Source organism: Acinetobacter gyllenbergii CIP 110306 = MTCC 11365 (assembly GCF_000413855.1).
GTDB classification, from domain to species: Bacteria; Pseudomonadota; Gammaproteobacteria; order Pseudomonadales; family Moraxellaceae; genus Acinetobacter; species Acinetobacter gyllenbergii.
Genome location: NZ_ATGG01000017.1, coordinates 1 through 57,671, shown reverse-complemented (window position 1 = coordinate 57,671; position 57,671 = coordinate 1). Strand labels below are relative to the sequence as shown.

Sequence of the window (57,671 nt, the reverse complement as noted above, 5' to 3'; positions counted from 1 at the left end):
GGTGTCGCGATTGTGATCGAGGCATTTAATCAGTTTACCCAACGCAACAGATCTAAGCATGAGTCGAAGATTCCGTTACGTAATCGAACCGCAGATACGATTTTGAAGCTCATGGGTGGCAAGGCAGAAACCACTGCAACAAATCCGCTGCAACATTTGGAAGCACAAGAAACATTTGATGACCAAGAACGTTATATGATCGGGGGCGTATTAACGCTGGCAGAACGATCTGTGGCCTCAATTATGACGCCTCGTAGTCAAATTTCTTGGATTAACATCAACGAAACGCCAGAAAAAATACGTGAACAGATTTTATCTGTGCCGCATAGCTTATTTCCTGTCTGTCGTGGCAGTTTGGATAAAGTATTGAGTGTGGTTCGTGCCAAGGAAATCTTGGATGTATTGGATGACGAAGCACAATTAAAATTGCTAATCAAAGCACAACGCCCGATTTTTATTTTTGAAAAAATGAAAGTGATTGATGTGATTAACACATTGCGTACTTCTAAAGGCTCATTGGTACTCGTTAATGATGAGTTTGGAAATGTGCAAGGATTAATTTCACCTTTAGATGTGTTTGAAGCAATTGCGGGTGAGTTTCCCGATGCCGATGAGCAGCTTGAATTGATCAAAGTCGATGAAAGTACATGGAAAGCCTCAGGCACCTTGGATTTGTATCAACTTGAATTACAGCTCGGTGTTGATCTCGTCGATGAAGAGACTGGTTATATTACGGTGTCAGGACTTATTTTAGATAAGTGCAATGGCATGGTAGATGTTGGTTCAATGCTGGACTATCAAGACCTACAATTTGAAGTGGTGGAGATGGAAAGCAATCGAATTAAAACAGTCATGATTCGGTTGAAATAAACCATCATGTTCAATGTCAGGTTCAGGATTAGATAAAACTTTGAACTTGTATGTAAAAAATCTAAGACCGAGGAGCAGTTTGTGAGCAACAGGCTGCTCTTTTTTTAGATCAATCGACTGCAAGCTTTTCTAGTGATGTCAGCTCGTTCAGAACAATGATTGATCCTCAATAGGGTAGAATCAGAAAAAAAGTGAATATCTGAGGCTTTAAGCCGCTATGATTGATCACTGACAGGTCCTCATCATTACAGTCTTAAATTGGACACTTAAAAATGAAAAAAATCATCTTGGCATGTTCTATTTTGCTGCAAATACCGACCTATAGCCTCGCCAATGATTCAACGGGCTATGTGGGGACGGGCGGAGTGGCCTATCTTAAAAATGCGCATATTGCGATGCAAAGTGAAGACTTATTTATTAGCAAGAAACTGATTAAAGTAAATTATCTTTATAAAAACTTAAGCAATAAAGATGTGACAGAAACTGTTTTGTTTCCCTTACCGCGTATCGATAACTTCTTTGAAGCGGATTTTGCCCATACCGAAGCATTGCTAAAAAGCTTTAAAATTATTGTTGATGGTCAAAATATTCAGCCAGAAATGCATGTGCGTACTTTTATCCAAAAGGATGAAAAGTCGCCGTTGATTGATGCAACAGATCTATTTAAACAATGTGGTTTTAGCCAAACCGACATGCTTAATCCTTGGATGCGTAACAATGATGACGATCGCTATTTTGTTGATAAATTAAAGCAATGTAAGCAGCCACACATGCAGAAAATATTAGCGAATTTTAAACAAGATGACGAAATTCCATGGTCATCTCAAGTGATTTATAGCTGGAAGCAAACCTTTAAAGCCAATGCCTTGACCAAAATTCAGCATCAATATCAACCTCTGGTGGGTGGTTCTGTTGCCCTATATCCAGATGAATATAATCAAAACTTTTGTATGGATGCACAATTTAAGCAGGGCTTAAAAAAAGCCAAAGCAGAAAATTCACCGTTTAATGCTTTGAGCTACATTTTGACCACAGGTGCAAATTGGGCTAAACCGATTGAAAATTTTAAATTAACGATTGAGCGTGATAAGAATGAATTGGTTTCATTTTGTTGGAATGGCAAAGTTGAAAAAATCAGCCCAACCCAATTTCAGATGAGCAAGCGCAACTTTGTTCCTAAACAGGATTTGGACATCATCTTTGTAAAGGTGAAATAAACCAATCACAAAACCTGCTTCAAGAAAAATCAATAAACAGCTAGCTTAATCTGGCGGATCACTCTCATACTATACAGCGAGAAAAGGATAGCGAGCTTAGGATTAAACGTGAATTTGAAGAATCTCGAAGCATTCTACTGGGTGGTGACCCTCAATAGTTTTAATAAGGCAGCGACAAAATTACAAACCACCCAGCCTGCGGTATCACAGAAAATCACAGCGATTGAAAATGACCTTGGATTTAAAGTTTTAGATCGAAGTTTTCGCCAGCTTAAACCGACGCATAAGGGCATGACCTTATTTAAATATGCTGAAAAGTTGATGCGTTTAGAAACTGAACTCATTGCGGAATTAACGGAAAATCAGCATTTGACCGGTACAATACGGCTGGGGGTTTCAGAAACCATTGTTTATACATGGTTGGTCGAATATATCGAAAAAGTTCAGCAAGAATTCCCTAAAGTTTCAGTCGAAATTGTGGTCGATCTGACCCCGAATTTACAAGAAGGTGTACGCACAGGTGATCTGGACATGGCCTTTTTACTCGGGCCAACATTGGCTTTTGAGTGTATCGAACAGGCACTTTGTGATTTTGAACTGAGTTTCTTGGCGTCACCGTCATTTAAAGGAGGGGTCGGGCAAATGTCATTTAAAAGCTTAATGTCGCATACGATCTTAACCTATCCCAAAATTACCTACCCCTATAAAGAGCTCAAGGCCAAAATGAAAGAACAGGGGCTTGATGAGCCACTTTCGATTACCAGTTATTCTTTGGCGACTTTGTTACGACTTGCTGAGCAAGGCTTAGGGATCGCTGTGGTGCCGACTTTAACCGCTTTAAAAGAAATTACCGATGGTCGATTAGAAATATTAAACACCCCAATTCAGTTAAAGACCTTTCACTTTACCTCGATTTATATTCAAGGTAATGATGCTGCATTGAAAGAGAAATTAACCGATGTCGCCGTGATGGTCTCTGAAAGTGCGATGCAAAGACTGAATCAACGAATCAAAAAATAGAGGCTTATTCACTTACTTTTCAGTGTATTTCTCGGCTTTAGAATAAGGTCATTTTTTGGATAAGTCATAAAAGCAGCTTATGGAAGGTGATAAGTAAAATTTATATTGAAAACTCTTAATAATAAAAATTTAATAAATTCATATATTTGATTTTATTTTGTGCTGTAGAAAGTCGTATTGTTCAGTTGGCTTGCATATGTTTTTATTTGAACGAGAAGATTTGATTACCCATCGCTTAGTGGGAGAACAGGGAATCTTTGTGATTTAAAAAGGATTAAAGAAGATCGTTTATAAACAAAATGATGCTCTTAGATCAAGTTAAAAATCGCGTTATTAAGCTCAAATGGACGAGGAACGCATTAATGTCTTTATTGAAGTCTTCTTTTTTGTCGGATCGCCAATGGGCCATCGTCGCCTCAATTTTTATGATGGCAACTTCGGCAATGGGGCCTGGATTTTTAACCCAAACCGCTGTGTTTACGGTGAAGTTAGGCGCCGCATTTGGTTTTGCCATTTTAGTTTCCATTTTGATTGATTATGTGGTGCAGCAAAATATTTGGCGTGTCGTGACTCTCACACAAATGCGTGCATCCGATATTGCCAATAAGGCTTTACCGGGCAGTGGCTATTTACTTGCATTTCTGGTGATTCTAGGCGGTTTCTTCTTTAGCATTGGAAATATTGCAGGTGCTGCATTAGGTCTAAATGCATTATTTGGTTTGGACACCAAATGGGGCGGTATTCTCAGTGGTGCATTGGCGATTTTGATTTTCGCTTCAAGAAAAGCCACGCTTGCGATGGATAAAAGCATGATCGTATTGGGATTGCTGAAAATCATCCTGATCATCATTGTGGCTGTGATTGTAATGCCACCTGTTGGACAAGCGGTACAACAAACCTTTGCACCAGACCAAATTGATTTTGCCATTATTACCACCATTGTCGGTGGCACGGTGGGTGGCTATATTTGCTATGCAGGCGCACACCGTTTACTGGATAAAGGCGCTGTTGGCCCTGAAAATATTGATGAAGTAGCCAAAGCAGCGACCAAGGGCATTGTAGTGGTTGGCATCATGCGCTATGTCTTATTTTTAGCCTTCTTGGGGGTGGTGGTGAGCGGTGCAACGATAGATCTCGCTAGTCATAATGCCAATCCAGCGGCACAAGCATTCCAGTATGCTGCGGGCACATTGGGTTATAAATTATTTGGCCTGATCTTTTGGGCAGCTGGTATTAGTAGCACCATTGGTGCAGCCTATACCTCGGTTTCATTCTTTAGTGCATTTAAAAAGAATTTAACCCCAAAACAAAGCAACTATACCACCATCACTTTTATTGCCTTAGCCTTATTACTCTATGTGGTATTAGGGGCAACGCCAGCAGGTCTATTGATCTTTGTCGGTGGCTTTAATGGTTTAGTGTTGCCAATTGGTCTTACAATTTTTGTGTATGTTGCGGCTTGCCGTAGAGACTTGATGGGTAATTATAATTATCCAAAATGGTTAATTGTTTTAGGTGCACTCACCTGTGTATTGACGTGGTGGATGGGCTATATGTCATTTACGACTGTGTTTAACTATTTGACCAAACTTTAAGCCAGATAATCGTATAGCGAAAAAGGAATGATGCCATGTTTGTAGATTTAAACAGTGATTTGGGCGAAAGCTTTGGCTCATGGAAAATGGGCAATGATGACCAGATTTTACCTGTGGTGACCAGTGCCAATATCGCATGCGGTTTTCATGCAGGCGATCCTTTGGGGATTTTAAAAACGGTTCAGAAAGCCGTTGAATTGGGCGTCACGATTGGGGCACATGTGTCTTATCCAGATCTGGTTGGTTTTGGTCGCCGTAATATGGATGTGTCACGTGACGAACTGATTGCTGATGTGCTGTATCAAATTTCAGCATTGGACGGTTTGGCGAAAGTGGCAGGTTCAAAAGTGCAATATGTAAAACCACATGGCGCGCTCTACAACACCATTGCCCATGATCAAGCTCAGGCAGCCGCAGTGATTGATGCGATTAAGATGTACAACCCTGACCTAGTTTTAGTGGCTTTGGCGGGGTCAAGCTTGGTCGAGCAGGCACGTGCTGCGGGTTTAAACGTGGTGTCAGAAGCATTTGCAGATCGTGCTTATAATAGCGATGGCTCATTGGTATCTCGTCGTCTAGAAGGCGCGGTTTTACATGACTCTGCCTTTGTTGCGAGCCGTGTGGTGTCTATGCTTAAACAGGGGGGGGTTGAATCAATTGACGGTGTATTTACCCCCATTCAGGCCGATACGATTTGTTTGCATGGTGATACCGACGGTGCGCTAGAAATGTCAACTGCGATTAAAGCCGAACTGCTAAAAAATCAGATTGAAATCCGCCCATTTGTAAATAAAGTATAAGGATGAGCACCATGTATAAGGATATTAAAGTCGACCCAGCTCAGCTTGAAGCCGCTTTAGGTGCACGCTTAAAAATACGTGCTGGCTTTGATCAGCCGACAGCAGGCATGGCTGCGGGCATGACACAGGTGAATATGATTTCTGTGCCTAAAGATTGGGCCTATGACTTTTTACTCTATGCACACCGCAATCCACAAAGTTGTCCTGTACTCGATGTACTTGAAGAAGGCATCTATACAAGCAAACTTGCCGCAGACTCAGACATTCGAACCGATTTCCCGCGCTATCGCATTTGGAAAGACGGCAAAATGGTGGATGAAGTGACTGATGCCAGCGAGATTTACCATGCTCATCCTGATTTGGTCACATTTTTGATCGGTTGTAGTTTCTCTTTTGAAACAGCTTTGCAAGAAGCGGGGATTGAAGTTCGTCATATTCAGGATAAGACCAATGTGCCAATGTATCTGAGTAATATTCAGTGCCAGCCAGCAGGGCGTATTTCAGGAAACATGGTGGTTTCTATGCGACCTATTCCATCACACCAAATTAGTGAAGCAGTAAAAATTACAGCGCGTATGCCAAGTGTACATGGCGCACCTGTACATATTGGACATCCTGAAAGCTTGGGCATTCGGGATCTAAATCAGCCTGATTTTGGTGAGGCGTCTCGTATCGAAGCAGGTGAGATCCCCGTGTTTTGGGCCTGTGGTGTCACTCCACAAGCGGCAGTCATGAACTCTAAAATTCCTTTTGCAATTAGCCATGCGCCTGGCCATATGTTGATTACTGACATTCCTGACCGTGCTTGGATGGGCTAATTGGGCGAATGAACAATTAAAAGGATAAGCAAATGCGTTTTTTATCGGTAAACGCCGATTGTTTTCTGATTGAGCTTGCGAGTCTCGAAGAAACTTTGGCGTTGTACAATAAATTGCAAAACACGTCATTGAATGGAATTAAAGACTTAGTCCCCGCTGCAAAAACAATTTTGGTTTTTTTTAACGAGATCGAAACCAACTTTAAAACGCTGGTTGCTTTCATTCAGAGCCTCAAAATTGATTCAGGATTTGAGCGTAGCAACCAAGAAGTGATTGTGCCGATTCGTTACGATGGTGAAGACCTTGCACAGGTGGCTGAGTTGCAAGGGTTGTCTGTAGCAGAGGTGATTCGAAAACATCACCAAAGCATCTGGAATGTGGCTTTTATTGGTTTTGCGCCAGGCTTTGCTTATATGAGCAGTCCCGACCGACCATTTACTGACATTCCACGTTTAACGGTTCCGCGTAAAAAAATACCTTCAGGCTCGTTAGGATTGGCTGGTAGATACTCTGGTATTTATCCAAAAGACAGTCCAGGTGGCTGGCAATTGATTGGAACTACAGACGAAAAAATGTGGGATTTAGCGCGTAAAAATCCTGCGTTGCTGTTACCCGGTATGACGGTAAATTTTGAAGATGTCACACATCATCCGATAACTGTGAGTGTACCTCAACAGATCACGCGTACGGTTGAACTGAAACAATCGGTGCCACTGTTTAGTATTACTGCGCCCAGCCTACAGATGTTGATTCAAGATGAAGGGCGTTTTAACCAGACCAAGATTGGCGTTGGAATGGCGGGTGCAATGGACTTATCGGCGATGCATAGTGCCAACCGTATTGTAGGGAATCCAACTGATACGCCTGTGATTGAGGTTTTAAATGGTGGCTTAAAGGCCAAACTGCAGCATGGTGCTGTGATTGCAGTTACAGGCGCCATCTCAAATATCCGTGTGAAATTTGCAGATGGTCAAAACGCAGAGTTTGCAAGTGATCAGCCGATTGACCTGGATGAAGGCGATGAGTTTCATATTCTGCCGCCTACAAAGGGGTTGAGAAATTATCTTGCTGTTCGAGGTGGCATCAAGGTTAAGCCCGTTTTAAATAGTGCTTCATTTGATAGTTTGGCGGTGTTAGGGCCAGAACCTTTAAAGCTTGGAGATACCATTTATCAAGGGCAAGTGAAGGCGGCCAACATTAGTGTCAATGAAGTGGGTAAGAATGATTTGCCCAAAGTTGGTGAAGTGGTTGAGCTCGACATTGTGATGGGTCCACGTACCGACTGGTTTGAACAAGACAGTATTGAACTGCTCTGTCAGCAAGAATGGTTGGTGACTAATGAAAGTAATCGCATTGGGCTCAGATTGTCAGGTGAGCAGTCTCTAACTCGCAAAATTACCCATGAGTTGGAAAGTGAAGGCACGTGTATTGGGGCTTTACAGATTCCACCGAGTGGTCAACCCGTTTTGTTTATGAATGATCACCCTTTAACGGGGGGATATCCTGTCATTGCCGCTGTTGCAAAACATCATTGGGATTTGGTGGCACAGATTCCAGCAGGTTGCCGGATCAAATTTAAAAAAATTACCGAATTTACAGATTTTGAGAATAAATGATGAAGACTGAAAAATTATTGATTGCCAATCGTGGTGAAATTGCCGTTCGTATTATTCATGCTTGCCGTGACATGGGCATTGCATCGGTCGCGTTATATGCAGATGATGATATGGGCAGCATGCATGTCGAGCTTGCCGATGAGGCTTGGGGTTTGGCTGGTGCGACTGCCAGTGAGACCTACTTAAATATTGCTGCCATTATCGAGATTGCAAAGAAATCCCAAGCAACCATGGTGCACCCAGGGTATGGTTTTTTATCTGAACGTGCTGAATTTGCCCAAGCCGTGATTGATGCAGGCTTAAAATGGGTCGGGCCATCTCCAAGTGCCATTGAAAAACTGGGTGATAAAATCGAAGCGCGTAAAATTGCGGCTTCAGTGGGTGCGCCGTTGGTTCAGGGGACGCAAGACCCACTCAATAATGCAGATGAAGCTTTGGATTTCGCTAAACAGTTTGGTTTGCCGATTGCGATTAAAGCGGCATTTGGTGGCGGTGGTCGTGGTTTAAAAGTGGCGTGGACACTTGAAGAAGTCAAAGAGCTGTATGAGTCGGCAGTACGTGAGGCCAAAGCTGCCTTTGGGCGTGGTGAATGTTTTGTTGAACAATATCTAGACCAACCACGCCATGTCGAAGCTCAAGTGATTGCTGACCAACATGGCAATATTGTGGTACTTGGCACGCGTGATTGCTCTTTGCAACGCCGTAACCAGAAGTTAGTTGAAGAAGCGCCAGCACCCTTTATTCGCGATGAAATCTATCAACAAATTTTAAGTTCAGCAAAAAATATCTGTCAGGCAGCCCATTATGTTGGTGCAGGAACGGTAGAATATTTATTGAGTCGTGATGGAAAGCTTTCATTTTTAGAAGTAAACACCCGTTTGCAAGTTGAGCATCCCGTGACCGAAGAAACCACAAACGTGGATTTAGTGGTAGAACAAATTCGTGTTGCGCAAGGCCATGAGCTTTCGATTAAAGAGACACCTAAAGTACAGGGTCATGCGATTGAATTTCGTATTAATGCCGAAGATCCAGCGCGTGGTTTTATTCCAGCATTTGGTGTGCTGAACTTATTTGAAGCACCATTTGGTCAAGGGGTTCGCGTCGATACAGGGGTTCGCACTGGCTCATTGGTTTCCAGCCACTTTGACTCACTTATGGCAAAACTGATTGTGACGGGCCCAACCCGTGAAGTTGCAATTGCCCGTGCTAAACGTGCGTTAAAGCAGTGTAAGATCGAAGGGGTGGCGTCGGTTCTAGATTTCCACCGCGCAGTACTCAATGAACCTGATTTTAGCGATGAGTTTAAGGTCCATACCCGTTGGATCGAAAATGACTTCAAGCAACAGTTAAAGCCAAGCAAACGCAGTATTCCTAATCATCAACAACCCTTGCTGCTCAGCTATATTGAAATTGATGGCAAATTACATCGTTTAGGTTTACCTGCAGGTATGTTTGCACAAAATCCTGCTAGTGCGATTCAACAGCAGCAGTCAATTGAACCTGAACTGAGCGCTGAGCATTTACTGGCTCCGATCAATGGTGTGGTTAGTTCATGGAAAGTTACACAGGGGCAGCAGGTGACTGAAGGGCAGATTGTTGCGATTATGGAAGCCATGAAAATGGAAGTCCCCGTGCTTGCACATCAAAGTGGAGTCATTCAAATCGTGGCAGAACAAGGGAAAAGTTATCAGGCTGAGGCCATTATTGGCATAATCGAATGATGCTCGATATCAATCAGTATGTTTGGAATTGAAGCGATGAAAAGAGGCAATTGCTTGCCTCTTTTCATTTTTGGTTCATGAATAGTTATCTCAGTTCATAGTCAGCTAAAATACCTTCTTGGTTATAGTGCAGTACAATGTTTTTTGAGCGTTGAATTTTGGATAGCTCCTCCTTTGGAATCAAAAATCCCTCAGCAAGAATAGAATGGCTCACGTTCACCACAGTCATTTTTTCCGTGTTTCGGTATCGTAACCAGTTATAGCTCGCCCATAACAACAATGAGGCACAACAGATCATCACCATCAAGGCGAGCCAAAAGAAATTGTGGATCTGCACGCTCATCTGTTCTGCAAAAATATAGTTTTTGATGAGCTTACCTTGGTATAGCCATAAAAATATCGCCAATAACGGTAAAAATAGCAGTGTCCAGAGTGCCCAACCGATCCCTTGCAGCAAATAATGTGCACCTTTGTTTTTTACATACTGATGTTGGTCAATATATTCAGGAATATCTAGCTGTGAAATATCCTCAATGATATTCAAATGTTGTTTGTTCATTCTGACTCACCTTTAAAACCACGATCTGGGCTAACCCATCTCGCTCTTTTCTTACGTGTAAATAAAGCTTTTGGTACAGCAACCACAGTTGTTGCTGCACCGAGCATCCAAAAAAACAGGGGATACCAAATCACCCAAAAGTAATTTCTAAAGAAACGGTTTCCGTCATATCGTTTGTCAATGAATAAGCTCACAAAAAATTGAATCAGACAGGTAATGGCTAAAATGACGCCGTACCACTGTGGAAAGAGTGATTTAATCTGCCATTCTGCGGATAGTGGAACGACTAGCCCAACGAAAAACAGGATAATGATCATGAAAATGACATAGGCCCAAACCATGCTGATGATGGCTTCTAGTGCAACAGGCCACATTTTGAGTGCTGAAATCTTAAAGAGTTTGGGAAAATAGGTTTTAATAACTTCAACCCCACCTTGAGCCCAGCGCAATCGTTGTTTCCATAAACCTTTAAAGGTTTCAGGCATATAGATGTAGCACAGCGCATTGGGAACATAGTGAATATCCCATTCAGCCAGTTGAAGTTTCCATGAGATATCAATGTCTTCAGTAATCTTATCTTCTGACCATAAGCCGACTTGCATCAGTGCAGTTTTTCTAAAGCCAGCAATCACACCTGAGACTGTAAAAATACGTCCATAAGTCCGTTGGGCACGTTTAATTAAACCAATGATGGATGAAAACTCACCCACTTGTAGTTTTCCTAAAATACTTGAACGATTTAAAATCCGAGGGTTTCCAGTTACTGCGCCAACCTGATTAAATGCTGTAAGTTGATGCATCATCCAAATCGCAGCATGGGGATGCAGCAAGGCATCTCCATCAATACAAATCAGATATTCGTATTGGCTGACCATCATGCCTGAACGTAAGGCAAAAGCTTTTCCTTGATTTTCTGCCAAGTGCACAACCCGTAAATCGGGATGTTCAAGCGCCAGTTCATCCAATATTTTTGCGGTATCGTCAGAACTGCCATCATTGACGGCGATGACTTCAAATTTTGGATATTGTGTTTGCAGTGCAAACCGTAGGGTTTCTCTAACTTGAGCTTGTTCATTAAAACAAGGAATGATAATGCTGCACCCTTGTTCTGAAATCTCGGGTAATTGGTTTTGCTTATATTCGCGTTTAAAGTAGAACCATAAACCACCTACCATCCATGTCCATGCCATCAGCAAGGGATATATAAAGGCAAATAGGAAAAGAGTTTCCATTAAGGTCATGGCTGTTCTCCATTTACGTGTTGCTGGAGAAATGGATTGCGATAACTGATTGGACTGTCATTTAAGCTGAGAGGGGTAAATAGTTGTTCATGCACCGCTTTTGCATTATCGAAGCGGTAATTGCTTAAAACCAATTTTTGGATTCCATGTCTTTGTAAATTTAAATAGTGTTGCTGCAAGTGTTGTAGCTGCTTTGGCGAAGACTGGTCGTGGTGAACTAAAGTCACCATCAGTCTGGCTTTTTGTGAGGCAGTTAAATGATCTACCTGTTGTATAAATTTTTGATAGCTATTGAGATTATCTAGACTGTTAATTTCAATATTCAATAATGATACGAAGGGTAGATAGGTATTAACCATTTGCTCTAAGCCCTGATCTGTTAAATCAGAGAGTGAGAGCTGTAATATTAATTGGAAGGGATTACTTTGATTGAGATAAGGCGTGACCGCGGCTTTGACCTGTTGTGTTAACTTTAAAATGTGTGTTTCTTTTTCCAGACACGTTGGGCTCACTACGGTGCTATAACGACAAGCGAGTTGTTGATCTGTTTTTAAAATAATGCCATCCAGATTGGGGTTATTCTGGATCAGGTCTCTGCTTAAATCGATTGCTAAATGAGTTTGCTTCAAGTCAGGAAAAATCGGCATCTGTGCATAGACTCGATGAAAAACCCGTGTTCGCGTCTGCCAGTGGGTGCGACTTAAAATATCTTGGGCCAGTTTTAGACGTGTTGTTGGAAAGTAGCTTTGGGCATAGACAGTATTATTCTGATCAGTTAATGCATTAACGATTAAAGTATTGGTTTTTAAGGCACTTAAATTATTTAATAAACTGCCTAACTGCTGATTAAACTGTGTACTATCTTGTGAGAATTGGCCTAGATCAACTTGCACGGCCCGAATAGGTTCATACGCTTGTCGTTGACCGTATTCCATAAAGCCTGTGAGTTGTTCACGTAAATTTTCAGCTGTTGGATTATTTGAAACAATACCGCGTTGAAAAGTTGCATCATGGGTGTCATTTAATTTTTCCGTCCCTAAACTAAAAGACAGAGGAAAGCCTGCTTGATTCGCAATTTGAGTGACTTGTGGGTTGACCGCACCATAGGGCCAAATGATTGCAAGTGAATCTATTCCTAGTTTTTGCTGCAAGATTTTTTTGGATTTCACCAAATCATCATAAATCCGCTGGCTATATTCAGACTCAGTTTCATAGCGCTGTTGGGTTATATCGTATTGTCGAGTTAAGGCGGCAGGCTTTTCATTTTTTTGTATGTTGGCCAATATGCCTTTGTGCAAATCATGGCTATGGCTGGCAAATTCAACTAAACCTGATTTTTGAATCTCTTGCAGTTGTTTCCAGCTCATCAAGTTATTTTGACCATAGGCTTCATAAGCAGCTTGTGTATTACCTTCTGTCCAACTGGTCACCAAAGCAAAGACCACAGGAATTTGATATTGCTTGACCAAAGGATAGACATGGCTATAGCTACTTAAGGCACCATCATCAAAACTAATTAAAATTGCATTTTTCGGTAATGGAACACCATGTTCCCGAGAGGCCATAATTTGTTTGAGGCTAATTGGAGTCCATTCAGAACGTTTCAACCATTCAAAAAATTGCACTAAATTTTGGGTATTAATGGCATACACATCTCGGTCGCCATTTTTTAAAACATCATCACGCACATCGTGAAAGGTCAAACTAACAAAATGATGGGCATCAAATTTTGCTTCGTCTGCGGCATAACTTTGAACTGGGATAAGAAATGCACATGCAGAGAGTATTCTAAACATATTGAAGAATGTCATTAGAATCGCCCTCCAAAACCTAATAGGGCATAGGTTTGATTCTCATTGATGCCATCATAGGGATGTCGTTTCCAACCAATGCCATAATGCAGTGCCCAGATCCGCGACAATTGCCACTCATGTCGATATTGGGCATCAAAAATCGGCTTGGAGCCGTAATCTTGTTGCTGAAACATACCTGCATTGATCGAAAAATTTTGATTGAAGTGACGTTCGTAATTTCGCCAAGTCAACCAGTCATGGCTCAAGTTGATCGCGAGACTATAACTTTGTTTAGGACTAAAATAGACCACGTTATCTAAACGATTTTTGCCTAAAAATGCAGAAAAGCCTGCTTGTGTAGTGTGGTGGGCCGTTTGAAAAATACGTTGATTATAGTTTGCAAAAAAATCATGGCGTTTATTTCCATCGCTAATATCAGTGTAGCTATATCCTGCATTGGCTTGTCGGGATTCATTTTGCTGCCATTGAATCGAAGCGCCATAAGCTTTGCCATTTTCACCTTGATTGATGGCTTGTAATGGAATATTGGCTTGGGTATTGAGGGATAAGGCATACTGCCAATTGTCATTGAGTTGATGTGACCAATCTGCTCTTAAGCCTTGACGTTGACCTTCGGTATTTTGAGAGGCAACCAGCGCCAAGTTTTTACCTTTGTCTTGCCATTGCAGACCTAAACCAAAGCGTTGTTCTTGCAAATCACCATCGGCATATTTTCCCCAAAGATCTTGATGTTCAACCAAGATACGATAATTGTCTGCTAACCACGGTGAATATAGCGTGGTGTTGGATTCACGATCACGTGTCCCTTTGAGTGATTGTAGTAATTGGTTTTGTTCAGAGCGGCTATGTGAAAAGCGACTTTCATGGCTCATGCTGGCGTGATTACGATCATTTAATTCTTTACGACTTTTTATAACACTGCTATCGCTGGGGTAGTCTTCACTCAGCGCTTGAGTTTGCTGCTGCCAAGCTTGGATATCGCCAAGTGCTTGGGTATTTTGCATGGTATTCATGCGTGTATATTTTGAGTGAGGTTCTAAACCATTTAAACGATCAATGGTAAGTTGAGCTTGGCGAGGGTTACCACGCCAACGCTGGATTTTGGCTAGATCATTTAAAAATTGAACACTGTTCGGGGCTTTGGCTACGGTATTATTTAGATATTGTTCTGATAAATTTAAGTGATTCCGATAAGCCATATTTAATGCAACTAACGACAGATATTCATTTCGATCTGGGTGTACACTTTTATCGACGCCTTTGGCCTCGCTATATTCATACGTGGGAATCAATTCATCAATTAGGTTAATCAGCGCATTTGCATCTTTATATTTTTCTTGTTCGATTAATGCATAATAAAGTGATGTATATAGGCTGATATCGGGATAGTTTTTCTCAGTAAGCAAGCTGCGATAGATTATCTCAGCTTCGGCAGGTTGTTGATTTGCAAGATAGGTATCTGCAATCGCATGGCGTGTATAGGCAGGCATTTGCTCAATAGAGGGTAAGGGAACTTGCCTTAAGATGCTCAACAGCTGTTGTTTGTTTCCACGATAACTCAATGCATACAGGTAGTCATAATAGAAACGATTAAACATGGCTTGATTCGCTGGAATCTGCTGTGCAATTTGTTCGCCTTCTTTCAGAACTTGATCGAGTTGTGCAAAACTTTTGTGATCGCTTTCTGCACGAGCAGATAAATATTTTTGCTGTTTGATTGCCTCATTTATGTTTTGTGAAAATCTTGCAATTCTATTCTGCCAAATAAAATTCTGGTTTCGATCAGACAGATGGTGCTCTTCAGAAAAAGCAGTGGCCATTTCATAACTACCTAGTGCAACGAGAATATTTAAATATTCATTTTGAATGGCTTCATTGTTTGGTTGTTGGGCATAAGCCAACTGAATGGTGTGTAAGGCATAAGTCTGTTGTTCTAATAGTCGATAAACATAAGCCGCTAAAGCCAACTGTTCAACACTCATTTGCGTTGTCTCAAGATTCTTCAATTGCTTTGCTGCTTCAGTCGGTTGTTTATTTTCAGCAAACAATGCTGCTTTAAGAATTGTGACCTGCACTTGGTTATGCGATTGATAAGGTTCAAATTTATCTAATAGTGCTAATGCTGAAGCAAACTGTTTCTGATCTCGTAAAAGTTTAACTGTTGCGAGTTGAGCATATTCAGGGAAGAGCTTAGGCTGAATTCGTTGGGTTAAATCAGCTAGGGTGGTTTGTGGCAGACCTTGAATGTGTGAGGCTGATAATAAATAGTCAGCTAAGATGTTCTGTTGATCTGGGTACTGCTGTAATAAAGATTCAAGTGCTGTTAATCCTTGAGTTGTTTGCCCATTTTTAATTTGCGCAATTGCTTTTTCTCTTAAGAAATCAGATGGATGTGCATGTGAAAGATTAGACATAAAAAAAAACAACAAGCTGGCTGGAAAGAGTGAGTGAAGATTTTGCATAAAGTGTTTGAAGTGTGTGTTAATTATCTTTTTTATTTTAATATGTGATTTAAATCACATATTGTTTTGCTTGTGTACAGCTATGTTGATTGGTTTTTATTTGGATAAATATATATTAATCAGTATTTTATTTATGCTCTTATTTTTAAATCCAGATTTTCACTGGGTTTTTATGTTTTTTCAGTTCATACCTTTGTGTATTTTATGTTTTGTATTTTGGTTGTGTTAATTGAAGAAGAAATATGAATAACTGAGTGAAAAAACGACTGTAATAATCATATTGAAGAAATATCGTTAAGTTTTGATAAATATATTTTTAAGTAAAATCATGCGATTGTGTGGCTTATTTGGCTTGTACATGTCTGTTTTAGATTAAGCCTTGAGTAGACGAAAACCATAAATATAAATTAATTTTATCTTTGCGCTCTAATTACAAAAAATAAACCTATTCTGTTCTGAATTTAACTTCTTTTAATAGTTTAAATAACTGTATTTTATATTTATTTAAATTTTTTTTATAAATTTTATTTTCAAAAAATTGGCTGATTTGAAGCGTATAGCTAAAGATTTTTTTAATTGTCTTTTGTATAAATATTTGAATTTTTTGAAAATATTATTTTTTTGGAAAATTGGATAAACAGTGATTTTGAAAAAATGCTAATTTTTGTGTATTAAATGCTAATTATTTAGTACACAAAGCAGTTATTTTATTTTTATATTATATAGCCAAGGTGTAGATGTGGTATATAAAAAAATTACAGTATCCGATTATCGGAAGATAAATAAAGCAAGTGAAATTAAAGTAAATAAAAAACATCTGAATCATAATGTATTTTTTTTACTGATCATGTGCTTGTGGAATTCAAATATTGGTTATATTTTTTTGTTTTTATATTTTTTAAATTATATTTTTGAAAAAATGAGTGATTATTACTTTTTGGTTGGATTTTCTCTACTGTTTAGCTTTGGTTTGATTGTTTCTATCTTTCTCTTAATTTTTGTCGTTGAGCTTTTTTTCCCATCAAAATGATTTTAAATTTATTGTGTAAGAAAATAAATAGAAACTCAATGAATTTAACGATGCTTTAAATTTTTGCACCAAATTGAGGCGGTTTATTGTCATTTTAGTGCTTTAAAAAATAATTAAAATTTTTTGAAAATAGTCAATATTCATCAATATGAAATAATGTAGATGATAAAAAGAAAATTTAAAAAATTATAACTTTATATAATTCAGATTGAAAATCTGATTATCGAACAAGCCTTACTTTTAACTCTTACTTTCGGGAAGATACTTTTGCAATCTTGAAACTTTCCCTGAAATGATAAGTTTTTTTATAGAAATGATAATTTTTTTATTGAATTTTAAAGTAGATTCTGAGCATTATCTGTGACTAATATCACAAAAAAATGGATTTTTTGCCGCATTAGTATGAAAAATGGAAAACTGGATTATCGTTAATTTTTAAGAATGGTTAAATAATATACTTGTGTAACTGGTTTTTTGATTCCTTCTCTGAGGTGGGCTTTTAGATATGATATGAGTGGGTAGCAATGGTTTTGAGTCATCCTAATCAGGTTAAATTAATATCAAGTTCGATGCTTAATTTATTGATTAATTTTTGTGTAAAAAATAATCTTAAAAATGCAAAATATTTGAGTGATTATAAAACAAGTGAACTGATTCCAATCGGGGAATGGATTGAACTATTGGAGGAAATTAGTCAAAAACAGTCTAAGCCAACACTTGGACTGGAAATATCAAAATATACTCAGCCTAAACATCTCGGTATTTTAGGATATATTGCCTCGTCATGTGAAAATATATTAGATGTATTAAATGTATTTATAAAATATCAAAGGCTGTTTTGTGAGGCAAAGCCCGCAAACATGTCTATTTCTGATCAATTTATTGTCATTCGGTGGGGGTTTGATCCTTATCTTAAAAATAATCATTTAGTAGATGAATTATTAATGGGGGTTTTTTATACTCTTTTAGATCAGTTAGTACATCCGCATAGAATAGAGGTAAGAAAAGTAAGTTTTAGTACAGAGAAAACAAAATTTTTTTATAATTACGAAAATTTTTTTGGCTGTCCCGTCGAATTTGAAAGTGAAGATGTTGAAATATATATTTCAATGACCAGTCTTGATTTAGAAGTTCTTAATGCAGATCCTGTGTTAAATGATATTTTAATCAAGCAGGCAAATGTATTGTTGTCAAAACGTCCTAAGCTTGATCTTTTTGATGAGTTAATACAGAAAACAATAATTCAAGCTGTAAGTAAGGGGAATATCAGTGTAGAGGATGTTGCAAATAAGTTGGGCTTGCCAGCTCGGATATTTCAACTGAAATTAAAGCAGCAAGGATATACCTTTAAAGAAAGATTGAATCAAGTCCGTAGAGATTTAGCATTTGATTATCTTGCCGATCTCAATTTGAGCATTCTGGACATTTCAATGTTATTGGCGTACCAAGAACAAACTTCGTTTATCCGAGCATTTAAGTCATGGACTGGGATGAGTCCCTTACAATACAGGAAGAAAAAAATCTTAAATCATCGTTCTTGATTCTGAGGTGTTCCTACTTCAGTATGCGTGTCTGGGTGGTACGATCTTAAGCCATTTAGCCAATAGTTGTCCCAATACACAGCTTATTGACTATATATCAAGATCATCATAAATGGGGCATGGATCAAATTCTGAGAATATTCAACTTACACTGCAATGATTTAAACAGAAACAATTGCAGTACAATACAAATTCGAGTGTCTTTGGATTTTTTGGATGTCTTAAAAATCTTATCCACCCATTTACATTTGCACAAATGTAAATGATAATCAATATTATTTGTGATGTTTTACTGAATTGAATGAGATATGTTGCCTCAATCCTCCTTGATAGTAGTTGATTTATTGTCATTAACCATAGACGGTGTCTTGCTACTGTTGAACTCCAGCCAATTAGGTTTGTAGTCACAATGATTTGGCGTATGCTGCAACGCTTTATTGAATCTTGATTTTTATTATTTTTTATACGGTTAAAGCGTCGATTATTTTAGCACCTGATTTAGGTTGCCGATGCTTTTGATCTTCTGGTGAAGTTTATGCCCCAATCTCTCCCTCAAACAAAGGTGATTAAGCCTCTTGTAATGGCTATTGCTTTATCTATGTATACCTTGACTATGCCTGTCTATGCAGATAATACCAAGGTTGTTTTGGCCGATAGCGTCACAAAAGTACCGCTTGTACAAGAAACATTATCTAAGACCAATGCGCAAAATCAAATTTATCAAATGACACCAATTGTGGTGCAGGCGGATAAGCACGATACCATTCAATTTGGTCAGAGTGTCTTAAATCAAAAAGCGATTGATCGTTATCAAGCCAACAATGTAGCACAATTGTTGGACCACATGCCGAGTGTGGGTTCTGCTGGCTCACCTCGGCCAGGTGGACAAACCATTAATATCTTAGGGATGGGAGGTGTTGAGGATGTTCCCATTACCTTAGATGATTCGGTCAAAAGTTTTGATAAATATCGTCAAGGTTCTGTCTTTATTGAACCTGAACTGTTAAAGAAGATTACAGTCGATAAAGGTCCACATAATGTTGAGGTTGGAAATGGTGGCTTTGGAGGAAAGGTCACTTTAGAAACTAAAGATGCAACTGATTTATTGACCAACGATAAAAATATCGGTGCTTTCTTTAAATATTCACGATTTTCCAATAATTCTCAAAATACCTATACCGGTGCTGTGTATGGAAAGAGTGAAAATGGTGTCGTTGATGGGATGTTTTACTATACCAATCGAGATAGTGGCGATGTTCAACGCCCTGACGGCAGCAAGTTTTTGTATTCTGCACAGCAGCAGGATACTTATTTGGCCAAACTCAATTTTCATCCGACAGACAGCCAAAAAATTAGTTTGAATGCAATGCAAAGTGGGCATAAGGGCTGGGAACCTTTTGCGGCAATGCGAGATCAAGATGCAGTTCCAACAGAAGCAGATATTAAAAAATATGGATATGAGGAAGCATGGAAACGGCGTTTGGTCTATCGTGATCAAAACGATAGCAGCTATTCGGTTGGATATGAATTAAACCCTGAATCAAACCCATATGTAAATTTGAAGGCAACAGTATCTTATTCAAAGACCGATCAGCATGATCAAAGATTACCAAGTGTGACTGGATCGGCGGCAACATTGGGCAATGAAAGTTGGGTGACCTATACCAATACCGCATTTAAACTCAGTAATATTAGTGATATTGCGACTACCTATGGCGCACATAAATTAAAGGTTGGGGCGCAATATCAAAAGATGGAGCAGAACTCACTCATTTACGATAAGAACAACGCTAAAAAACCAGACTATAACTTTGGTTATTATGAACCAAATTATATGCCTTCAGGCAAACAGCAAATGTTGAGTGCATTTGTAGAAGATCAATACCAGATCAATAGTTTCACGATTACACCATCGCTTCGCTATGATCATATTACCAATACTGGCAATCCAAACCGAGCATCACGTTATAATGATCCAAGTGCAGGGCATGATTATTCAAGCAAAACCTACACGGGTTGGTCGCCACGTTTAGCTTTGGCTTGGAAGCAGGCCGATTATCTCACTTGGTTTGCCAATATCAGTAAAACATGGCGTGCCCCCCGTGTTGACGAGCAATATTATGTGCAATCGGCAATAACCTCTGTACCATCAACCAGTCGTTATTTATTGCCTGAAAAAATGTTGGCGATCCGCCTTGGTAATGAAATGAACTTTGATGATGTTTTTGCAGAGCAAGACCACTTACAAGTTCGTTTGACTTATCATCATAATCGGGGGGGGGATGAAATTTTCCGAAACAGATCAACCTTCTGTAAGGCACAAGCGGAAAACAATGCCAATGGCGGAAATGGCAGTATTAATGATTGTAATGGAAACTATAAGCATGGCTTTTATCGTAATGTCACTGACTATACCATCAAAGCCTATGAGGCCGAGATTTTCTACAATCAGCCAACTTGGTTCACAGGTTTAACCTATTCTTATATTCGTGGTCAACGTGACAATTCACCTGTAAATCCCTGGTTTGAACAAAAAACATGGATGACAGATATACCTCCGAAAAAGGCAACAGCGACCTTAGGTGTGAATGTACCTGAACATCATTTAACCATGGGCTGGCGAGGAATCTTTGTGGCTAAACAGGATCGTAGCTTGTCTGATAACGATAAATCGATTGCAGCATCCTCTTTTTCTTTACCCAAAACCAAGGGGTATTCGCTACATGGTGTTTATGCGGATTGGCAACCTATTGGTGAAAAAGGTCCAACTTTAAATTTTTCAATCGATAATCTATTTAATCGAGACTATAAAATGTATTTAGGTGAATATATGACTGGTACCGGTCGCGATTATAAGCTCAGTATTTCACAGCGATTCTAGTGGTGCTGAAGTGTCGTATTTATAGCTTTTATCCAGAGCAAGTACAGATGTGAGGGGTATCTAAGTATCTGTACTTATACTGAAGAATATAAGCCTGTCCTAATATGAATAAATATTTAAATTTTCACGAAATGATAATTTTTTAATGCTTTGCTGTTAATTTTTTACTGGCTGCTTTTTATACAATAAGGGGAGCTTTTTGCAGAGCATTGATAATGAAAAAGTGGATTTGCTTGACCTGTGGAAAGTACAAAAAGATTGTTCCAGAGCATTTGAAAACAGGGCAAATTGTTTGCTTTTATCAGTTTAAAATTGATGCAGAAGAAATTCAGAAAATAATCAAACACGGCATTATCTTAAAACGGAAAAACAAAATTCTAACCATATTGGATGATGGAGAAATTTTCTATTTACTTGATCGGGATGTATATCCTATCGATGCACCTGTTTACTTTATTTATAATATGTTCGGCAAGTGTCGGTGTCTATATGAACAGTAATAATATTTTGATATTAAAGAAGTTATTTTATTGATGGATGGTTGTATTTTAAAATGAACCATTTAGTTGCTCAATGCAGGATTTAGTTTATGCCGTAGCCGTGGAATTGAAAAATCTAAAAAGAGCTTGGTGGCTAATAAAATATTTTCCCGTGTTGGAATAAGTGCATTCACTAAAGACGCTTGAGGTGACCATGCAGAATCAGCTTTAAAGACATTTACAAATTGGCCAGACTCTAGTTCATTGGCACATAAATACCAGGGCAGAACCGCAACCCCCATGCCTTGTTGCACAGCCGATTTGAGTACCGACATATTGCCACAACTGATATAAGGCTCGAGTAGTACTGTATTTAAGTCATTATTTTGACTGGTGAATATTTGGGAGATCAGGTTCATTTGCACACTTAAAGCAATGAAATTTAACTGTTTGAGTTGTTCTGGCGACTCAATTTTTTCTTTATCCCTCATATAATTCTGACTGGCAACCAGTACCATCGGTAAATCGCAGACTGGACGAATAATTAAGCTCGAATCATTGAGAAGTTTGGAGGAAATTCGAAAAACTAGATCGACTTGTGCGCTGATTAAATCAATATTGTGATCTGATGTGTTAATGATCAGGCGGATCTTAGGATATTGACGTAAAAACGAATCAAGAATAGGCAGCAATGCTTCTTGAGCAAAAGTAGAAGAGCAACCCACTCTTAATGTCCCTTTAGGGTCACCTGCAAGATCGGTTGCAACGGCAAAAGCATTTTGTGCGGCTTGCTTTAATGCTTTTGCATGAATATAGACTTCTTCTCCAGCAGGGGTAAGAACAACATTTCGTGTATTGCGATGTAATAAGCGGACGCCAATTCTATTTTCCAGTTCTGAAATATGTCGACTGAGTTTAGAGCGCTGTAGACCCAAATTACGTGCCGCAGCTGAAAACCCTGCGTGTTCGACTACCTCTGCAAATAATAACAGATCATCAAGTTTTTGCATGGCGGCCCAACCCATTATTGTTGCTAATTTTAGGACAGTATATTGCGGATTTTGTGGGTTTTGTCCGGGGGCTGAACTTGTTAGATTGGTCTCCGTGAAATCTATGCAGGGGTTGTCGATGGGTACGTTTAAAAATCAAAGAATTAGGGCATTTCTGAGCAATAAGTTTTTTGTAGCATTATTGCTGTCATTGCCTTTCAACTTTGTTTTTGCGACAGATAATGGGATTGTTGTAGATCAATCGATCTATCAGAATCGTGCTGTATTAGCGGATTTTACGGCAGCGTCCTGCCCAGATAATCCAAGAAGTTTAACGCAAGTTAAAGGCAATCTGTATCGACATACTACGGGTGCAGGCTTGGCTGTACATAGCGGTTTAGTTTTGATCACCAGAGAAGGTGCTTTGGTCATTGATCCAGCGATGACCTGTACATCAACATGGCTAAAAGATGAAATCAAGAAACGTTTTGATGTGCCTGTAAAATATGTGGTCTATACCCATGCCCATGCAGACCATATTAGTGGTGGGCAAGTCTTTAAAGCAGATGGGGCAACCATTATCGCCAATCAACGTAGTCTTGAACCGATTGTTGGGGAAAAATTAGCCACTGCATTGCCTGATCGAGTGTTTGATCAAGACATGAAGATTAGTCTAGGGGGCGAGGAGGTGTTATTACATTACGTTGCACCTAGCCATTCAGACAGTATGGTCATGGTACTTTTTCCTAAATACAAAGCTTTGCAATGTACTGATGTGTGTGAAAGTAAGAGCATGCCATACAATGATTTTTTAGATTTCTATTACACAGGTTGGATTGATACCTTGGATTGGGTAATCAAGCAAGATGTCGATTTTATTGATGTTGGACACTATAGCCCTGCCACACGTGAAGATCAGATCGCATTGCGCCATTACATTGTCGATTTACATCAACAAGTTTTAGACTTGGTTCGCGTAGGACAGTCGTGGGATCAGCTTTATCGTAATGTCAAATTCGGCCCAGATGTTCAGGACTGGATTGGTTTCAGTACGATGAAAATACCGAATATTCAAGGCATGTATCGTTGGGTAACCAATCATCGTCGAGGGAATTGGTAGTCTATATTATCGGATAAAAAGGAGGGGGGCTTTCTGCTGAGTTTATATCGAGTCTGATAATTTCGTATGAAACGTAAATGTATACGGAGCATCATAGTGAAATGCAAAGCCAGTGATGAAAGCGTTTCTAAGTGATTTAGAACGGGTCTAATGAATAGGTAGAAGAGTATTACGGTGTTAGAAATTAAAGATTTAGAAACGTTTATATATGCTGTTGAAAACTCTTCTTTAACTGTAACTTCAGAAAAGTTAGGTATTGATCAATCTACTGTAACTAAACGTATTAATAATATTGAGAAAAAACTAAAAGGAAAGCTGTTTAATCGAAAAAGCAGACCTTTACAACTCACGCATTTGGGAGAGCAAGTCTACTTTAAAGGTCGTTATATCCTCGAACAAATGGAACAATTAGAGTATTTTCATCAGCAAGAGGTCCTTCCAAAACAAGAAAAAATCAATATCGGGGTTCCAATTACCTTGGTGGATGATCTCTCAGAGTATATTTATGAAAGGTATAAGCACGACCATTATTTAACCAGTGTTGAAATACAAAGCGGTTGGGGGCGAAGTCTGATTCAGCAAGTCGCGGAGAGTGAGTTGCCGCTTGCAATTGTAATGATTCCTTCCAATCTTAATCTTTCTAGTCATTTATTTTTCTTGAATATTGGGACTTTACCTTTAGTTGTGGTTTCAGTCAGAAGTGGCGTTAAAGAACATACCAGTTTGGAGCGATGCAGTAGGAAAGGTTGGGTGATCCACCCTGAAGGATGTTGCTTTAGAGAGTGTTTAAATAAAGAACTAAAAGAACGAAAGTTGTTCCTATATGCAAATAAAGAAATTTTTGGGATAGAACCGCAGTTACACAGTATTTTAAATGGAGATGGTTTAGGGATTTTTCCAAAGCCTTTTATTGATCAGCACCCTGCATTTAACTCGGATCTCGAAATTGTGGCGGTCGAAGATTTTAATGTCAGTTTAAACGTAGGGATTGTTTATGCTGATCAACGCTATTTAAATGAGGTGAATTATTTTGCACGAATTTTAAGTGAGCGCTATTTTAGTGAATAAAATCGATATCAATTGAATCTGTTATTTCAGGGAGAATAGTGTCAATTTTGCATAGTTCTACGGAAAATTAAAATCTCCAAGTTTATGCTAACGTGCTAATATAATGCATTAAAATTAAAAAATTACTTGGGCATAAGCATGAGAAGAACACTATGTTTGATGTCAATTCTGATGGCATCAACGCTCATTTGGGCCACTGATATGCCCGTAGACGTGAATGGAGAGCAAGGTGCTTCAAAAAATCCCTTGCCAGAAAAAAGTAAGCCTTCACTGATTAAGCAGTCGACTAAAAAAGCAGATATTGATGAGGAGGTTGATACACAAGCCTTAAAACTTGGTGGGATTCATCGTCGAGATGATGCCAGACAATACTTAGAGTTAAAAAATCAAGTTGAACAACGTACTGAGCAAGTGGATGATAAAACCCAAAACCAGAAAGAAGTATCCAGTGTAATGACTCAGAAATAGTTTTTATTTGATCTATTAGGACAAATCGCTACGGTTGCTATCGTTTAGCTCAGGCCAGTGCAATAATCATAAGATGACCGTTACCATTGAGTTGATGGCTGGCTATTTGATCAGTGCTGAGAAGGAACTCAAATGAGCAGAAATTATTGGGAAGATGTTTATCAATCGAAACAGGTTGATCAAGTGAGTTGGTATCAGCAACAAGATCAGAAAACATTAGAACTAATCCAATCTCAGAATCTATCAGCTGATGCAAAAATTATTGATGTTGGAAGCGGTGCATCACTGCTCATTGATCAGCTGATCGAGTCGGGTTATAAAAATCTGCATGTGCTTGATCTATCTGAAACCGCATTGAAGACAACACAAGCAAGATTAATAGAGAAGAGTTTAGAGAGTAGCCAAATTCATTGGTTGGTTGCAGATATTTGTACAGCTGAACTTGCGCCTCAGTTTTTTGATGTGTGGCACGATCGAGCAGTATTTCATTTTATGGTGACAGAAGAACAGCAAGCGCAATATCTAAAGAATGTACGGCATGCCTTGAAGCAAAAGGGACTTTTGATGATTTCTGCCTTTGCCGAAGATGGTCCAACACAGTGTAGTGGCTTGCCTGTAGAACGCTATAGTGTGGAAAAGTTAGCGCAGAGACTTGGTGAGGACTTTGGGCTAATTCATTACGAAAGCTCAATTCATTTAACACCTTGGGACACTAAGCAAAATTTTATTCATACGATGTGGCTGTTGAAAGAACAGAAGTGAATCGAGAATAGTTTGAGCTGTTCGCAGTTGTATTTATTTATAAGCAAACGCTCGGTTACTCGTTTGCTTTCAACTCTGGTCTAACCATTTCCCAGCCTCGATCAATGCATTTCTACTCTCTGGAACAAATGGAATTTGTGGCCATGCATGCCACATTCCGGTCCAAATTGATAAGGTGATTGAAACATTGGTAGCCTTCGCTCTTTTTGCAAATTCACGACTATCATCAAGTAAAACCTCCCGAGAACCGACCTGTACCAGTAGCGGTGGAAGGCCTGTAAAATCAGCATATAACGGTGATAATAATGGATCATTCTGGAGATGGTCTTTGGCATAATGTCTTGCAAAATCCCGTTCCAAAAAATAGGTGCCCAGAAAAGGATCTCGTTTATCTTGTCTAGCATGACTCAATGAGCTTAAGGTTAGGTCTAACCAAGGCGATTGTAAGTAGATTTTTTTAGGCATGTTGAGCTGTTTATCTCTTAGAATGACACTCAACGCTAAGGCTAAGTTTCCACCTGCAGAGTCTCCTGCAAGTAAAATTTCATGCGCTGGAAATTTGTCGGATAAACTTTGCCATGCCAACAAGACATCTTCTACTGCTGCTGGGTAGGGATGTTCTGGAGCTAAACGATAATCTGGTAAATAGGCAAATTCTGCTTTGGCAAGTTTGCATAAGGTGCCGACGTAGGCACGATAACTGTGTGGGCTACCGATAACGAAACCACCGCCATGAATATAAAATAAAATACGGCCTTTGACTTTATGCGTTGATTGATTGTGAATGCTAAGGATAGGCAAGTTTTCGATATGGCTATGTTCAAAGCTCAACTGATTGGGTATCGGAACAATGCTGGTCCCTTGTTCGAAGATTCTCCGCATCAATTTGGTATTATTGGGATGTAATAATAATAATTTTTTTTGCCAGCCAAATAATGTGATCGCGGTATATGCTCTTAAACTCACCATGCTTTAAGCCCTAAATAGATTAGTCCGAAAACTTCTTTTTGATCCGTGATAGTGACTCTGCTTCGATCCCTAAATACGAGGCCAAATGATATTGAGCCACTTGGTCGACAATCCACGGTTCATTCATCAGCACCCAGTGATATCTCTGTTCTGCATTGGCCGTGAGCAGCATGGCTTCCCGTTGTTCATTGCGTATGAATAATTCTTTTGCAACTCGACCAATAAATAGTTCAACTTCTGTTGGATATTTTTCTCTGAGTGACTCAACCAGCTTAATAGGGATTTTATATAGCCGGACATTACCTAAGGCCTGAATACTAAAAGGAAGCGCCTGAGAGGTTAAGTATGCACTTAATGAACCAATAAGCTGACCTTGGGTAAAGAAGGCTTTATTTCGTTCTTTACCATCCAACATGGTGTAATAGTAGCGGACTCTCCCAGAGCTAATGATGCTGAATCCATCGACATTCTGACCTGCATATGCAATTAGCTCTCCATCATTAAATTCTTGGTATTCAAGATGATGCATGACATGATTCAATAACTCTTGATTGGATATAAGATATTTGAAAATGGTATTACTCACAATTTCAATATCTTGATGTGTTCGTGTCGTCATAATTGATCTGGTATTGGCTACTAAATGCTAAGGTACTTATTTTGATATGAGCATCTTGTAAATAGCTGCAAATTTCATTGATAAATGTTAAGCAGCGTATTCATTTCAGATGTCTGGCAAAGAAACCAGAATGAATTATTTTGATACGTTTTTCAGTGAACTGTAACTGTTCGGTTAAATAAATATTAACGAAATTTATAATTTTAGAGTCAACTTCAACGACTTAGAGTCTAAAAAAATAAAAAGATAATACTTATAACTCTTGTTACAACCATTTAGTCGACAATTTATCGAAAATTTCCCATAGTCCTATGAACTATAGATATTGGGAGAACTGTTATGGATAAGATTACAGTCATCGTCAAGGATCAAGAAGAAAATGAATCGATTGTCGTTGCACAGCTCAATGATTTAGAAGACCAAGATATTCCTTTTTTTAAACGGGTTGAACATATTGAAGTAGAAGGAAATATCATTTTTCCAAATATTGACTTACTTTTTGAAAGCAATACCGATGGAAAAATTTATAAGCTAGTTGCACCTGTAAACGATAAAAGATTTATCTGAATTTAACCCGATGATTCAACCGTATAAAGGCCCACTGATGCGATCAAATAGGTGGGTTTTTTATTTGTGAGCAATACCAGCCATTTGAAAACTGGTTAGATCACAGATAAAAAATAAAGAGCTTGTCTCTTCACAGTCATTGTACAAGCTCTTTTTATAGTAGGGTCATATTGAGTCGATATGTTTTATCAATGAATTGGGTTAAGCCCTTTAACAATGTCATTAAACTCTGAACCATTGAGCCAAAAAGATTTCTTTAAAAAAAGTGTGGTCATAATACTTTCTGCGGCTTCACTATTTTGGTTGTCACAAAATAGCCCGTAGCTATCACCTAACACAGTATTGTTCTCGATTAGGCGAATAAAGAAAGCATGTTGTTCGTCAGCATAACCAAGAATAGCATCACGTCGATTGTTCATTTTTCATGTCTCCACATCAAAAATATTTGGATAGAACCTAACTGCTGAGAGATCAAATATATTCATGAGTTAGATCAATAACTTAATCATTTTAAATTTTTAAAAAAATCATAAGTCATTCATTTAAAACATAAATATTGGTTTGCCCTACATCCTTGTCTAAGTGAAACAAGCCAAAATCTGATCTATTGAATTTATTGTTATGCAAAATTAATTGTACGTCAACTTGAATTTGTAACTTTTTCAAGTTAAATTATTTGCAGGTATTTTAAACTTGGGTGGGGGAAGTTATGTCCAAAAAAAATGAATTTGAGCATGGCGGTGCCAGAAGCAATGCAGGGCGCAAAGCACAATTTAGTGAACCAACCAAAGTGATTCGAGTGCCTGAGTCTCAAGTTGATTTCATCAAAAATTGGTTACTGAATAATGTCAAAACCGATGCACGTACAGATTTGACTACTTCGATGAAAATCCAAAATGTGCAAGCCAAGAATGATCGAATTTATCATATTCCATTGGCAACGGAACGAGTTGCTGCGGGTTTTCCGTCGCCTGCCCAAGATCATGTTGAACAAGCGCTCGATTTAAATGAGTTTTTAATTCGTAACGAAAACTCAACTTTTATTGTTAAAGCGAACTCGCTGTCGATGTTGGATGCTGGAATTGATATTGATGATCCTTTAGTGGTGGATCGTAGTCTTCCAGCCAAGTCTGGAGATATTGTGATTGCTTTGGTTGACAATGATTTTACCGTCAAACGCTTGATGGTTGATCATCATTTCAGTCCACCGAAGGTCTGGTTGAAAGCCGAAAACCCAGATTATCAGAATATTTATATTACAGAGGGGCAAGAGCTACTGATCTGGGGTGTTGTGACTTATAACCTGAAGCCAATGAGGTAAGCCAATGAGTCTGCCGCAACGTATTTTTGCTTTGATTGATGTGAATAACTGCTATGTCAGTTGCGAACGTGTGTTTAATCCAAAGTTGGAACAGCGTCCTGTGGTGGTCTTGTCAAATAACGATGGTTGTGTGGTTTCTCGTTCTTATGAGGCAAAAAAGCTCGGTATTCGAATGGCTGTGCCATTCTTCCAAATTGAAGAGATTATTCGACAACATCAGGTACAGGTCTTTTCCAGTAATTATGCCTTGTATGCGGAAATGTCACGCCGTTTTATGAACATTTTAGGGAGTTTTGTTGATCCGTGTGAACAGGAAGTGTATTCGATTGATGAATGTTTTTTAGAGCTGACGGCTTATCAGCACAGTTATGATTTAACTGAATATGCCCATCAAATTTTAGAGGGTATACGGATTTAATGGTTGATGGGGCACCTTTACCCCACCAACCTGATACCATTATCAGATGGTTGATAGATCGACTCCGTAGTTGAGTTCCTCTGCGAAGTCCGGCAGTCCGTAACCGATGGTTTTCTTGTAGAAAGGAGAGACCTTCGCAGTCGGTGCCTTCTTCTTGTGCTTCGTGGTGTAGAGCATTCGTGCCCGCATCACCTCGAAGGAGTAACCGCGCCCTTCACGGTTCTTGTCCTTGGCCAGTCGGTTGATGGACTCCGTGTAAGCGTTGGTGACGGGCATGTCCGTCTCGAAGTAGGTCATGGTCTCTTCGCGCCAGTTTCCCACTGCCCTGACCAGATCGCTCCAGACTTCCTTTTGGCCCTTCGGGATGGTGGCTATCCACTCGTCCAGGGCGGCTTCTGCCTGGAGCCGTGTGGTGGCGTCCCAGATGCCGTAGAAGCGCTCCTTGTGCTCGTAGGCGGCCAGCAGTTGCGGGAACGCGCCTGTCCAGGTCTCCATGATGAGGCGCTCCCGGTCTGAGACTTCGTGAGCGCGTTTCAGCAGGATTTTCCGGTCTCCCTTGAGAGTCCGGCTCTGGGACGGTTTCAGCTCCTTTCTGAGGCCCTTGCGCACTCTCTCTAGGGCATCGTTGGCCATGCGCACCACATGGAACTTATCGACCACGATACGGGCCTGGGGCAGCACAGCCTTGACCGCTGCCCGGTAGGGGTTCCACATGTCCATGCTGACGATCTCGACCTTCTGCCGGTCTTTCAGCTTCATCAGGTAGTTGGTCACCACGTCCTGGCGGCGGGTGGCCAGCAGGTCGAGCAGGGTTCGCTCCTCAATGTTGGTCAGAATGCAGCGGTAGCGCTTGTTCAGGTATAGCTCGTCAATGCCCAGGATGCGGGGCGTCTCGAAGCGGTGCCAGCGCCCCAGGAACTCGGCGCGGGCGTTGAAGATGTCGCGCACCGTCTTCTCGTCCAGGCCGGTCTGTGCCGCCACAAAGGTGTAGGGGTGGTTGAAGGATTCCTTCTCCACGTACTCATGCAGCCGCAGTGTCATACGGAATCCGTCCACCATCTCCGGTAGCTGGGGCCTGAATGTTGTCTTGCAGGCCCGGCAGGTGTATCGGCGGCGGACCACCCAGAGAGTGACCCGCTTGCCGTGGATGGGCAGATCACGATAGGGAACGTCACGCTTGCCGAACCGCACGAACTCACCCTGCACGCCGCACCCCTCGCAGGCTACTGGTGTAGGTGCTTCAAGCCGAAAATGTATGTCTTCATTCTGCTCATCAGAATCCACCAACTGGTACCCAGGAAGGCTTAACGAATTAATCATCTCCCGCCTTGATCAGAAAAACAGGTAGGTGGCGTAACCGGCAATCATCGCCATAGCAAAAATGACTGCTAAAAACGCCGCTAAAAGCTTCAGCGTGAACAAAGAGCGCAACAGAATGAGCTCAGTCAGGCTGGCTCCGGCACTGCCGATGATAAACGCTAGCACCGTCCCGGCACCCACGCCTTTGGCCATCAGAGCCGCTGCCAGAGGTATGACGGCTTCAGCGCGAATATACAACGGCAGGCCGATGACAGCGGCAACTGGAATGGCAAAGGGATTATCTGGGCCTGCATACTGCTCCAATAAGTCAGTGGGCATGAAACCATAGATCACGCTGCCAATCGCAATACCGATGAGCAGGTAAGGCAACACATCGATAAAGTCCGACCAAGCTTCCCGCCACACACCACTGTACTTCCCTTCTTTCTTAACCGTGACAGTGGGTTGACTGTCACAGCATTCGCTAGACGTAGAGACTGTTGTCTTCCTATCAGCCCCGCAAGAAGCCGTCTTCGGAGTGGTGTCGCAGCTGTTGGTGCCGCAACTCGATGCGGTCGATGTAGCACTGCACGGGCTTGCTGATGAACTACATCCACTGCTCTCTTGTGTCGCCGTCCGGCGCACATAACGCTCGAAGCCAAGCGTGTGAAGCAGCCATCCGGCACCTACCGCGACCACCAAAGCGGCGAGCACATAGATAGCAGTAAGTGTCCATCCAAACGTGGCAACCAGCAGGCCGACGACGATAGGATTCAGCAACGGAGATGAGAAAAGAAACACCATCATCGGCCCAAAACCGGCCCGTGCCCGAATCAACCCTTTCAACATGGGGATAGTCGAGCAACTACAGAAGGGCGTTATAGCTCCTAAACCAGCAGCAAGAAAATAGCCTCGCTTCCCACTGGAAGGCAGTAACGCTTCCACCTTGGATGGTGGGATGTGACGTTGAAGAACTCCGACCAGCAAGCTAATGCCAATGAATAAAACCGATAGCTCGATAGCGAGAAAGGCGAACATGCCTAGAGCGTCTTGGAGTTGAGATGACATTCAATATTACTCCTATATTTCTAGTATTGTCGAAATGATGTACGCAGCCTACTTGCGTTTATCCGACCTGTCAACTATAATTCTAGAAACATCGAATTATTGGGGCGTGCTATGGATCACGAAAAGGTTGCAGCCAGCTTAGCTGAGCTAGGGAATAGTCACCGACTGTCCGTGTTCCGCTTTCTGGTCAAAGCTGGCCATGATGGGGCTTCGGTCGGAGATATCCAGAAGGGGCTGGGTATTCCTGCTTCGACGCTATCACATCACCTTGCGCGCATGGCCAAGGTAGGGCTGATCCGGCAGGAGAAACATAGCCGCACGATTGTCTGTATATCCGAGTATGGGCACCTAGAGAATTTGATCGGTTTCTTACAAGAGGAATGTTGTGCAGGTGTCCGGATTGCGCATGAACCAGAACCGCTTTGACGCTTGCCCAGCTCTCGCTGTCCTCCCTAGTCAGCATCGCTATGAAGACTCAGGCGAAGGTGGAAACAGAAAATTGGCAGTAGAGTAGGCTGAAGAGGATCAATCAGATAATCCGCTGAGAAAGATTTTCTTCTTTACATCTTTGGCATTTTATCAACCAGAAATTCCGGATACCCATTTTAGATACCGTTAAAAATTGGTTGGGATTGCCCTGTTGTATCGGGATCGGTTATTCCAAAACACAAGCCAAACTTGCCAATCATTTGGCCAAAACCCATCCCTGTTTTAATAGTGTCTGTAATATCGTGGCTGAAGACCCATGCGTGATTGAAGACTTATTGCTGCGGATACCCGCGGGCGAAGTGTGGGGCGTTGGGCGAAAGATTCGTCAGCGTTTGGAAAAAATGAATATCTGCTCGGTGATGGATTTAGTCCAAGCTGACCCGAAAATGCTAGGCAAGTATTTTTCTGTAGTGATGGAAAATACGGTGAAAGAATTACAGGGCATGGCCTGCTTAGAAATCGAGGATATTGTGACTGAGCGACGACAAGTGTTGAGTAGTCGTTCATTTGGCCAGCCGATTCAAGAGAAAAGTGATTTAAGTGGCGCACTGACTGAATTTAGTTTACGTGCCATAGAGCGCTTACGGCATCAGAAACTATTATGTAAGGCGGTTGGTGTCAGCATTCGAACCAATCGGTTTAACAAAGATCAATATTATCGACCTTATACGGTGGTGTATCTCTCTGACTACAGCGATGACCGTTTAGAGATTATCAAGGCGGTACAGCAGGGACTAGACCGTATTTATCAAGCAGGGCATCGCTATAAAAAAGCAGAAGTGATTTTGTTGGATATTATTCCACAACATAGTCATGCTGTTGATTTATTCCATGATACAGATGAGCTGCTTGCTCGACGAAAGCTTTCTGTGGCGTTTGATGATATTAATGAGAAATTTGGACGGGATACCATGACATTAGGACGTTTAATCAGTCCTCATGGCCGTGCATGGCAAATGATGCAAAAGCACAAATCCCCCAGTTATTTGACTCACTGGGATCAAGTTTTGAAGGTTGGATAAGTTGGTTATTTAGTGAAAATCATTACCAAATCTTTATTTACTCATTTTTAGCTGCGTGATAAATCTTGAGCTAGAGTATTTGCTTGAATGCAACAAGCATGTTTTTTGATATAGATTAATGTTTGAGGATCAATGAATTGCCTCTATTTTAAACCCCTATCTGGATAAATGAATTTGCTATGGCGATCTCTGTTGAAAGAAATCTGAATATGGATCAGTTGATTCAGGTCGTTTCACGTTGTGTTGAGCAATCTGGTGATCACATTTCTGTGATTCCTCAACTTTCTTTTCATCGTCAAATGCATCCGACTGACAGTACACATTGTGTTTATAACTTGGGAATTGGCATTATCTTGCAAGGGCAAAAACAAGTTGTAATTGGTGATCAAGTCTATCAATGCCTTGAAGGGCAAAGTATGTTGACCACGATTGATTTGCCTGTAACATCACATATCGTACAAGCTTCAGCACAAAAACCATTTTTAGCAGTTTTATTATTGCTTGATTTACAAATGGTGAATCAGGTTGTGGCAGAAATGCCTATTCAAAACAGCACTATTGTAGAAAATATACATCATTCTTTTACGGTGGAAGCTGTTGATACCGCTTTGATTGATGCTTTTTTTAGATTGGTTAAGGTATTAGATGAACCCCTGATGTTGCCTCATCTAGTGCCTTTGATTCAGAAAGAAATTATTGTGCGTATTTTGAATGGTCCACATGGTATATATTTACGTCAGTTAGTGAAATCAGGTTCGGCAAATCAGAAAATTCATCAGGTGGTGGGTTGGTTAAAGCATCATTATGTGCAGCCGATTAGAATGGATGATCTCGCAGATCAGGCCTTTATGAGTCCATCGACATTTAGACAGCATTTTCGCGCTGTGACGGGTATGAGCCCATTGCAATACCAGAAGCAGTTAAGATTACAAGAAGCAAGGCATTTGATGTTTAACCAAAATGTTGATGCTGGACGAGCTGCTGGGTTAGTGGGTTATGAAAGTGCTTCGCAATTTAGTCGTGAGTACAGTCGTTTGTTTGGTGAATCACCTCAACGGGACATTCAACGCATGCGACAAGGTTTATAATTATTTATTTAAAAGAGATTGTACTTATTTTCATATTTCATATGAGATCAGATGTGCGAAGAGGTAGGTGATGCGATGTATGCGTCAGATCAAACCAAAGAACAAATTAAAGTATTAGCCCATAAAGTTGATGGACTCGTTCAAATTGAAGATTTCCAAACTGAGATTGCAGGTTTTTCTTTACATCGGCGTATAGCCAAACAGTCTATCCATTGTATTTATGGACTTGGTCTAGGCATTGTCTTGCAAGGGCAAAAAGAGGTTCTTATTCGGGATAAAGTATATCGCTATGGGGCAGGTCAAACCATGCTAACCACTATTGATTTGCCCGCAATTAGTCGAGTGACACAGGCATCTTATCAAGAACCTTTTCTCGGAATGATGCTGTCACTGGATTTGAACTTGATTATTGAAACTGTACAGGCATTAGATGACAAGATTAAGCTAAAAAATCTGCCCGCATTTTCAATTGAGTATCTCGATAGTGCTCTGGTGAATACATTGACACGTTTGGTTGATTTGATCGAAGAACCCACAATGATTGAGCAACTGGCACCGATTATCAAGCAAGAAATTATTCTTCGTTTACTGGTCGGACAACACGGTGTTTACTTACGTAATTTAGTCAAGGCAAGCGTGTCAGATCAACATGTTTTCAACGTGATTCATTGGCTAAGAAATAATTTTCTGCAAGAAAACTGTATACAAGATGCTTTCGAGCAAGCACATATGAGTGCCGCGACATTAAGAAATCACTTCAAACAAATCACGGGTATGACGCCGCTGCAGTATCAAAAACAGTTGCGCTTACAAGAGGCTAGAAAGCTGATCTTATCCCAAGCAATGAATATGCAGCAGATTTCTTATTTGGTTGGTTATGAGAGTCAGTCACAATTTACTCGCGAATATTCACGATTATTTGGCAGTACGCCCAGCCGAGATTTACAATAATAAAAACTCAGAATAGGCAAACTATTTTTAAAAATAGGCAACTTTGATTTGCAGCGAGTCTCTAAACTGATGTTATCAGCAAAGAGATCTTTGCTTACTCTTTCCTACATTCAAGAGGTGAAGAAATGGAAGCAGTTAAAATCAAAAATACCTATTGGGATATTGCCGCAGATTTATATTTTCCACCCGCATTTGATCAAACTAAAAAATATCCAACCATTATTAGCGCACATCCGATTGGTAGTTGCAAAGAGCAGACTTCGGGCAATGTTTATGGGGAAGCACTCGCTAAAGCGGGTTTTGTGGTGATCGCATTTGACGCCAGTTTTCAGGGAGAAAGTGGAGGAGAACCTCGTTATATCGAAGACCCGTCGTTACGTGTTGAAGATTTTCGCGTTGTGGCTGATTATCTGGTCACGCTAGATTATGTCGATGAAAATCGAATTGGTGTTTTGGGCATTTGTGGTGGTGGAGGCTACTCGATCAACGCGGCCATGACCGAACGCCGTATTAAAGCGGTCGGCACGATTACGGGTGCAAACTATGGTCGTGTGATGCGCGAAGCCAGTGGCGGTAATCCGATTGCATTTTTAGAGGCGATTGCGGCTCAACGTACAGCTGAAGCAAGAGGTGCAGCACTTCGGGTTGATCAAGGTCTATATCCAACGGTTGAAGCAGCAAAAGCAGATCATGCCGATATCGACCCGTTAGAAGCGACCGAATATTACCGTACAGCACGTGGTGAAAAGCCGAATGGCGTTAATAAAACGCTGTTTTCTCGCAATGCTGTTGCTGTGGGTTGGGATGCTTTCCACTTGGCAGAAATTTTATTAACTCAGCCCTTGATGATTATTATAGGGAGTAAGCCAGGTGGTTTCGGTGCCTATCGTGATGGTTTTGAAATTATCAATCGTGCTGCCTCAAAAAATAAAGAATTGGTGGTGGTCGAAGGTTGGTCTCATTATGACCTCTATGACAAAGCAGAGCCGGTCAAAATTGCTTTAGATAAGCTGATTCCATTCTATCAAGCCAATCTTTAACTTTAGCTTGTTGTTAAAAAAACGGTGTTTTGAGTTGGTCAGGCGACTGATCAACTTTCTATTTTTGCAAAATCCTCTACTAGAGTTGAATGGTGGTATGTTCAGTGAATTCTAAGTTATTCCAGTCTTTTCAATTAACTGCAGATTTGAACTTACGCAATCGAATCGTCATGGCGCCAATGACAACTTGGTCAGCAAATAGAGATAGTACGATTTCAGCTCAAGAACTTGAGTACATGCGTAAGCGTGTGAAAGATGTAGGCTTGGTGATCACAGGTTGTACCCATGTGCAAGAAAGTGGGATTGGCTTTACCCGCGAGTTTGCTGGTTTTGATGATCGCTTTATACCGAGTCTGACCCAATTGGCTCAAGCAGCTAAAAGTGGCGGAGCACCTGCAATCCTACAAATTTTTCATGCGGGTATGAAAGCGATTCCAAACTTGATTCCTCATGCAGATATTGTCAGTGCGAGTAGCTTGGCAATTACTTCGGGACCGTTTAAAACTGAACAACTTTCCAGTCGGGCATTATCTCACGATGAAGTTTTGCAATTGATCCATGATTTTGGTGAAGCAACGCGTCGAGCGATTGATGCTGGATTTGATGGGATTGAACTGCATAGTGCACATGGCTTTATCATTCAAAACTTTTTTTCACCTTTATATAACCAACGTGATGATGCATGGGGCGGTTCATTAGAAAAGCGGATGGCATTTCCTCTAGCAGTGGTAGCGGAGGTGCAACGTGTTATTCAACAACATGCACAGCGCCCTTTTGCATTGGGCTATCGTATTTCGGTTGAAGAGTATGAAGACAATGGTTTGTCTATTGCAGACAGTCTGGCGTTGATTGATCAATTAATTGCAGCTGATATTGACTATTTACATGTGTCTTTAGTCGATGTGCTTCATTCGATGCCTAAGCATGATCTTCAACAACAGCTTAGCATCCACCATGTATTAAAGCGGGTGGCAGATCGAATTCCTGTCATTGCAGCAGGTTTATTACGTACACCTCAACAGGCTGAACAAGCTTTAGGTCTAGGTTTGCCGCTTATAGCGATTGGTAAGGCTTTGGTGATGAATCCAAATTGGGTGGCGTTGGCACAGCATAGACAATTCGATGATATTACACTTGAATTGAATCCTATTGATGTGCCTGAACTAAGTATTCCCGATCTGCTATGGCAGGAAATACAAGAAAGAGAAGGTTGGTTCAAACTACGCCGCACTGAAACGATTTAAGCCACGAGCGAGGATCAGACGATGATTGCAGAAAACACCTATGATGTTATGACAAGCTAAATTTTGTTGATGAAGTAGTGCAACAGTTAAGCATATTCTTCAGCCTTCAGCTTGGATACAACTGGGTAAAAGACAGGCATTTGGCCTGTCTTTTTTAGACTTGCAGAATTTGAAGAACTTAGGCGTATAGTTGTTGCGGTAATTTTTCCACCAGTTGATCAATCGCCAAACGGGTTTTTAGTGGCATGAAGGGCAGAGTGGGCCAAATGACATGGATTGGAAAGTCAACACTGGAGAAATTTGCCAAAACTTGAATTAAAGTTCCTTGCTGCAGTTCGTGATGAATTAGCCAATCGGGTAACCAGGCAATGCCATGATGTGAGAGGACGGTATTTTTAATCGCCTGCATATCATTCAACATCAATTTTGCTTGTGGTTTGATGATGTAGCTCTGTTTATGAGCATCTTGGAGATGCCATTTGGGTTGTTGTCCTGAATAAGGATAGGCAATCGTTGTATGCTGTTGTAGCTCATCAAGCTGATTTAAGCTACCCGACTTTTTAAGATATTCTGGTGTTGCACAGAGCAACATGCGGTGATCCCCCAGCTTTCTTGCAACCAAATGATTGCTATCTGGCAGTGCTCCAATCCGAATGGCCAAATCAAAGCCATCTTCAACGAGATCTACGGTGCGATCATTGAAGCAAAGCTCGACCTGCAAGTCTGGATGGCGCTGGGCAAGTTCAACCATCAGTGGTGCGACATAGAGCTGTCCAAATAGAACGGGCGCCGAAATTCTTAATAAGCCTGTCGCATTGATTTTACCTTGATCTAATAAGCTTTCAGCAGTATGGATTTCTTCGAGCGCACGATGGCTATGTTCATAAAACAGCGCACCTTCTGTGGTTAGGCTCAATGTGCGAGTGGTGCGTTTAAATAACGTGACACCTAAGCGCTCTTCTAAGCGAGCGATACTTTTACTGACCGCTGAACGGGTCAGATGGAGTTGTTCAGCTGCATTACTAAAGTTTCCAGCTTCAACCACTGTAACAAAGATTGAGATCGTACTGAGTTCAGTTTGCATTATTGTAGATTTTTAGGAATCAATTTACCGAAATAGTATCACTACTGGTGATTTAAATCTAATAGTAAGATAGCTTCATCAAAGATATGGAGAACAGACATGGCGAAAGTGTTGGTATTGAAATCAAGCATTATGGGTGATCAATCACAAACCAGTCGTTTAGTCGATGTATTTCTACAAGAGCGTGCTGAGAAAGGTTTGCAGGATGAGGTGATCATTCGTGATTTAGCAGCCCTCAATCTACCTGTACTAGATGCCGAGATTTTCCATGCCTTACGCGGTGCTGAAAATGTTGCTGCTCCAATTCAAAAGATTATCCAGCTATCAGATGAACTCATCGCTGAGCTGAAGGCTACCGATTTATTGCTGATTGGTGCGCCGATGTATAACCTGAATGTTCCGACACAGTTAAAAAACTGGTTCGATTTGGTCGCACGTGCCCGTCACACCTTCCGATATACCGAAACTTACCCGCAAGGTCTGGTTGAAAATGTGAAAGCCATTGTGATGACCAGTCGTGGTGGAATCCATTTGGGACAGGTGACGGATGCGGTAACGCCTTATCTTCAGTCTGTTTTAGGCCTGATGGGTATCCATCATGTGAGTTTTGTCTATGCGGAAGGGCTGGATATTCCTGCATTAAAGGTAGATGCATTAAAAGATGCGCATCTAAAAGCACAGCAGGTTGCTGTTTAAAACAACATCCCCTTACTACCGACTCTTGGTAGGATCGGACAAGCAGGGTGCCTGTTTGTCCGATTTTTTCATATTTAGATGAAATAAGGTTGATCGGCATCTGAGTGTGGTTTACTAAGCCCTAAATTTTTTCGAGAGGCTAAGGCTGGCGTTTGAATAATTTTCACGACGAAGGCGGCGACACTTTTACGTGAAACAACGGTACCTTTAAAGTCCTGATCACGCTCAGTGGTTTCATAATCAATTTCATCTTCATCCATGAGCCACGCCGCACGTAAAATACTATAATCTAGATCAGAGGCTTCTAATAAATCCGCTGCTTTACGATATGGGCCAAGGTATTTGCCGATTTCATTGCGATTCCATTCACCAAATTTACCTTTGACTTCATCATATATGCCTAAGGAGTTAATCAGAATAATACGTTTAACACCCGTATCGTGCATGGCTTCAATGATATTTCGAGTTTGTTGTTCTAATTCACCAGCAAGGTTGGCATAAACAATATCTTGATCTTGTACGATCTGTTTTAATTTTTTCAGATCTAAAACATCAGCTTCAATGACTTTTGCGTTGGTTGGTAAATCAGCGCCTAATTTTTTTGCATCACGTAGCAATAGCGTTTGAGTCAGTTTAGGCTCGTTGGCCAACATTTTAATGACCCATTGAGCAATTTGACCTGATGCACCAAGAATTAATACTTTTTTCATTTTGAACGACCTTTATTGCGCATGCTTCATTTAAGAAAATACATATGGATGTCATTTTCTTAATCTTTGATAATTTCATTTAAGCCTAAAAACACGAAACGGATTGACCTGAAATGCGCAGTTGTTTGCCTAATTTGATGAGCTTGTCGATTTTTGGACTATCCATCAAAAAGCCTCATTGAAATGAGGCTGATATAAAAATCATGATTAAATTAGCGAATATTCTTCCACCATTGTTTAAACGGTTGCTGTTCATTATCCAACTCAACCAATTCACCAATCATGGGGGTGGCGAGGCGATATTTCCTGCTTTTTGAATATTCAACAATGCGGGTAATCGGTTCATACCAAGCATGCTTGGCTAAACTGAATTTGGAATGATGTACGGGAATCATATTGCGTGCCTTTAGTTCTTCAGTCGCTTGTGCCACTTCATCTGGATGGCAATGCACAGAACGCCATGCGCTGTCGTATTGACCATTTTCCATCAGCGCCCAATCAAAGGGACCGTATTTCTGTCCAATCTCGATAAAGTGTTTGTCATAACCACCATCTCCAGTATAGAAAATCTTTTTATTGGGAGACTGAATCACGAAAGACACCCAAAGATTTTTGCCACCGTCAAAAGCCCGTCGTGAATCATGATGCGTGGTTTCGGTGATAATACTAATGCCATCATCAAACTCGATTCGGTCACCCCAATCTCTTTCGATCAGCTTATCTTTAGGATAACCCCAGTACTCAAAATGTTCACCCACACCTAGACCAGTAATGACATATTTGACTTTGTCCTTGAGTTTGAGCGTCGTTTCATAATCCAGATGGTCATAGTGATCATGTGAAATCAGTAGATAATCAATATTGGGTAAGTCTTCAGCTGTATAGATATCAGTCCCTTTATAGGCACGGGTGCCCCAAGGGAACGGAGAGGCTTTACCGCTCATGACTGGATCAATCAAAAAGGTTTTACCATGCAGTTGCATGAATACGGATGAGTGCCCAAACCAGATGATGACATCCTGTTTGGGATCGAGATTGAGTAAATTGGTTTTAATGGAGGGAATCGGATCAATTGGATCGCGATGAGGAATGGTTTTGATAAAGGTTTTGTAGAGTTCTACCGCAATACTTGAACCTTCACTCATGCCTGATTTTTCAATTAAATTTCGAAATTGGCCTTGGCGATAGTTGGGAGAACTTTTAATGACTTGTAGTCGTTCACCAGAAGGGATTTTACCGAATAAGGGTTGTTGGGTATATATGGCACTGCCAGCAATGAGCAGAACAACAGCGATAGCAAAAAGAATAAGCATAGAGAGCGTCAACCTTTTCATTTGAGCATTCGATACAACAGTAATAAAAACTAAAAGCGACAAAATGATGAAATATTGTCTAAAAGTCGATGAATGAGAACTTGCCTATTGTTATTGAATACTTGCCTAAACCAATGAGAATTGAATGTGTATTGATGTGATTGAGCAAAAGGAAGTCATTTAGCCGGACTTGGTTTATGCTAGACTATGCAGGGTTACAGTGTTGTAAATCACTGTGAGTCAAAACAACGAGTAGGTAACATGATCGGGCAGCAAAGAAACATATTGGCAACTTTAGGGATAGATGTTTGGATTCCGAGAGAAGTGGTATGTCAAAAAAATACTGCACCGAGTTTATGGCGAGACCAAATTGTTGAAGAAGCCGCACAGCCGCTGCCACCGATATTAGATGTCGCACCAACATCACAACAAATTCAAATTGCACCCGTACAAACATTAGCGATCGCCGAAAAAGAAGCTCCTCAGCCTAAAGAAATTATTGCAAAGCCTGCTGTTAAAGAGGTTGTTGCTGAAAAAGAACAAATTGTGATTACAGCACAGATTCAAGCATTTGAATTACAAATGTATGTGCTGGAGAACTGCGCCATTTTATTAGCAAGTGGCCAGCTCAGCGATGCTCAACGCCAACTCTGGCAAAATATTCAAAAGGCAAAACTCGGGCAATATGCTGAATTGAAATGGCCATTTCCATTGGCTGCATTTCAAGAGAGCAGAGGATTGTCGTCTTATATCCAAGGTTTCCTGGATGCGACAGCAAATAACAAAAAAATATTATGCTTAGGTCAACTAGACTTTATTCAGCATTCCAATATATTACATTTAGCGAGTTTAGAAGAAATGCTGGCTCAACCTGTATTGAAAAAACGGTTGTGGCAGCTCATGCAATAAAAGTCGGAATTTAATCATGAAGAAAGTCGTTGTATTCAGCCAAATAGATCAGGACGTGATAGCGCAGTTACAGCAAGATTATCAGGTGGTGGTGCTCAATCCAAAGCTTGGTGATATCAATGAGCAGATTCGAACCGAAGTGATGGATGCTGATGCCATGATTGGTGCAGGGCGTTTACTCAATGAGAGTAACTTAGCGCCTGCACAAAAACTTAAAATTATTTCGACCGTATCGGTTGGCTACGATAACTATGATGTCGACTATCTCAATCAAAAGAAAATTTGGCTTGCCAATACCCCACACGTACTGACAGAAACAACTGCTGATCTTGCGTTTACTTTATTGCTCAGTGCTGCACGGCAAATTCCTTACTTAGATGCATGGACCAAACAAGGTCAATGGAAACGAACCGTATCGACTGAACAATTTGGTGTGGATGTTTTTGGTAAAACCTTGGGTATTATCGGTCTGGGGAATATTGGTGCTGCCATTGCCCGCCGCGGTTTTTATGGTTTTAATATGAATATTTTGTACCATAATCGCCGTGAAAAGATTGAAGTAGCGCAAGCTTTCAATGCACAATATCGTGATTTAGACCAGTTGTTGCAACAATCTGATTTTATTGTGGTTGCAGTCGATTTAAATAGTGAATCTAAAGCACTGATTGGTGCAGAACAGTTTGAGTTAATGCAAAAACATGCGGTCTTCGTCAATATTGCACGAGGGTCTGTGGTCGATGAAAATGCTTTAATCGAAGCCTTACAACAACATAAAATTTTTGCTGCGGGATTGGATGTTTATGCCAAAGAACCGTTGCAAAGCTCTCCCTTATTTGAACTGGCAAATGCAGTCACCGTACCACATTTAGGTTCAGCGACAGCTGAAACACGCCAGAAAATGGTGAAGCTGGCTTATCAGAATTTGATTGATGCCTTAGAGGATCGTATACCTCGCTATTTAGTGAATCCGAAGTTTGAATAATTGCTTACAATGCTGACCATTTGATTGCTGCATTATTGTGCGGCTCTATCTTTTTAAGTTGATTAATATTGGTACACTTGCGCCCTTTGTGACTTCATCTTGGGGTGTCTGGTGTTCGAGAAATTAGCTGAACAAAGTTTGGGTTTAATGGGCTGGGAAATTGACAATCATTGGGATTTAAATATTGACCAATGTGTGATGATTGCTGCCCCGCACACCAGCAATTGGGATGCACTCTATGCCCGTTTGGCATTGAAGGCTTTGGGTGTTAATGTTCGTCTCACCATCAAAGACAGTTATATGAAATTGCCATTTGGTCCTTTTGTGCGTGCCATGGGCGGTATCGGTATTGATCGTCGTGTCAAGCATGAAGGTCAAGAACGTCCAAGTATGGTTCAGTTGATGAGTGATTTATTTAAGACGCATCCAAAGTTGGTCATGTTGGTGACCCCAGAAGGGACGCGTGCTAAACAAGAACAATGGAAAACCGGTTTTTATCATGTCGCAATAACAGCGGGTGTGCCGATTGCGCTCGCGTATATGGACTATGCCAAGAAAAAAACAGGTGTAGGAAAAATTGTTTATCCTACAGGGGATTATGAAAAGGATATGACCGAGATCATGTCTTTTTATGCCACGATCAATGCGAAATTCCCAGAGAAATTTAGTGTAGATCAGCGTTACGTCGCGGCAGAGTAATTCATTCACTTGCAAAAATCATAAAGTCAGGCAGGATTTTCCTGCCTTTTATAACACTTTGTTGCAAATTTCTCCTTTTTTCAATGCTATATTAAATTTCTTTATTAAAATCATAGAGAAACCACTTGAGATCGTTCCTGCTCGCCTGTGGCCTTTTCGCCACCACTCAACTGAGTCACACTGAGGTTTTTTTGCCTGTGCATAGTGCAGGGCAAACAGAAGTGCCTGAAATTGGCAGCGGTATAGGTTTGCTCGATCAACAAAAAGAAAAATTTATCGGTGAAAAGGTTTATCGTGAAGTGCATCGTCAAATGCCAACTGTGCAAGATGCATGGTTGGAAGATCAGTTCTTACAGGTCTTTTCAGGCATTTTAAGCCAGACTCAACTCGGTCAACCAATTGGCTTAGTGATTATCAAAGATCCTCAAATTAATGCTTTTGCTGTGCCTGGTGGTTTATTTGCATTAAATACAGGATTGATTACCTCAGCAAAGAATTTGGATGAGATTGCAGGGGTCATGGCGCATGAGATTGCGCACGTATCACAACGCCACTATAGTCGTTCTCAAGAAGCCTTTAAGGGGCAGGGTTTGCTCGCATTGGCGGGGATTCTTGTTGGTGCAGCGATTGCATCTCAGGCTGATGGTAATGCGGGTGCAGCGGTCATGATGGGGACTCAAGCGGCATTGATGGATAAGCAGTTGAGTTATAGTCGTAATCAGGAGCGTGAAGCGGATCGTATCGGTATGCAGTTTATGTATTCCGCAGGTTATAACCCACAGAGCATGGCAGATTATTTTGAAACCATGCATCGTGCCACCAGCCGTGTTAGCTTCTTACCAGACTTTTGGTTTACCCATCCTTTAACCACCGAGCGTATGAGTGAAGCACGTTTGCGTGCCAATCAATTACCGAAAGTGAAATCAAAAATTTATGATCTCGATTTTGAAATTTTAAAACTCTATACCTTAGTGGTTTCAAATCAGGCCACTGAAATTCAATTACAGTCACTGGCCAATCAGAAAAATACAGCTGCACAATTGGCACTGAGCAAGTTCTATCTTGAACAAGGTGACTATGCACAAGCACAAGCCAATTTGGACTTAGTGAAGACTAAATTGAAAAATCATGTGCTGATTCCTTTGATTCAAACTGATATTTATTTGGGTCAAAATAAGCTGGATCAGGCATATGCCAGTATCAATTCGATTCAAAAAACCATGCCTGAGAATAGAGCTTTGTCCTATAAACTGGCGGAAGTTCTGATTCGCCAAGGGCAAGTGGCCCAAGCACAGATTTTGGTGCAGCGCTTTATCCATAAAAACCAGCGTGATATTGAAGGTTGGCAATTATTGCAACAGGCAACCAATCTGGATAAGAGTTCACCATTACAGGCAGTCAATGTGTTGGGTTATCGTGCAGAGGCAGAGTATTGGTCGGGTTACGAAGAAAATGCGATTAAGTCGATGTTGCATGCACAAAGACTCGCTAAGGGGAATATCGCGATGTCGGCTAAGATTGACGCACGCTTAAAACAGATGCAAGATGAGCGCCGTATGCGACTCTAATCCCGATTAAAATAATTCAAGGAAAGACACATGATCCAAGGGCAATGTTTGTGTGGTGCTGTACAGTATCAATATCATGGCGAAATTGAAAACAGCATTTTATGTTATTGCAGTCATTGCCAACAGGCTCAAGGCTCAATTGCGGGGTGGAACAGTCCGATTGAGCAAAGCAAATTTGAACTGATTTCTGGGCGAGAGCAACTGAAAGAATATTTTCATACACCCAACAAGGCGCGCGTCTTTTGTCAAAACTGTGCTAGTCCAGTTTATTCCTATCGTATAGATTTACCTGATGTCATTCGCTTACGACTCGGTACAGTGACAGTAGGAGAGTTACCAGCACCGAAGGAAGAATTTTTTCTTGAGCATAAACCAAAATTTATTGAATTAAGATAAGATGACGAGCGTAAAGAATCGCTGAGAAGTTAGAGCATATATGAAGAAAATTTTAGTTTTTATTTTTGCGATCAGCAGTGTGGGGATTAGCTCAGCGGCATCGATTGAGCAGTATGCAAATTCAGTGGATAAAATCCGTAGTGCGTATGCACAGGACATCCGTAGCTTTTTACGGAGTCTGAATCCACAAATCTCACAATTTACCCCAGAGCAACAAGCAAAGTACTGCCAGATTAATCAGCGTTATATTCAGGATATGTCTGATGCGATTGAACAAAATCGTTCATCTTTACCAGCGCAATATGCCAGCATGACCAAGCAGGATTTAATCAAGCAAGTGGTTGAGTCAAAAGAAATGCAAATGCTTGCGAAGTATAATGTTCAGTGTGATTTTAAATAATAAAAAACCTTGGGTTCATTATTGAAATGAATCCAATTTTTTAATTGAATAGATGATATAAGGGGGACTAAGCAGATTAGCTTAATTTTGCTTTAATTTTAGCAGATACTTGTGCAGGATCGGCACGCCCGGCTATGATCGGACGTAGAGAATTCATCACCTTACCCATATCTTTCATGCTAGTAGCTTCTTGAGCAGCAATCGTTTGCTCAATGATGGAATCAAGTTCTTCCTCAGTCATAGCGGCTGGTAGAAATTGAGAAATAACCTCAACTTCGGCTTGTTCCTTACTAGCTAAATCATCTCGACCAGCGCCAGAAAAGGCCTTGATCGATTCTTTACGTTGTTTAATTTGCTTTTCAATGACCGCAAGAACCTGAGCATCGTCAAGCTCAATGCGCTCATCGACTTCGATTTGCTTAATTGCTGCCTGTACACCACGAATAACCGTTACTGTTGCCATATCTTTGGCACGCATTGAGTTTTTTAACACGTCAGTAATTTGGTTTTTTAAAGTATTCATAGTCTCTTCAGCAGTCAATCACAAATTAATTAGTAAAGGCGAGTAGTACGTACAGATTCGCGAGTCAATTTCTTTTGATAACGCTTAACTGCAGCAGCTTTTTTGCGCTTACGTTCTTGAGTTGGTTTCTCATAGAATTCGCGCTTACGAACGTCAGCTAAAACACCCGCTTTTTCGCATGAACGTTTGAAACGACGGATAGCTACGTCTACTGGTTCGCCTTCTTTCAACTTAACTTGTGGCATGTAAAATCCTCTAAGATGATGGATAAGATCTAACGCACTATTGCATTAGATCGCAAGTGAAGGTCAGTATTTTACTCATTTACAACTCAGATCACAAGTCTATAATAGCTCTGATATTATTTTTGATCGTTGTAAAGGCAGTTTAATGATTGTTTTGGGCTTAGAAACTTCGTGTGATGAAACTGGGTTAGCACTCTATGATAGCGAGCTCGGCTTACGTGGACAGGTTCTATATAGCCAGATCAAATTACATGCGGAATATGGTGGTGTCGTTCCTGAATTGGCTTCACGTGACCATGTTCGCAAGATGATTCCTTTGATTAATCAACTGCTTGAGCAAAGTGGCGTCAAAAAGCAAGAGATTGATGCAGTTGCCTATACCCGTGGTCCAGGACTGATGGGAGCATTGATGACAGGTGCTTTATTTGGCCGCAGTTTAGCCTTTGCATTTAATAAGCCTGCGATTGGTGTACACCATATGGAAGGTCATATGCTGGCACCATTACTTTCGGAAAATCCACCGGAATTTCCGTTTGTGGCTTTATTGGTTTCAGGTGGGCATACCCAATTAATGGCGGCCTATGGGATCGGTCAATATGAATTGCTCGGTGAGTCAATTGACGATGCAGCGGGTGAAGCCTTTGATAAAGTCGCAAAAATGATGAAACTGCCTTATCCAGGTGGACCGAATATTGCGAAATTGGCGTTACAGGGCGATGCCAAAGCATTTGAATTTCCGAGACCAATCTTGCATCAAGGTTTGGATTTTTCTTTTAGCGGTCTTAAAACTGCAGTTTCAGTACAATTGAAAAAGTTAGGTGAAGAGAATCGTGATGCCGATGTGGCAGCCTCTTTCCAAGAAGCAGTTGTTGATACTCTAGTCAAAAAATCAGTGAAAGCTTTAAAGCAAACGGGTTTAAAACGGTTGGTGATTGCGGGTGGTGTGAGTGCTAATCTGCGTTTGCGTGAACAATTAGAAACTTCTCTGGCAAAGATCAAGGCACATGTTTATTATGCCGAACCCGCATTGTGTACAGACAATGGTGCCATGATTGCTTTTGCTGGATATCAGCGTTTAAAAGCTGGACAACATGATGGTTTGGCGGTGACGACGACACCAAGATGGCCAATGACTGAGTTACAACCGACCTAAAATGGAACGTATTTTTCTAAATTGATCCTTAGATTAAGGGGCAATTTAGACCATTCTTATATTTAAAAATCAAATTCTTGATTTATGTACATGGCAAAGACTTAAAGTCAACGCTATCGTATTAAAGTATTGGATAAATTATTTATTTTTGATGAGCTAAAACTCATTGTGGAGTACAAAAGTTGAAAATTTCTTATATTTTTACATGTGGCCGATTAGAGTCTTTATTTAAGATTCTCTGCCTCACTCAAAAAGGTGAGGAAAAGGTTGCATCAAAAGAAAAAGTGATTGAACAATATCGAAAAGACATTGCTTTGGGGCGACCATTTGAAGAAACTGAGCTTTATCAATTGATTGAGCAAAGTGAAGAAAAGATTGTCATTAACCGCTTGAGTAATATTTTACGCGAAAAACCTACTCAGCAGAAGGGTAGCTTTGATGCGGACGAATATAAGACTGGTGCATGGTCTGAGTTTAGTGATTATAAGCTAGCAGTTCGATTCTCAAATGCGAAAACCGAGTTAAGTGAAAAGCACTTTGCGAAAACGGGTGAGTATATGACCAGTCGTGGTATCGCAAAATTGACTGGCTTTAATCCAAGCAACATTAAGAATATGTTGCATCATAAAAGAAGTGTGGTGAGAAAAATGCTCACAACTTTAGAGAAATTAGCAAAAGAATATTGATCTTCAAAAAATCTTATTCGCGATGTAGAGATATTTCTGCATCGCGAATCATCAATTGTTATTTATTATAAAACTTAAGTATGTATTTTCAGTAATTACAAAAGAAAAAGCAAAATAATGTGGTCAGTTAAAGCAGCAACGATAGTTGCATGGTTCAGTATAATTGTTATTGCTGCGGCAGCAGTGTTTTCCATTTATGTTCTCAGTATCCCATGTGTCCCTGATCGGATTTGTGAAATGCCACCTGTCCATCTATTCTTTTTATTGGCATTAATTATCTCGGTGATCTGTAATTTTATCGGTATTATTTTGTCGATTATTGGATTAAAAAAAGAGGAACCCATTAAAAAATTAGCCAAAGAGGCACTACGTTTTAATGGGAAAATTATTATTTTTAGCTTTGCAACTGCAATGTTTCTACTTTTGATATTAATAGCTTAGACGTTTCTATGTCATTGGTTGTGAACGATCTGCTTTAGACAACACGGCCAAACACATAAAAATCAATGCCATACCAACCCAACCAATCGGTGCCAGTTGCTCACCGACTAATAAAACGGCAAACAAAGCGGCAACCAGTGGTTCAAATAAGGTAAGGGTGGTCGCGGTACTCGCTGAAATGGTCTTTAAGGCATAACCAAATAACAGATAACCGAGAAACATTGGGATCAGCATCATATAACCGACAACATACAAATTCACAGGCTCATCAAACAGGTTTGAACCCGTAAAAAACAGTGTTGGTAATAGAATTAAAGCACCGAAACCAAAAATTAAGCCCATGGATGCCTTTGAGTCGACACCGCGATCAATCATTTTTTTAGCAGCCCAAGAATATAAAGAATAGGTCAGTGCCGCGATCAGTCCAAGAATAATTCCAAGGGCTTTCTGGTCTGTTGCAATCGCTTGTGTTGTTGCTTGGGAATGTGATTCACCTATAGATAACAATAGAACACCAGCCACACCAAAGATAAAGCTGATAAACCACTTTTTAGAGAGAGCTTTTTTATCAAAAAACTTTTCCAGCAATGCGGTAAATAAGGGTGCAGAACCAATTGAGACGACCGTGCCAATGGTAATCCCTGCCATACGCATCGATGAATAGAAGGCTAATGGGTAAATCGCAACGGAGACCATGCCAATTAACAGTAATGGATAGTAAGTACGAATTTGTGGTAAATGACTGCGGATGTTTTTATGGGCCAATAAGGCTTGTAATAATCCACCGCCCCCCATGGCAACTGCGCCAATCGCTAAAGGGCTTAAATTGGGTGCATAAGAGGCAGCTGTGCCTGTGGTGCCCCATAAAATTGAGGCAATGAGGACAGCAATAAAGCCAGAATGAGAACTGAGGTTTAAAGAACGACGACTCACTTTGCAACCTCTTGTTCTAATAGGTTTTGCACCATTTGTTTTGCTGCAAACACTTTGTCACTGGAACTTTCTAAACCAGCACGGGCAATCGAACCTTCCAAGATAAATGAAAGTAGCAGTGCTAGTTCTTTTACTCGCTGTGGGCTGATACTGAGTTGCTGTAAATGCCCCGCTAAAATCGCTTCGATTTCATCTTTATGCTGTTTAACAGCTAAGCGTTCAGGACTATGCGCAGGAAACTCTGCGGCGGCATTGAGTAGGCCACACCCCCGGAAGCCTTTTTCATAGGCAAATTCAGCGTGATCCTGATAGGCATCAAAAATAGCCAAAATGCCATCAATCGGGGTTTCAATCTGCACTTTTCTTTTTTGGTATAAATCTAACCATTCCTGATGACGGGCTTCGATATAACACGTGATTAAGTCTGATTTGGTCGCAAAGTTATTGTACAGCGACATTTTGGCCACATTGGCTTTCTCTGTAATGCTGTTGATGCCTGTGTTACTGATGCCATCGTTATAAAACAGGGTTGCTGCTGCATCCAAGATTTTTTGTTTTGCTGATTTCGAGCTCATAAGAAAATAAATATATGTATACCGACCTACCTAATTTTATGGAAAAGTAAATTATTTGCAAGCAAAAGTTTATGCGTTCTATTTATTTAACTTGGATTGCTAAAAGGAAATCGATTAAAGCGTATGGAGCAGGCCTTAACCGATCCGGATTTTATTGAAGATTCTTTTTGCTGTGGATAAAAGCCAATCCATACACAGGCCATTTTTTCTCGGATTTTAAATTGTTGACCAGCCATGCCACCATGACGAGTGCAATGGAGCCTAATAACACGGGGAAAAATAAGAAACTCCAATGGTATTGAATGGTATTTGCCGTGAGTAAAATCACTAATGGATTTGCACCTGCAGGCGGATGTACACAGCGTAACAGTTGCATAGCTGCGATGGCACAGCCAACAGACAGGGCAATGCTCAGTGTCGAGACACCAAACACTTTAAGAAATAGTAAACCAATAAAAGCCGAGACAAAATGCCCCAAAATCACATTGCGGGGTTGAGCCAAGGGCGATTGAGATACCGCATAGAGAATAACGCAGGTTGCGCCGAATGGTGCCATGATAAATAGATTGTGGGTCAATTTACTGAGCAAAATTAAGATCAAAATACTCAATGTTCCACCGATGAGGCTTCTTATGACATCAATGGATTGGGGCATGGGGGCGAGATGTTCTCTACCGTTGAATAAAGATAACATGGTGATCTCATGACAGGGTTGCTTTATGCCGATAATAAAACTAAAATTACAAATAGTACAGATCTGTACTATTTTGATTGAGTAAATTTTTATGTCAAAGTCAGCCAATAAAATTTTGCATACTGCAGAAAAATTATTTTATGAAAATAGTTTTGTTGGAGTGGGTGTTGACCTGATTCGAGATGAGTCTGGCTGTTCAAAAACCACGATGTACACCTATTTCAAAAATAAAAATCAATTGGTGAAATCAGTCTTGGAGGCACGGGACGAAAATTTCAGACAGCGTCTTTTGAATTATGTTGCCGATGCAACAGGGCGAGAGGCATTGAATAGGCTGATCGATTGGCATTTATTATGGTTTCAAGAAGATAACTTTAAAGGTTGCTTATTCGTCAGAGCGGTAGCGGAGTCGCATTTGGGCGATCAGGAGATTATCTCTGTGTCAAAAGAACACAAAGTTTGGATTAGAAACTTAATCACAGCATATCTGCACGCTTATCCAAAGGCAGAAATGTTGATTGAGGTGACTTATACGCTGATCGAAGGGCTCATTAGCCGATTCTTGGTTGAAGGTTATGATGCAAATGTAGCTGCGGAGATCAAGGATTCAATTAACCAAATGATTGATGCATTTAAGCCAGCAGCACTTTAACGGTTATTGGCAACATCATTTTCATCGCATGTGAGTAAGCCTTTGATGGATCGCAAAGGCTTACTGTTTTTATTTATTGCTTAAATGCGTTTTGGTCTTCTACATCCACATATTCGATATAACCACGACCTTGAACGGGTTTATTTAAATATTCCCCCGTGAAGGTGTAGGCGCTGGCATAACCAATCCCATGGCCATAACGAAATGGACTATCAATTTCCGCAGTGATCTCGAGAACCTTTTGATCAGCATCATCTTTGACTGACCAAGAGAACTGTTGTGGTAAGCGCATTTTCTTACCACTCGGAGAAACATAATCATCAACTTGATGGGCAAGTACTTTGAATTCCACATTGGTATAGATTTCTGCTGGTTGATCGGTATGGCGAACATGCAGACTATAGGCGGCAGGCTGACCCAAAATATCGGCTTTGGTGAGCAATAATTGGGTGGTCTCGGTTAAATTAATAATTTGATAAGTGAAAAAGTCTAAAGGTAATTTATATGGTGCGGGTAATAGTTTTTTCACCACGCCATGTGCACCTGCTGCACGTGCATATTCATAGGTGCATAAGCCTTCGGCAGGCGTGGTTTTACCTTGATACTCAAGCTGACCTTTAAAGCTCGCCAACAGACTAAAATGATCATAGATCGGCGTTTTAATAAACCATGAAATTTGATCGGAGACATCCAAATCAAATTCAAAGCTGAGCCCGTGATAGCTACCTTTGAGATGAATATTCGGTAATGTACCTTGAATATAAACTTCTTCACCCAGTTCAATCAATGTGCCATTGTCTTGGATATTGGCTTGTTCTGGAATGAGATAAGCTCTTAATAGGTGTTCATCTACAGCCGCGGTACTGGAAAAGAAGGTTGCTGTTTTTCTAGGGTTGCCCAGCGTAATGTCATCATGGTCAAAAGCCAATGCGCCAGGCGTACCCAATAAAATCATGATATTTAAATAACGATGAGGCTCTGGAAGTAGCGGAAAGAAAATTCCATAATGTGTCCAGGTATAAAATTTTTCTTCTGTACGTGGACGGATAATTTCAGGTTCTGAAAATGGAAGGGTCGAATATTTTACGGCTTTATCGAGCGTACCTTGCGCAAGCAATAAGCTTTTGCCCATAATTTTGCTGGTCAGGGAGGTCGGTGGCAATTGTTTCTTCATCTTGTTTCCTAAACTCAATCCATGCTGTGACAGCTAGAGTATGAGAAACAATTGCCGATGCTAAGCGGAAATAAGGACAAAGCTACAGCTTTTCAGGACATTTATGCGGATGTTTTGTTTGATAGTTTCTCTAGGTTTTGTGAGCCAATCCAGTGTTTTGAGAACTGGTAAGCAGCACGACCAGAGCGTTGCCCACGTGCTTGGCACCATTTCAAACTTTCACCACGAACCAGATCGTTATAGTCCAAATTGGCTTTGACAATATAGTGTTCAACGATTGCTAAGTAGAGTAGTTGGTCCATAGGATAGAACGATAACCACAGACCAAAACGATCAGAAAGCGAAATTTTTTCCTCAATCGCTTCCTGTGGATGCAGTTCTGTATATTGCGGTACATCGACCTTACGCACAGGGGTATTTTCATGCATAAACTCAGGCAGTAAATGACGACGGTTACTGGTTGCGTAAATAATAAAATTGCTCGAACCCGATTGCAGTGAACCATCCAGCACACTTTTCAAGCTACGGTAGTTCTCGTCTTCAGCATTGAAGGCAAGATCATCACAATAAACAATAAATTTTTCAGGACGATGCTCAATCAGTTTTTGAATCTTAGGTAAATCCGATAAATCATCACGTTCAATCTCAATCAAACGTAAACCTTGAGCGGAATATTCAGTCAATAGGGCACGTACAATCGATGATTTCCCTGTACCGCGAGAACCTGTCAGTAATACATCATTGGCAGGTAAGCCATTCAAAAACTGCAGCGTATTTTGAATGATTTTGTCTTTTTGGCGCTCAATTCCCTTTAAGTCTTCCAGATACATTTTCTTGGGTTGCTGTATGGCGACCAGCTGCTGATTTTCCCAACGGAAGGCGGTTGCAGAGAAATCCGTGGGTTGCTTTGGTTCTGGGAGAACTTGCTGCAACTGTGTTAATACACTCGATAAGGATTGAAGGATAGATTCGGGTAAATCAAGGATAGCCATACATATAAACCAAACTCAATGATGAATAGGGATACTATCACTGCTATTACTGAAATAAAGAAAATATCATCAGAAATATCGAAATAAATCGATTTTACCCTTGATTGTTGCGGCAGCATTTTGCATTGTATAGGTGCAAGCATATAAAAAATAAGCTGAAAATCAGGATTGCAAATGTTCAATAGAGTTCAAGAGAAAAAGAATACATATCAGTCACATAGAGTTGATGTATTGCAAGAACGCCTACGACATGCAAGCTCTTATACAGAGTGGAAAGAAATTGCACTAAAACTGGATCAAGAATCTGGTCATGAGGCATGGAAATATGACAATGAGTCGCCATATTTTGATGCGGAAATCCTTTCGAAACGCTATAACCTATTAAAAAAATATCGTATGCAGCATCGCACGCTGGATTTGATCTATGTGTTAAGAGAAGGTCTGTCATATGACTTTGCCAATATTGGGCATCCGATGCTGTTTGCCGAAACTTATTTTGGTACCAAAAAGATCATTGAAAACTATGTTGAAGAAATGAGTGACTGCTTGCGTTACTTAGCTTCGAGTGAGTGTATTACTTTCCAATTGAAAGAGAAAATTCAGTTTTTTGAAGAATGCCAAAAAGCCTATGGTCAACCCGCTTTGATGTTTTCAGGTGGCGCAACTTTGGGTTTATTCCATACTGGCGTTTGTAAGGCGCTTTTGGAGCAGGATTTGATGCCGCAAGTTTTATCAGGTTCAAGTGCTGGGGCAATCATGACAGGCATGTTAGGCGTGTCTACACCTGATAAAGTGCCTGAATTGCTGCAAGGTGAACACTTTTTTAGTGATGCCTTTAAGTTTAGGAAAATCAGTGAATTGATTCGGGGCCGTGGTGGGGTTGCGGATGTGATGTATTTAAAAAAATTCCTGATGCAGAACTTGGGTGATGTTACTTTTGCCGAGGCATATAAGCAGTCCAAACGACATATTAATATTGTGATAGCGCCGTATAATACCGCACAGAACCCACGCATTATGAATGCATTAACCGCACCGAATGTGTTGGTATGGAGTGCAGTACTGGCTTCTTGTGCTGTACCTGTATTATTTCCACCTGTGCATTTGACCAGTAAACGTTATGATGGACAACATACACCGTACCTTGCCAATACCAAATGGGTGGATGGCAGTATGCGTAGTGATTTCCCACAGGAGAAAATGGCTCGGTTGTATAATATTAATTACACCATTGCCAGTCAGGTCAATCCGCATATCGTGCCGTTTATGCAAAGTGACAGCAACCGTTTCCGCCGAGATGTGCTCAGTTGGCCAGAACGAATTATCCGCCATCAAGGCAAAACCATTGCCATGGATGTAATGGATCTAACCCGAAGCTATATGGGGAGTTTTTTCCCGATTCGCCGGATGCTTGATCATGGTTACGGGATTTTAGGACAGCGTTATTATGGTGATGTGAATATCATTGCCAAATATGGTTTCAGACACTATAGCTATATGTTGCAAAATCCACGTCCGAAACTGTTTAAAGTATTGCAACAAGAGGGCGAGCGGGCAACTTGGCCAAAAATCGCCTCAATTGAAATTCATGCGCGGATTGGTAAAACCATTGAGCATTGTTTAACATCATTGCGGAAGCAGGACGAAAAGCAGCAGAATGAGTTTTACTACGTGGATCTCTGATCCAGAAATTCAACTTGAAGATTTAAGGCTAAGGACTAAAGCACAAAGCTATGCCTTTGGGCGACGTGTTTATACCTTCCAAGTTGATCAACACGGTTATTGGCTTAAATTCCATCAAGCCGATAGCCATCCTATTTTGGAACAAGCATTTTTACGTGAATTGGATTTTTATCAGAAATTTAAGGGCATCAAGCAAAATTTTTTATTGCCGTATGCAATCATTTCACTGAGTCAAATTAAAAGTGATGTTGCTATCGATCAGGCTAGGCAGGGCTTAGTGAGCATCGATAGCCCCCATTTTTTTATTCTGATTTCGGCATCCGAATCCCTGAACAGAATTAAACAAAAGATTCTAAGCGCGTTCGAGGCTTTAGATAGCTTGCATCAAGCAGGTTGGGTGCATGGTGATCTGAAAACTGAACATTTTCGTTTATACGGTCATTCGTGCAGATTAATCGATTTTGAGCAATGTTTTAGAATTGGGCAGCCCATGCAGAGCTTGGATGCAACACCACATTATATGGCCCCAGAGCTTTTTCAAGGGGCAGGGAAAAGTATTCAAAGTGATCTCTATGCTTTGGGGATTATTGTGTATGAATGGCTCACTCAATCTCGCTTAAAGGCGAGCACTTATCACGATTGGGCCGTTTTACATTGTCAACAACTACAGATTCAGCTTCCGATTGAATTTGAGGTTTTTCTTCCTCTGCTGAATGGGTTAACCCAAAAGCATGTTAAACAACGCTTTAATTCAGTTTTAGCTGCAAAAAATAGTCTAAACGCCATTGATTTGCCGTAAAAATAAACATCAATGCTAGATTTGAATATTATGTGTTCAGTTGATTGGTTTTTTTAGGTGAAAGACTTGTCATGCTGCATGTTTCTCACTAATATGCATACCCATCGGGGGCGTGGCGAAATTGGTAGACGCACTGGATTTAGGTTCCAGCGCCGCAAGGTGTAAGAGTTCGAGTCTCTTCGCCCCCACCATATTTAA

Annotated in this window: 54 protein-coding genes, 1 tRNA gene and 3 pseudogenes (1 of these 58 running past the window's edge); 38 read left to right on the top strand and 20 right to left on the bottom strand. The window is 40.6% G+C overall.

Annotated features, from left to right (window positions below):
- The 8 genes and pseudogenes from F957_RS09310 to F957_RS09345 form a co-directional block, all read left to right on the top strand.
- Positions 1-870 carry the 3' portion of a TerC family protein gene (locus F957_RS09310; RefSeq protein ID WP_016540563.1) on the top strand. 657 nt of this gene lie to the left of the window's left edge, so the window shows 870 of its 1,527 coding nt (coding positions 658-1,527); its start codon lies off the left edge, out of view; it ends in the stop codon at positions 868-870.
- A 272-nt stretch (positions 871-1,142) separates the two neighbouring features.
- Positions 1,143-2,087, top strand: a complete 945-nt coding sequence (locus F957_RS09315; RefSeq protein ID WP_016540564.1) for a DUF4424 family protein — start codon at positions 1,143-1,145, stop codon at positions 2,085-2,087.
- A gap of 108 nt (positions 2,088-2,195) precedes the next feature.
- Positions 2,196-3,107 (top strand): LysR family transcriptional regulator MumR, encoded by a 912-nt coding sequence (mumR, locus tag F957_RS09320; protein ID WP_016540565.1) that lies wholly within the window; start codon positions 2,196-2,198, stop codon positions 3,105-3,107.
- A 343-nt stretch (positions 3,108-3,450) separates the two neighbouring features.
- Positions 3,451-4,702, top strand: a pseudogene (locus F957_RS09325) (NRAMP family divalent metal transporter).
- A gap of 35 nt (positions 4,703-4,737) precedes the next feature.
- The gene (locus F957_RS09330; RefSeq protein WP_016540567.1) at positions 4,738-5,502 is read left to right on the top strand and encodes a LamB/YcsF family protein; all 765 of its coding nucleotides are present in this window, start codon (positions 4,738-4,740) and stop codon (positions 5,500-5,502) included.
- A 2-nt stretch (positions 5,503-5,504) separates the two neighbouring features.
- The gene (locus tag F957_RS09335) at positions 5,505-6,320 is read left to right on the top strand and encodes a putative hydro-lyase (protein WP_155762616.1); all 816 of its coding nucleotides are present in this window, start codon (positions 5,505-5,507) and stop codon (positions 6,318-6,320) included.
- A gap of 32 nt (positions 6,321-6,352) precedes the next feature.
- Complete coding sequence (locus F957_RS09340; protein ID WP_016540569.1) at positions 6,353-7,936, top strand: 5-oxoprolinase subunit B/C family protein; 1,584 nt, start codon at positions 6,353-6,355, stop codon at positions 7,934-7,936.
- Complete coding sequence (locus F957_RS09345) at positions 7,936-9,657, top strand: acetyl/propionyl/methylcrotonyl-CoA carboxylase subunit alpha (RefSeq protein WP_032860528.1); 1,722 nt, start codon at positions 7,936-7,938, stop codon at positions 9,655-9,657. The genes F957_RS09340 and F957_RS09345 overlap by 1 nt, the downstream gene beginning before the upstream one ends.
- Positions 9,658-9,742: 85 nt before the next feature.
- On the opposite strand, the gene pgaD is transcribed toward F957_RS09345, so the two are convergent.
- The 4 genes from pgaD to pgaA are packed head-to-tail and all read right to left on the bottom strand — an operon-like array spanning position 9,743 to position 15,733.
- Positions 9,743-10,216 (bottom strand): poly-beta-1,6-N-acetyl-D-glucosamine biosynthesis protein PgaD, encoded by a 474-nt coding sequence (pgaD, locus tag F957_RS09350; RefSeq protein WP_016540571.1) that lies wholly within the window; start codon positions 10,214-10,216, stop codon positions 9,743-9,745.
- Positions 10,213-11,457, bottom strand: a complete 1,245-nt coding sequence (gene pgaC / locus F957_RS09355) for a poly-beta-1,6-N-acetyl-D-glucosamine synthase (protein ID WP_016540572.1) — start codon at positions 11,455-11,457, stop codon at positions 10,213-10,215. Before pgaC ends, pgaD begins: the two co-directional genes overlap by 4 nt.
- On the bottom strand, positions 11,454-13,268 hold the full coding sequence (gene pgaB / locus F957_RS09360; protein ID WP_016540573.1) for a poly-beta-1,6-N-acetyl-D-glucosamine N-deacetylase PgaB: 1,815 nt from the start codon (positions 13,266-13,268) through the stop codon (positions 11,454-11,456). The genes pgaC and pgaB overlap by 4 nt, the downstream gene beginning before the upstream one ends.
- On the bottom strand, positions 13,268-15,733 hold the full coding sequence (gene pgaA, locus F957_RS09365) for a poly-beta-1,6 N-acetyl-D-glucosamine export porin PgaA (protein ID WP_016660376.1): 2,466 nt from the start codon (positions 15,731-15,733) through the stop codon (positions 13,268-13,270). Before pgaA ends, pgaB begins: the two co-directional genes overlap by 1 nt.
- 1,554 nt (positions 15,734-17,287) lie before the next feature.
- On the opposite strand from pgaA, the gene F957_RS09375 reads away from it, so the two are divergent.
- The 3 genes from F957_RS09375 (at position 17,288) to F957_RS09385 (ending at position 21,685) form a co-directional block, all read left to right on the top strand.
- On the top strand, positions 17,288-18,304 hold the full coding sequence (locus F957_RS09375; RefSeq protein ID WP_016540576.1) for an AraC family transcriptional regulator: 1,017 nt from the start codon (positions 17,288-17,290) through the stop codon (positions 18,302-18,304).
- A 535-nt stretch (positions 18,305-18,839) separates the two neighbouring features.
- A complete protein-coding gene (locus F957_RS09380; RefSeq protein ID WP_016660375.1) occupies positions 18,840-21,185 on the top strand; it encodes a TonB-dependent hemoglobin/transferrin/lactoferrin family receptor in 2,346 nt (781 codons plus the stop codon).
- Positions 21,186-21,400: 215 nt separating this feature from the next.
- Positions 21,401-21,685 carry a hypothetical protein gene (locus tag F957_RS09385; protein WP_016660374.1) on the top strand — a complete coding sequence of 95 codons (285 nt, stop codon included), beginning with the start codon at positions 21,401-21,403 and terminating at the stop codon, positions 21,683-21,685.
- A 62-nt stretch (positions 21,686-21,747) separates the two neighbouring features.
- Here F957_RS09385 and F957_RS09390 read toward each other — a convergent pair whose 3' ends face one another.
- The gene (locus F957_RS09390) at positions 21,748-22,674 is read right to left on the bottom strand and encodes a LysR family transcriptional regulator (protein WP_032860530.1); all 927 of its coding nucleotides are present in this window, start codon (positions 22,672-22,674) and stop codon (positions 21,748-21,750) included.
- Positions 22,675-22,792: 118 nt separating this feature from the next.
- Between F957_RS09390 and F957_RS09395 the strand changes: the two genes are divergently transcribed.
- The 4 genes from F957_RS09395 (at position 22,793) to F957_RS09410 (ending at position 26,071) form a co-directional block, all read left to right on the top strand.
- The gene (locus F957_RS09395) at positions 22,793-23,773 is read left to right on the top strand and encodes an MBL fold metallo-hydrolase (RefSeq protein WP_016660373.1); all 981 of its coding nucleotides are present in this window, start codon (positions 22,793-22,795) and stop codon (positions 23,771-23,773) included.
- A 174-nt stretch (positions 23,774-23,947) separates the two neighbouring features.
- Positions 23,948-24,841, top strand: coding sequence for a LysR family transcriptional regulator (locus tag F957_RS09400; protein WP_016540580.1), 894 nt, complete (start codon positions 23,948-23,950; stop codon positions 24,839-24,841).
- 138 nt (positions 24,842-24,979) lie between these two features.
- Positions 24,980-25,309 carry a hypothetical protein gene (locus F957_RS09405; protein ID WP_016660372.1) on the top strand — a complete coding sequence of 110 codons (330 nt, stop codon included), beginning with the start codon at positions 24,980-24,982 and terminating at the stop codon, positions 25,307-25,309.
- A gap of 132 nt (positions 25,310-25,441) precedes the next feature.
- Complete coding sequence (locus tag F957_RS09410) at positions 25,442-26,071, top strand: methyltransferase domain-containing protein (protein ID WP_016660371.1); 630 nt, start codon at positions 25,442-25,444, stop codon at positions 26,069-26,071.
- Between the two features lie 69 nt (positions 26,072-26,140).
- On the opposite strand, the gene F957_RS09415 is transcribed toward F957_RS09410, so the two are convergent.
- Positions 26,141-27,040, bottom strand: a complete 900-nt coding sequence (locus F957_RS09415; RefSeq protein ID WP_016540583.1) for an alpha/beta hydrolase — start codon at positions 27,038-27,040, stop codon at positions 26,141-26,143.
- Positions 27,041-27,059: 19 nt separating this feature from the next.
- Positions 27,060-27,659, bottom strand: a complete 600-nt coding sequence (locus F957_RS09420) for a Crp/Fnr family transcriptional regulator (protein ID WP_016540584.1) — start codon at positions 27,657-27,659, stop codon at positions 27,060-27,062.
- A 339-nt stretch (positions 27,660-27,998) separates the two neighbouring features.
- On the opposite strand from F957_RS09420, the gene F957_RS09425 reads away from it, so the two are divergent.
- Positions 27,999-28,226 (top strand): hypothetical protein, encoded by a 228-nt coding sequence (locus F957_RS09425; RefSeq protein WP_016540585.1) that lies wholly within the window; start codon positions 27,999-28,001, stop codon positions 28,224-28,226.
- Positions 28,227-28,414: 188 nt separating this feature from the next.
- On the opposite strand, the gene F957_RS09430 is transcribed toward F957_RS09425, so the two are convergent.
- On the bottom strand, positions 28,415-28,645 hold the full coding sequence (locus F957_RS09430) for a hypothetical protein (RefSeq protein WP_004652770.1): 231 nt from the start codon (positions 28,643-28,645) through the stop codon (positions 28,415-28,417).
- Between the two features lie 290 nt (positions 28,646-28,935).
- Here F957_RS09430 and F957_RS09435 point away from each other — a divergent pair, with 290 nt between their 5' ends.
- Positions 28,936-29,547 carry a LexA family protein gene (locus F957_RS09435; RefSeq protein WP_016540586.1) on the top strand — a complete coding sequence of 204 codons (612 nt, stop codon included), beginning with the start codon at positions 28,936-28,938 and terminating at the stop codon, positions 29,545-29,547.
- Positions 29,548-29,551: 4 nt separating this feature from the next.
- Positions 29,552-29,959, top strand: a pseudogene (locus tag F957_RS09440) (Y-family DNA polymerase); the annotation flags it as partial.
- A gap of 48 nt (positions 29,960-30,007) precedes the next feature.
- On the opposite strand, the gene F957_RS09445 reads toward F957_RS09440, so the two are convergent.
- Together F957_RS09445 and F957_RS09450 are read right to left on the bottom strand one after the other, a co-directional pair.
- Entirely contained in the window at positions 30,008-31,285 is a 1,278-nt protein-coding gene (locus tag F957_RS09445; protein WP_000610830.1) for an ISL3 family transposase, read from the bottom strand.
- A 12-nt stretch (positions 31,286-31,297) separates the two neighbouring features.
- Entirely contained in the window at positions 31,298-32,332 is a 1,035-nt protein-coding gene (locus F957_RS09450) for a permease (RefSeq protein ID WP_016540588.1), read from the bottom strand.
- A 111-nt stretch (positions 32,333-32,443) separates the two neighbouring features.
- Here F957_RS09450 and F957_RS09455 point away from each other — a divergent pair, with 111 nt between their 5' ends.
- The 6 genes and pseudogenes from F957_RS09455 (at position 32,444) to F957_RS09480 (ending at position 38,166) form a co-directional block, all read left to right on the top strand.
- Positions 32,444-32,758 (top strand): ArsR/SmtB family transcription factor, encoded by a 315-nt coding sequence (locus F957_RS09455; RefSeq protein WP_008294929.1) that lies wholly within the window; start codon positions 32,444-32,446, stop codon positions 32,756-32,758.
- Positions 32,759-32,934: 176 nt separating this feature from the next.
- Positions 32,935-33,843: pseudogene (locus F957_RS09460) on the top strand (DinB/UmuC family translesion DNA polymerase); the annotation flags it as partial.
- A 179-nt stretch (positions 33,844-34,022) separates the two neighbouring features.
- A complete protein-coding gene (locus F957_RS09465; RefSeq protein ID WP_016540591.1) occupies positions 34,023-34,931 on the top strand; it encodes an AraC family transcriptional regulator in 909 nt (302 codons plus the stop codon).
- A 51-nt stretch (positions 34,932-34,982) separates the two neighbouring features.
- The gene (locus F957_RS09470; RefSeq protein WP_016540592.1) at positions 34,983-35,882 is read left to right on the top strand and encodes an AraC family transcriptional regulator; all 900 of its coding nucleotides are present in this window, start codon (positions 34,983-34,985) and stop codon (positions 35,880-35,882) included.
- Positions 35,883-36,007: 125 nt separating this feature from the next.
- Positions 36,008-36,922, top strand: a complete 915-nt coding sequence (locus F957_RS09475; RefSeq protein WP_016540593.1) for an alpha/beta hydrolase — start codon at positions 36,008-36,010, stop codon at positions 36,920-36,922.
- A gap of 89 nt (positions 36,923-37,011) precedes the next feature.
- Positions 37,012-38,166: an NADH-dependent flavin oxidoreductase gene (locus F957_RS09480; RefSeq protein WP_016540594.1), complete on the top strand. Its 1,155-nt coding sequence runs from the start codon at positions 37,012-37,014 to the stop codon at positions 38,164-38,166.
- Between the two features lie 178 nt (positions 38,167-38,344).
- Here the strand turns inward: F957_RS09480 and F957_RS09485 are convergent, their stop codons facing one another.
- Positions 38,345-39,250, bottom strand: coding sequence for a LysR substrate-binding domain-containing protein (locus tag F957_RS09485; RefSeq protein WP_016540595.1), 906 nt, complete (start codon positions 39,248-39,250; stop codon positions 38,345-38,347).
- A gap of 99 nt (positions 39,251-39,349) precedes the next feature.
- Here F957_RS09485 and F957_RS09490 point away from each other — a divergent pair, with 99 nt between their 5' ends.
- A complete protein-coding gene (locus tag F957_RS09490; RefSeq protein WP_016540596.1) occupies positions 39,350-39,946 on the top strand; it encodes an NAD(P)H-dependent oxidoreductase in 597 nt (198 codons plus the stop codon).
- Between the two features lie 74 nt (positions 39,947-40,020).
- Here the strand turns inward: F957_RS09490 and F957_RS09495 are convergent, their stop codons facing one another.
- On the bottom strand, positions 40,021-40,656 hold the full coding sequence (locus F957_RS09495; protein ID WP_016540597.1) for an SDR family oxidoreductase: 636 nt from the start codon (positions 40,654-40,656) through the stop codon (positions 40,021-40,023).
- 212 nt (positions 40,657-40,868) lie between these two features.
- Positions 40,869-41,969 (bottom strand): MBL fold metallo-hydrolase, encoded by a 1,101-nt coding sequence (locus F957_RS09500; RefSeq protein WP_016540598.1) that lies wholly within the window; start codon positions 41,967-41,969, stop codon positions 40,869-40,871.
- A 261-nt stretch (positions 41,970-42,230) separates the two neighbouring features.
- Here F957_RS09500 and F957_RS09505 point away from each other — a divergent pair, with 261 nt between their 5' ends.
- From F957_RS09505 to F957_RS09530, 6 genes are all read left to right on the top strand, one after another.
- Positions 42,231-42,878 carry a hypothetical protein gene (locus tag F957_RS09505; protein WP_016540599.1) on the top strand — a complete coding sequence of 216 codons (648 nt, stop codon included), beginning with the start codon at positions 42,231-42,233 and terminating at the stop codon, positions 42,876-42,878.
- A gap of 16 nt (positions 42,879-42,894) precedes the next feature.
- The gene (locus tag F957_RS09510) at positions 42,895-43,860 is read left to right on the top strand and encodes a 2-hydroxyacid dehydrogenase (RefSeq protein ID WP_016540600.1); all 966 of its coding nucleotides are present in this window, start codon (positions 42,895-42,897) and stop codon (positions 43,858-43,860) included.
- A 111-nt stretch (positions 43,861-43,971) separates the two neighbouring features.
- Positions 43,972-44,559, top strand: a complete 588-nt coding sequence (locus F957_RS09515; RefSeq protein WP_016540601.1) for a 1-acyl-sn-glycerol-3-phosphate acyltransferase — start codon at positions 43,972-43,974, stop codon at positions 44,557-44,559.
- Positions 44,560-44,729: 170 nt separating this feature from the next.
- The gene (locus F957_RS09520) at positions 44,730-46,127 is read left to right on the top strand and encodes a M48 family metalloprotease (RefSeq protein ID WP_378319730.1); all 1,398 of its coding nucleotides are present in this window, start codon (positions 44,730-44,732) and stop codon (positions 46,125-46,127) included.
- A gap of 30 nt (positions 46,128-46,157) precedes the next feature.
- Positions 46,158-46,523 carry a GFA family protein gene (locus F957_RS09525; RefSeq protein ID WP_016540603.1) on the top strand — a complete coding sequence of 122 codons (366 nt, stop codon included), beginning with the start codon at positions 46,158-46,160 and terminating at the stop codon, positions 46,521-46,523.
- 40 nt (positions 46,524-46,563) lie between these two features.
- The gene (locus F957_RS09530) at positions 46,564-46,923 is read left to right on the top strand and encodes a hypothetical protein (RefSeq protein WP_016540604.1); all 360 of its coding nucleotides are present in this window, start codon (positions 46,564-46,566) and stop codon (positions 46,921-46,923) included.
- A gap of 76 nt (positions 46,924-46,999) precedes the next feature.
- Here F957_RS09530 and F957_RS09535 read toward each other — a convergent pair whose 3' ends face one another.
- Together F957_RS09535 and rpsU are read right to left on the bottom strand one after the other, a co-directional pair.
- On the bottom strand, positions 47,000-47,446 hold the full coding sequence (locus tag F957_RS09535; RefSeq protein ID WP_004808327.1) for a GatB/YqeY domain-containing protein: 447 nt from the start codon (positions 47,444-47,446) through the stop codon (positions 47,000-47,002).
- Between the two features lie 29 nt (positions 47,447-47,475).
- Positions 47,476-47,691 (bottom strand): 30S ribosomal protein S21, encoded by a 216-nt coding sequence (gene rpsU / locus F957_RS09540; protein ID WP_004652785.1) that lies wholly within the window; start codon positions 47,689-47,691, stop codon positions 47,476-47,478.
- 145 nt (positions 47,692-47,836) lie between these two features.
- On the opposite strand from rpsU, the gene tsaD reads away from it, so the two are divergent.
- From tsaD to F957_RS09555, 3 genes are all read left to right on the top strand, one after another.
- Positions 47,837-48,844 carry a tRNA (adenosine(37)-N6)-threonylcarbamoyltransferase complex transferase subunit TsaD gene (gene tsaD, locus F957_RS09545; RefSeq protein WP_016540605.1) on the top strand — a complete coding sequence of 336 codons (1,008 nt, stop codon included), beginning with the start codon at positions 47,837-47,839 and terminating at the stop codon, positions 48,842-48,844.
- A 182-nt stretch (positions 48,845-49,026) separates the two neighbouring features.
- Complete coding sequence (locus F957_RS09550) at positions 49,027-49,530, top strand: hypothetical protein (RefSeq protein ID WP_005243063.1); 504 nt, start codon at positions 49,027-49,029, stop codon at positions 49,528-49,530.
- Positions 49,531-49,647: 117 nt separating this feature from the next.
- Positions 49,648-49,971, top strand: coding sequence for a hypothetical protein (locus F957_RS09555; RefSeq protein WP_016660369.1), 324 nt, complete (start codon positions 49,648-49,650; stop codon positions 49,969-49,971).
- Between the two features lie 6 nt (positions 49,972-49,977).
- On the opposite strand, the gene F957_RS09560 is transcribed toward F957_RS09555, so the two are convergent.
- The 3 genes from F957_RS09560 to F957_RS09570 all read right to left on the bottom strand — a co-directional run bounded on the left by F957_RS09560 (position 49,978) and on the right by F957_RS09570 (position 52,173).
- Positions 49,978-50,904 (bottom strand): DMT family transporter, encoded by a 927-nt coding sequence (locus tag F957_RS09560; protein ID WP_016540607.1) that lies wholly within the window; start codon positions 50,902-50,904, stop codon positions 49,978-49,980.
- Positions 50,901-51,479: a TetR/AcrR family transcriptional regulator gene (locus F957_RS09565; protein ID WP_016540608.1), complete on the bottom strand. Its 579-nt coding sequence runs from the start codon at positions 51,477-51,479 to the stop codon at positions 50,901-50,903. The genes F957_RS09560 and F957_RS09565 overlap by 4 nt, the downstream gene beginning before the upstream one ends.
- A gap of 151 nt (positions 51,480-51,630) precedes the next feature.
- Entirely contained in the window at positions 51,631-52,173 is a 543-nt protein-coding gene (locus tag F957_RS09570) for an HPP family protein (protein WP_016540609.1), read from the bottom strand.
- A gap of 91 nt (positions 52,174-52,264) precedes the next feature.
- On the opposite strand from F957_RS09570, the gene F957_RS09575 reads away from it, so the two are divergent.
- The gene (locus F957_RS09575; RefSeq protein WP_016540610.1) at positions 52,265-52,825 is read left to right on the top strand and encodes a TetR/AcrR family transcriptional regulator; all 561 of its coding nucleotides are present in this window, start codon (positions 52,265-52,267) and stop codon (positions 52,823-52,825) included.
- Positions 52,826-52,898: 73 nt separating this feature from the next.
- Here F957_RS09575 and F957_RS09580 read toward each other — a convergent pair whose 3' ends face one another.
- Positions 52,899-53,999 carry a DUF6670 family protein gene (locus F957_RS09580; protein ID WP_016540611.1) on the bottom strand — a complete coding sequence of 367 codons (1,101 nt, stop codon included), beginning with the start codon at positions 53,997-53,999 and terminating at the stop codon, positions 52,899-52,901.
- 101 nt (positions 54,000-54,100) lie between these two features.
- Entirely contained in the window at positions 54,101-54,991 is an 891-nt protein-coding gene (locus F957_RS09585) for an ATP-binding protein (protein WP_016540612.1), read from the bottom strand.
- 174 nt (positions 54,992-55,165) lie between these two features.
- Here F957_RS09585 and F957_RS09590 point away from each other — a divergent pair, with 174 nt between their 5' ends.
- The 3 genes from F957_RS09590 to F957_RS09600 all read left to right on the top strand — a co-directional run bounded on the left by F957_RS09590 (position 55,166) and on the right by F957_RS09600 (position 57,664).
- A complete protein-coding gene (locus F957_RS09590) occupies positions 55,166-56,674 on the top strand; it encodes a DUF3336 domain-containing protein (protein WP_016540613.1) in 1,509 nt (502 codons plus the stop codon).
- Positions 56,649-57,473, top strand: coding sequence for a protein kinase domain-containing protein (locus tag F957_RS09595; RefSeq protein ID WP_016540614.1), 825 nt, complete (start codon positions 56,649-56,651; stop codon positions 57,471-57,473). Before F957_RS09590 ends, F957_RS09595 begins: the two co-directional genes overlap by 26 nt.
- Before the next feature lie 106 nt (positions 57,474-57,579).
- Positions 57,580-57,664 (top strand) — tRNA-Leu (locus F957_RS09600).
- Positions 57,665-57,671 lie beyond the last annotated feature (7 nt).

Excerpts from the sequence above, each read along its gene's own strand:
- F957_RS09315 (WP_016540564.1), top strand. The coding sequence starts at position 1,143 with ATGAAAAAAATCATCTTGGCATGTTCTATTTTGCTGCAAATACCGACC.
- F957_RS09330 (WP_016540567.1), top strand. The coding sequence starts at position 4,738 with ATGTTTGTAGATTTAAACAGTGATTTGGGCGAAAGCTTTGGCTCATGG.
- F957_RS09335 (WP_155762616.1), top strand. The coding sequence starts at position 5,505 with ATGAGCACCATGTATAAGGATATTAAAGTCGACCCAGCTCAGCTTGAA.
- F957_RS09340 (WP_016540569.1), top strand. The coding sequence starts at position 6,353 with ATGCGTTTTTTATCGGTAAACGCCGATTGTTTTCTGATTGAGCTTGCG.
- F957_RS09345 (WP_032860528.1), top strand. The coding sequence starts at position 7,936 with ATGAAGACTGAAAAATTATTGATTGCCAATCGTGGTGAAATTGCCGTT.
- pgaD (WP_016540571.1), bottom strand. The coding sequence starts at position 10,216 with ATGAACAAACAACATTTGAATATCATTGAGGATATTTCACAGCTAGAT.
- pgaC (WP_016540572.1), bottom strand. The coding sequence starts at position 11,457 with ATGACCTTAATGGAAACTCTTTTCCTATTTGCCTTTATATATCCCTTG.
- pgaB (WP_016540573.1), bottom strand. The coding sequence starts at position 13,268 with ATGACATTCTTCAATATGTTTAGAATACTCTCTGCATGTGCATTTCTT.
- pgaA (WP_016660376.1), bottom strand. The coding sequence starts at position 15,733 with ATGCAAAATCTTCACTCACTCTTTCCAGCCAGCTTGTTGTTTTTTTTT.
- F957_RS09375 (WP_016540576.1), top strand. The coding sequence starts at position 17,288 with ATGGTTTTGAGTCATCCTAATCAGGTTAAATTAATATCAAGTTCGATG.
- F957_RS09380 (WP_016660375.1), top strand. The coding sequence starts at position 18,840 with ATGCCCCAATCTCTCCCTCAAACAAAGGTGATTAAGCCTCTTGTAATG.
- F957_RS09385 (WP_016660374.1), top strand. The coding sequence starts at position 21,401 with ATGAAAAAGTGGATTTGCTTGACCTGTGGAAAGTACAAAAAGATTGTT.
- F957_RS09390 (WP_032860530.1), bottom strand. The coding sequence starts at position 22,674 with ATGCAAAAACTTGATGATCTGTTATTATTTGCAGAGGTAGTCGAACAC.
- F957_RS09395 (WP_016660373.1), top strand. The coding sequence starts at position 22,793 with ATGGGTACGTTTAAAAATCAAAGAATTAGGGCATTTCTGAGCAATAAG.
- F957_RS09405 (WP_016660372.1), top strand. The coding sequence starts at position 24,980 with ATGAGAAGAACACTATGTTTGATGTCAATTCTGATGGCATCAACGCTC.
- F957_RS09410 (WP_016660371.1), top strand. The coding sequence starts at position 25,442 with ATGAGCAGAAATTATTGGGAAGATGTTTATCAATCGAAACAGGTTGAT.
- F957_RS09415 (WP_016540583.1), bottom strand. The coding sequence starts at position 27,040 with ATGGTGAGTTTAAGAGCATATACCGCGATCACATTATTTGGCTGGCAA.
- F957_RS09420 (WP_016540584.1), bottom strand. The coding sequence starts at position 27,659 with ATGACGACACGAACACATCAAGATATTGAAATTGTGAGTAATACCATT.
- F957_RS09425 (WP_016540585.1), top strand. The coding sequence starts at position 27,999 with ATGGATAAGATTACAGTCATCGTCAAGGATCAAGAAGAAAATGAATCG.
- F957_RS09430 (WP_004652770.1), bottom strand. The coding sequence starts at position 28,645 with ATGAACAATCGACGTGATGCTATTCTTGGTTATGCTGACGAACAACAT.
- F957_RS09435 (WP_016540586.1), top strand. The coding sequence starts at position 28,936 with ATGTCCAAAAAAAATGAATTTGAGCATGGCGGTGCCAGAAGCAATGCA.
- F957_RS09445 (WP_000610830.1), bottom strand. The coding sequence starts at position 31,285 with ATGATTAATTCGTTAAGCCTTCCTGGGTACCAGTTGGTGGATTCTGAT.
- F957_RS09450 (WP_016540588.1), bottom strand. The coding sequence starts at position 32,332 with ATGTCATCTCAACTCCAAGACGCTCTAGGCATGTTCGCCTTTCTCGCT.
- F957_RS09455 (WP_008294929.1), top strand. The coding sequence starts at position 32,444 with ATGGATCACGAAAAGGTTGCAGCCAGCTTAGCTGAGCTAGGGAATAGT.
- F957_RS09465 (WP_016540591.1), top strand. The coding sequence starts at position 34,023 with ATGGCGATCTCTGTTGAAAGAAATCTGAATATGGATCAGTTGATTCAG.
- F957_RS09470 (WP_016540592.1), top strand. The coding sequence starts at position 34,983 with ATGTGCGAAGAGGTAGGTGATGCGATGTATGCGTCAGATCAAACCAAA.
- F957_RS09475 (WP_016540593.1), top strand. The coding sequence starts at position 36,008 with ATGGAAGCAGTTAAAATCAAAAATACCTATTGGGATATTGCCGCAGAT.
- F957_RS09480 (WP_016540594.1), top strand. The coding sequence starts at position 37,012 with ATGGTGGTATGTTCAGTGAATTCTAAGTTATTCCAGTCTTTTCAATTA.
- F957_RS09485 (WP_016540595.1), bottom strand. The coding sequence starts at position 39,250 with ATGCAAACTGAACTCAGTACGATCTCAATCTTTGTTACAGTGGTTGAA.
- F957_RS09490 (WP_016540596.1), top strand. The coding sequence starts at position 39,350 with ATGGCGAAAGTGTTGGTATTGAAATCAAGCATTATGGGTGATCAATCA.
- F957_RS09495 (WP_016540597.1), bottom strand. The coding sequence starts at position 40,656 with ATGAAAAAAGTATTAATTCTTGGTGCATCAGGTCAAATTGCTCAATGG.
- F957_RS09500 (WP_016540598.1), bottom strand. The coding sequence starts at position 41,969 with ATGCTTATTCTTTTTGCTATCGCTGTTGTTCTGCTCATTGCTGGCAGT.
- F957_RS09505 (WP_016540599.1), top strand. The coding sequence starts at position 42,231 with ATGATCGGGCAGCAAAGAAACATATTGGCAACTTTAGGGATAGATGTT.
- F957_RS09510 (WP_016540600.1), top strand. The coding sequence starts at position 42,895 with ATGAAGAAAGTCGTTGTATTCAGCCAAATAGATCAGGACGTGATAGCG.
- F957_RS09525 (WP_016540603.1), top strand. The coding sequence starts at position 46,158 with ATGATCCAAGGGCAATGTTTGTGTGGTGCTGTACAGTATCAATATCAT.
- F957_RS09530 (WP_016540604.1), top strand. The coding sequence starts at position 46,564 with ATGAAGAAAATTTTAGTTTTTATTTTTGCGATCAGCAGTGTGGGGATT.
- F957_RS09535 (WP_004808327.1), bottom strand. The coding sequence starts at position 47,446 with ATGAATACTTTAAAAAACCAAATTACTGACGTGTTAAAAAACTCAATG.
- rpsU (WP_004652785.1), bottom strand. The coding sequence starts at position 47,691 with ATGCCACAAGTTAAGTTGAAAGAAGGCGAACCAGTAGACGTAGCTATC.
- tsaD (WP_016540605.1), top strand. The coding sequence starts at position 47,837 with ATGATTGTTTTGGGCTTAGAAACTTCGTGTGATGAAACTGGGTTAGCA.
- F957_RS09555 (WP_016660369.1), top strand. The coding sequence starts at position 49,648 with ATGTGGTCAGTTAAAGCAGCAACGATAGTTGCATGGTTCAGTATAATT.
- F957_RS09565 (WP_016540608.1), bottom strand. The coding sequence starts at position 51,479 with ATGAGCTCGAAATCAGCAAAACAAAAAATCTTGGATGCAGCAGCAACC.
- F957_RS09570 (WP_016540609.1), bottom strand. The coding sequence starts at position 52,173 with ATGTTATCTTTATTCAACGGTAGAGAACATCTCGCCCCCATGCCCCAA.
- F957_RS09575 (WP_016540610.1), top strand. The coding sequence starts at position 52,265 with ATGTCAAAGTCAGCCAATAAAATTTTGCATACTGCAGAAAAATTATTT.
- F957_RS09580 (WP_016540611.1), bottom strand. The coding sequence starts at position 53,999 with ATGAAGAAACAATTGCCACCGACCTCCCTGACCAGCAAAATTATGGGC.
- F957_RS09585 (WP_016540612.1), bottom strand. The coding sequence starts at position 54,991 with ATGGCTATCCTTGATTTACCCGAATCTATCCTTCAATCCTTATCGAGT.
- F957_RS09590 (WP_016540613.1), top strand. The coding sequence starts at position 55,166 with ATGTTCAATAGAGTTCAAGAGAAAAAGAATACATATCAGTCACATAGA.
- F957_RS09595 (WP_016540614.1), top strand. The coding sequence starts at position 56,649 with ATGAGTTTTACTACGTGGATCTCTGATCCAGAAATTCAACTTGAAGAT.